Annotated in this window: 45 protein-coding genes and 16 pseudogenes (1 of these 61 cut by a window edge); 13 read left to right on the forward strand and 48 right to left on the reverse strand. The window is 33.8% G+C overall.

Translation table 11 applies throughout. The annotated features are described in order from the left end of the window. The 7 genes and pseudogenes from fsa to AC1M36_RS22280 all read right to left on the reverse strand — a co-directional run. Window positions 1-586: the 5' portion of a fructose-6-phosphate aldolase gene (gene fsa / locus AC1M36_RS22250; RefSeq protein ID WP_479846210.1), read on the reverse strand. It extends 83 nt beyond the left edge of the window; 586 of the gene's 669 nt are visible here — the first part of the coding sequence; it begins with the start codon at window positions 584-586; the stop codon falls past the left edge of the window. Window positions 587-637: 51 nt separating this feature from the next. Then, complete coding sequence (gene gnd / locus AC1M36_RS22255; protein WP_336451064.1) at window positions 638-1,531, reverse strand: phosphogluconate dehydrogenase (NAD(+)-dependent, decarboxylating); 894 nt, start codon at window positions 1,529-1,531, stop codon at window positions 638-640. A 127-nt stretch (window positions 1,532-1,658) separates the two neighbouring features. Next, window positions 1,659-3,661, reverse strand: a pseudogene (gene tkt, locus AC1M36_RS22260) (transketolase). Between the two features lie 40 nt (window positions 3,662-3,701). Continuing rightward, window positions 3,702-5,186 carry a glucose-6-phosphate dehydrogenase gene (zwf, locus tag AC1M36_RS22265; RefSeq protein ID WP_336451063.1) on the reverse strand — a complete coding sequence of 495 codons (1,485 nt, stop codon included), beginning with the start codon at window positions 5,184-5,186 and terminating at the stop codon, window positions 3,702-3,704. Window positions 5,187-5,680: 494 nt separating this feature from the next. Continuing rightward, entirely contained in the window at window positions 5,681-6,229 is a 549-nt protein-coding gene (locus AC1M36_RS22270) for a glucose-6-phosphate dehydrogenase (protein WP_336451062.1), read from the reverse strand. Between the two features lie 84 nt (window positions 6,230-6,313). Then, window positions 6,314-7,273 carry an NADP-dependent oxidoreductase gene (locus AC1M36_RS22275; RefSeq protein ID WP_479846211.1) on the reverse strand — a complete coding sequence of 320 codons (960 nt, stop codon included), beginning with the start codon at window positions 7,271-7,273 and terminating at the stop codon, window positions 6,314-6,316. A 13-nt stretch (window positions 7,274-7,286) separates the two neighbouring features. Further along, window positions 7,287-8,240, reverse strand: coding sequence for an LLM class oxidoreductase (locus AC1M36_RS22280; RefSeq protein ID WP_479846219.1), 954 nt, complete (start codon window positions 8,238-8,240; stop codon window positions 7,287-7,289). Between the two features lie 434 nt (window positions 8,241-8,674). Between AC1M36_RS22280 and AC1M36_RS22285 the strand changes: the two genes are divergently transcribed. After that, entirely contained in the window at window positions 8,675-8,965 is a 291-nt protein-coding gene (locus AC1M36_RS22285) for a MerR family transcriptional regulator (RefSeq protein ID WP_336451060.1), read from the forward strand. A 6-nt stretch (window positions 8,966-8,971) separates the two neighbouring features. Beyond that, window positions 8,972-9,865 (forward strand): annotated as a pseudogene (locus AC1M36_RS22290) (zinc-dependent alcohol dehydrogenase family protein). 91 nt (window positions 9,866-9,956) lie between these two features. On the opposite strand, the pseudogene AC1M36_RS22295 reads toward AC1M36_RS22290, so the two are convergent. The 4 genes and pseudogenes from AC1M36_RS22295 to AC1M36_RS22310 form a co-directional block, all read right to left on the reverse strand. Continuing rightward, a pseudogene (locus AC1M36_RS22295) lies at window positions 9,957-10,397 on the reverse strand (putative mucin/carbohydrate-binding domain-containing protein); the annotation flags it as partial. A 461-nt stretch (window positions 10,398-10,858) separates the two neighbouring features. Continuing rightward, complete coding sequence (locus tag AC1M36_RS22300; RefSeq protein WP_479846212.1) at window positions 10,859-11,428, reverse strand: 5' nucleotidase, NT5C type; 570 nt, start codon at window positions 11,426-11,428, stop codon at window positions 10,859-10,861. 60 nt (window positions 11,429-11,488) lie between these two features. Further along, window positions 11,489-12,592 (reverse strand): annotated as a pseudogene (gene ribD, locus AC1M36_RS22305) (bifunctional diaminohydroxyphosphoribosylaminopyrimidine deaminase/5-amino-6-(5-phosphoribosylamino)uracil reductase RibD). Continuing rightward, on the reverse strand, window positions 12,585-13,322 hold the full coding sequence (locus AC1M36_RS22310) for a GTP cyclohydrolase II (protein ID WP_410982674.1): 738 nt from the start codon (window positions 13,320-13,322) through the stop codon (window positions 12,585-12,587). Before AC1M36_RS22310 ends, ribD begins: the two are co-directional and overlap by 8 nt. 306 nt (window positions 13,323-13,628) lie before the next feature. Between AC1M36_RS22310 and AC1M36_RS22315 the strand changes: the two genes are divergently transcribed. Beyond that, window positions 13,629-13,946, forward strand: coding sequence for a winged helix-turn-helix transcriptional regulator (locus AC1M36_RS22315; RefSeq protein WP_336451057.1), 318 nt, complete (start codon window positions 13,629-13,631; stop codon window positions 13,944-13,946). 345 nt (window positions 13,947-14,291) lie between these two features. Here AC1M36_RS22315 and AC1M36_RS22320 read toward each other — a convergent pair whose 3' ends face one another. The 5 genes from AC1M36_RS22320 to AC1M36_RS22340 all read right to left on the reverse strand — a co-directional run bounded on the left by AC1M36_RS22320 (window position 14,292) and on the right by AC1M36_RS22340 (window position 19,309). Next, window positions 14,292-14,891 (reverse strand): nitroreductase family protein, encoded by a 600-nt coding sequence (locus tag AC1M36_RS22320; protein ID WP_479846213.1) that lies wholly within the window; start codon window positions 14,889-14,891, stop codon window positions 14,292-14,294. Window positions 14,892-15,357: 466 nt separating this feature from the next. Then, on the reverse strand, window positions 15,358-16,431 hold the full coding sequence (locus tag AC1M36_RS22325; RefSeq protein ID WP_336451055.1) for a WD40/YVTN/BNR-like repeat-containing protein: 1,074 nt from the start codon (window positions 16,429-16,431) through the stop codon (window positions 15,358-15,360). A 144-nt stretch (window positions 16,432-16,575) separates the two neighbouring features. Next, a complete protein-coding gene (locus AC1M36_RS22330; protein ID WP_336451054.1) occupies window positions 16,576-16,995 on the reverse strand; it encodes a MarR family winged helix-turn-helix transcriptional regulator in 420 nt (139 codons plus the stop codon). A 243-nt stretch (window positions 16,996-17,238) separates the two neighbouring features. Then, a complete protein-coding gene (locus AC1M36_RS22335) occupies window positions 17,239-18,078 on the reverse strand; it encodes an aldo/keto reductase (RefSeq protein ID WP_336451053.1) in 840 nt (279 codons plus the stop codon). Between the two features lie 16 nt (window positions 18,079-18,094). Then, window positions 18,095-19,309: an MFS transporter gene (locus AC1M36_RS22340; RefSeq protein ID WP_336451052.1), complete on the reverse strand. Its 1,215-nt coding sequence runs from the start codon at window positions 19,307-19,309 to the stop codon at window positions 18,095-18,097. Between the two features lie 438 nt (window positions 19,310-19,747). On the opposite strand from AC1M36_RS22340, the pseudogene AC1M36_RS22345 reads away from it, so the two are divergent. After that, window positions 19,748-20,094 (forward strand): annotated as a pseudogene (locus AC1M36_RS22345) (winged helix-turn-helix transcriptional regulator). Window positions 20,095-20,165: 71 nt separating this feature from the next. Here AC1M36_RS22345 and AC1M36_RS22350 read toward each other — a convergent pair. After that, window positions 20,166-20,642, reverse strand: a complete 477-nt coding sequence (locus AC1M36_RS22350) for a heme-degrading domain-containing protein (protein ID WP_420792329.1) — start codon at window positions 20,640-20,642, stop codon at window positions 20,166-20,168. 639 nt (window positions 20,643-21,281) lie between these two features. Here AC1M36_RS22350 and AC1M36_RS22355 point away from each other — a divergent pair. Next, window positions 21,282-21,764 (forward strand): VOC family protein, encoded by a 483-nt coding sequence (locus AC1M36_RS22355; RefSeq protein ID WP_336451050.1) that lies wholly within the window; start codon window positions 21,282-21,284, stop codon window positions 21,762-21,764. A 315-nt stretch (window positions 21,765-22,079) separates the two neighbouring features. On the opposite strand, the pseudogene AC1M36_RS22360 reads toward AC1M36_RS22355, so the two are convergent. The 5 genes and pseudogenes from AC1M36_RS22360 to spxA all read right to left on the reverse strand — a co-directional run. Further along, a pseudogene (locus AC1M36_RS22360) lies at window positions 22,080-23,021 on the reverse strand (SLC5/6 family protein); the annotation flags it as partial. Window positions 23,022-23,417: 396 nt separating this feature from the next. Continuing rightward, entirely contained in the window at window positions 23,418-23,753 is a 336-nt protein-coding gene (locus tag AC1M36_RS22365) for an IDEAL domain-containing protein (protein ID WP_336451049.1), read from the reverse strand. Between the two features lie 155 nt (window positions 23,754-23,908). After that, window positions 23,909-24,322 (reverse strand): Rrf2-family transcriptional regulator SaiR, encoded by a 414-nt coding sequence (gene saiR / locus AC1M36_RS22370; protein ID WP_336451048.1) that lies wholly within the window; start codon window positions 24,320-24,322, stop codon window positions 23,909-23,911. A 222-nt stretch (window positions 24,323-24,544) separates the two neighbouring features. After that, the gene (locus AC1M36_RS22375; protein WP_336451047.1) at window positions 24,545-24,679 is read right to left on the reverse strand and encodes a BA3454 family stress response protein; all 135 of its coding nucleotides are present in this window, start codon (window positions 24,677-24,679) and stop codon (window positions 24,545-24,547) included. A gap of 47 nt (window positions 24,680-24,726) precedes the next feature. Beyond that, window positions 24,727-25,122, reverse strand: coding sequence for a transcriptional regulator SpxA (spxA, locus tag AC1M36_RS22380; protein ID WP_336451045.1), 396 nt, complete (start codon window positions 25,120-25,122; stop codon window positions 24,727-24,729). A 613-nt stretch (window positions 25,123-25,735) separates the two neighbouring features. On the opposite strand from spxA, the pseudogene AC1M36_RS22385 reads away from it, so the two are divergent. Continuing rightward, a pseudogene (locus tag AC1M36_RS22385) lies at window positions 25,736-26,073 on the forward strand (winged helix-turn-helix transcriptional regulator). Window positions 26,074-26,329: 256 nt separating this feature from the next. On the opposite strand, the gene AC1M36_RS22390 reads toward AC1M36_RS22385, so the two are convergent. The 5 genes and pseudogenes from AC1M36_RS22390 to AC1M36_RS22410 form a co-directional block, all read right to left on the reverse strand. Then, window positions 26,330-27,067 (reverse strand): GntR family transcriptional regulator, encoded by a 738-nt coding sequence (locus AC1M36_RS22390; protein ID WP_336451044.1) that lies wholly within the window; start codon window positions 27,065-27,067, stop codon window positions 26,330-26,332. A 42-nt stretch (window positions 27,068-27,109) separates the two neighbouring features. Next, window positions 27,110-28,171, reverse strand: a complete 1,062-nt coding sequence (locus AC1M36_RS22395) for an oxidoreductase (RefSeq protein WP_336451043.1) — start codon at window positions 28,169-28,171, stop codon at window positions 27,110-27,112. 454 nt (window positions 28,172-28,625) lie between these two features. Continuing rightward, window positions 28,626-29,798 (reverse strand): annotated as a pseudogene (locus tag AC1M36_RS22400) (class I SAM-dependent methyltransferase). A gap of 932 nt (window positions 29,799-30,730) precedes the next feature. Then, window positions 30,731-31,753 carry an NADH:flavin oxidoreductase/NADH oxidase gene (locus tag AC1M36_RS22405; protein ID WP_336451042.1) on the reverse strand — a complete coding sequence of 341 codons (1,023 nt, stop codon included), beginning with the start codon at window positions 31,751-31,753 and terminating at the stop codon, window positions 30,731-30,733. 222 nt (window positions 31,754-31,975) lie between these two features. Then, on the reverse strand, window positions 31,976-32,404 hold the full coding sequence (locus AC1M36_RS22410) for a MarR family winged helix-turn-helix transcriptional regulator (protein WP_336451041.1): 429 nt from the start codon (window positions 32,402-32,404) through the stop codon (window positions 31,976-31,978). Window positions 32,405-32,870: 466 nt separating this feature from the next. Between AC1M36_RS22410 and AC1M36_RS22415 the strand changes: the two are divergent. Further along, a pseudogene (locus tag AC1M36_RS22415) lies at window positions 32,871-33,164 on the forward strand (DDE-type integrase/transposase/recombinase); the annotation flags it as partial. Between the two features lie 95 nt (window positions 33,165-33,259). Here AC1M36_RS22415 and AC1M36_RS22420 read toward each other — a convergent pair. From AC1M36_RS22420 to AC1M36_RS22480, 13 genes and pseudogenes are all read right to left on the reverse strand, one after another. Continuing rightward, entirely contained in the window at window positions 33,260-33,445 is a 186-nt protein-coding gene (locus AC1M36_RS22420; protein ID WP_336451411.1) for a hypothetical protein, read from the reverse strand. Between the two features lie 618 nt (window positions 33,446-34,063). After that, window positions 34,064-35,041, reverse strand: coding sequence for a ring-cleaving dioxygenase (locus AC1M36_RS22425; protein WP_479846214.1), 978 nt, complete (start codon window positions 35,039-35,041; stop codon window positions 34,064-34,066). Window positions 35,042-35,132: 91 nt separating this feature from the next. Further along, window positions 35,133-35,276: pseudogene (locus tag AC1M36_RS22430) on the reverse strand (ring-cleaving dioxygenase); the annotation flags it as partial. Beyond that, window positions 35,275-35,630: pseudogene (locus AC1M36_RS22435) on the reverse strand (FGGY family carbohydrate kinase); the annotation flags it as partial. The pseudogenes AC1M36_RS22430 and AC1M36_RS22435, both read right to left, overlap by 2 nt. 278 nt (window positions 35,631-35,908) lie before the next feature. Then, window positions 35,909-36,523 carry an NAD(P)H:quinone oxidoreductase gene (gene wrbA / locus AC1M36_RS22440; RefSeq protein WP_336451039.1) on the reverse strand — a complete coding sequence of 205 codons (615 nt, stop codon included), beginning with the start codon at window positions 36,521-36,523 and terminating at the stop codon, window positions 35,909-35,911. Window positions 36,524-36,657: 134 nt separating this feature from the next. Beyond that, window positions 36,658-37,746: a low temperature requirement protein A gene (locus AC1M36_RS22445; protein ID WP_336451038.1), complete on the reverse strand. Its 1,089-nt coding sequence runs from the start codon at window positions 37,744-37,746 to the stop codon at window positions 36,658-36,660. Between the two features lie 250 nt (window positions 37,747-37,996). Further along, window positions 37,997-38,662: an NAD(P)H:quinone oxidoreductase gene (wrbA, locus tag AC1M36_RS22450; RefSeq protein ID WP_336451037.1), complete on the reverse strand. Its 666-nt coding sequence runs from the start codon at window positions 38,660-38,662 to the stop codon at window positions 37,997-37,999. A 64-nt stretch (window positions 38,663-38,726) separates the two neighbouring features. Continuing rightward, window positions 38,727-39,338, reverse strand: a complete 612-nt coding sequence (locus AC1M36_RS22455) for an alpha/beta hydrolase (RefSeq protein ID WP_479846215.1) — start codon at window positions 39,336-39,338, stop codon at window positions 38,727-38,729. Continuing rightward, on the reverse strand, window positions 39,338-40,285 hold the full coding sequence (locus AC1M36_RS22460; protein WP_479846216.1) for a ring-cleaving dioxygenase: 948 nt from the start codon (window positions 40,283-40,285) through the stop codon (window positions 39,338-39,340). The genes AC1M36_RS22455 and AC1M36_RS22460 overlap by 1 nt, the downstream gene beginning before the upstream one ends. Before the next feature lie 37 nt (window positions 40,286-40,322). After that, entirely contained in the window at window positions 40,323-40,931 is a 609-nt protein-coding gene (locus AC1M36_RS22465; protein ID WP_336451034.1) for a flavin reductase family protein, read from the reverse strand. A 21-nt stretch (window positions 40,932-40,952) separates the two neighbouring features. Continuing rightward, window positions 40,953-41,891, reverse strand: a complete 939-nt coding sequence (locus AC1M36_RS22470) for a ring-cleaving dioxygenase (protein WP_336451033.1) — start codon at window positions 41,889-41,891, stop codon at window positions 40,953-40,955. A gap of 253 nt (window positions 41,892-42,144) precedes the next feature. Next, window positions 42,145-42,588: a MarR family winged helix-turn-helix transcriptional regulator gene (locus AC1M36_RS22475; protein ID WP_336451032.1), complete on the reverse strand. Its 444-nt coding sequence runs from the start codon at window positions 42,586-42,588 to the stop codon at window positions 42,145-42,147. 270 nt (window positions 42,589-42,858) lie between these two features. Beyond that, window positions 42,859-43,386 (reverse strand): nucleoside/nucleotide kinase family protein, encoded by a 528-nt coding sequence (locus AC1M36_RS22480; protein ID WP_336451031.1) that lies wholly within the window; start codon window positions 43,384-43,386, stop codon window positions 42,859-42,861. Between the two features lie 345 nt (window positions 43,387-43,731). Here AC1M36_RS22480 and AC1M36_RS22485 point away from each other — a divergent pair, with 345 nt between their 5' ends. Beyond that, window positions 43,732-43,878 carry a hypothetical protein gene (locus AC1M36_RS22485; RefSeq protein WP_479846217.1) on the forward strand — a complete coding sequence of 49 codons (147 nt, stop codon included), beginning with the start codon at window positions 43,732-43,734 and terminating at the stop codon, window positions 43,876-43,878. Window positions 43,879-44,277: 399 nt separating this feature from the next. Here the strand turns inward: AC1M36_RS22485 and AC1M36_RS22490 are convergent, their stop codons facing one another. Then, window positions 44,278-44,490, reverse strand: a complete 213-nt coding sequence (locus AC1M36_RS22490; protein ID WP_336451029.1) for an alpha/beta-type small acid-soluble spore protein — start codon at window positions 44,488-44,490, stop codon at window positions 44,278-44,280. Window positions 44,491-45,185: 695 nt separating this feature from the next. Next, window positions 45,186-45,383: pseudogene (locus AC1M36_RS22495) on the reverse strand (hypothetical protein). A gap of 561 nt (window positions 45,384-45,944) precedes the next feature. On the opposite strand from AC1M36_RS22495, the pseudogene AC1M36_RS22500 reads away from it, so the two are divergent. Then, window positions 45,945-46,412, forward strand: a pseudogene (locus AC1M36_RS22500) (IS110 family transposase); the annotation flags it as partial. On the opposite strand, the gene AC1M36_RS22505 reads toward AC1M36_RS22500, so the two are convergent. Further along, the gene (locus AC1M36_RS22505; protein WP_479846218.1) at window positions 46,377-46,610 is read right to left on the reverse strand and encodes a hypothetical protein; all 234 of its coding nucleotides are present in this window, start codon (window positions 46,608-46,610) and stop codon (window positions 46,377-46,379) included. The pseudogene AC1M36_RS22500 and the gene AC1M36_RS22505 sit on opposite strands and share 36 nt — an antisense overlap. A gap of 178 nt (window positions 46,611-46,788) precedes the next feature. Beyond that, window positions 46,789-47,010: pseudogene (locus AC1M36_RS22510) on the reverse strand (Holliday junction resolvase RecU); the annotation flags it as partial. Between the two features lie 973 nt (window positions 47,011-47,983). Here AC1M36_RS22510 and AC1M36_RS22515 point away from each other — a divergent pair. Together AC1M36_RS22515 and AC1M36_RS22520 are read left to right on the forward strand one after the other, a co-directional pair. Beyond that, on the forward strand, window positions 47,984-48,358 hold the full coding sequence (locus AC1M36_RS22515; protein ID WP_336451025.1) for a hypothetical protein: 375 nt from the start codon (window positions 47,984-47,986) through the stop codon (window positions 48,356-48,358). Between the two features lie 255 nt (window positions 48,359-48,613). Beyond that, window positions 48,614-49,504: a CPBP family intramembrane glutamic endopeptidase gene (locus AC1M36_RS22520; RefSeq protein ID WP_336451024.1), complete on the forward strand. Its 891-nt coding sequence runs from the start codon at window positions 48,614-48,616 to the stop codon at window positions 49,502-49,504. Window positions 49,505-49,763: 259 nt separating this feature from the next. Here the strand turns inward: AC1M36_RS22520 and AC1M36_RS22525 are convergent. Both AC1M36_RS22525 and AC1M36_RS22530 read right to left on the reverse strand, forming a co-directional pair. Next, a pseudogene (locus AC1M36_RS22525) lies at window positions 49,764-50,036 on the reverse strand (IS4 family transposase); the annotation flags it as partial. Between the two features lie 318 nt (window positions 50,037-50,354). After that, on the reverse strand, window positions 50,355-50,567 hold the full coding sequence (locus AC1M36_RS22530; protein WP_336451023.1) for a hypothetical protein: 213 nt from the start codon (window positions 50,565-50,567) through the stop codon (window positions 50,355-50,357). A gap of 237 nt (window positions 50,568-50,804) precedes the next feature. On the opposite strand from AC1M36_RS22530, the gene AC1M36_RS22535 reads away from it, so the two are divergent. Further along, the gene (locus AC1M36_RS22535) at window positions 50,805-51,449 is read left to right on the forward strand and encodes a YczE/YyaS/YitT family protein (protein ID WP_336451022.1); all 645 of its coding nucleotides are present in this window, start codon (window positions 50,805-50,807) and stop codon (window positions 51,447-51,449) included. Between the two features lie 522 nt (window positions 51,450-51,971). Further along, a complete protein-coding gene (locus AC1M36_RS22540; protein WP_336451021.1) occupies window positions 51,972-52,625 on the forward strand; it encodes an MBL fold metallo-hydrolase in 654 nt (217 codons plus the stop codon). Between the two features lie 107 nt (window positions 52,626-52,732). Here the strand turns inward: AC1M36_RS22540 and AC1M36_RS22545 are convergent. Both AC1M36_RS22545 and AC1M36_RS22550 read right to left on the reverse strand, forming a co-directional pair. Then, window positions 52,733-52,901, reverse strand: a pseudogene (locus AC1M36_RS22545) (Rpn family recombination-promoting nuclease/putative transposase); the annotation flags it as partial. A gap of 170 nt (window positions 52,902-53,071) precedes the next feature. Continuing rightward, window positions 53,072-53,152, reverse strand: a complete 81-nt coding sequence (locus tag AC1M36_RS22550) for an IS3 family transposase (RefSeq protein WP_363331787.1) — start codon at window positions 53,150-53,152, stop codon at window positions 53,072-53,074. Between the last annotated feature and the right edge of the window lie 2 nt (window positions 53,153-53,154).

Genomic DNA, 53,154 nt, shown 5'->3' on the forward strand with positions numbered 1-53,154 from the left:
TCACTTTATAAGGAATTGTTGCAATGTGAGCACCTGCCATCGCTACACGAGTTACATGATCTGGGTGTCGAACAGAAGCCGCAATGATTTGTGTATCTAATTGATGAACACGGAATAATTCAGCAATTTTAGCAACTAATTGTACGCCATCTTCAGAAATATCATCTAAACGACCTAAAAATGGAGAAACATACGTTGCACCTGCTCGAGCAGCTAAAAGAGCTTGGTTCACAGTGAAAATAAGTGTAACGTTTGTTTTAACACCTTTTTCAGTAAGGTGTCGACAAGCTTCTAATCCTGCTAGCGTCATCGGAAGTTTTATGGTGATGTTTTTATCGCCACCGTTAATTTTAATCAGTTCTTCTGCTTGGACGATCATTTCTTCAGCTGTAACAGCATCTGGAGTTACTTCTGCTGAAACAGACTCAACACCAGGTACTGCCTGACAAATTTCTGCAATACGATCTTCAAATTTGATGCCCTCTTTTGCTACTAAAGAAGGATTTGTTGTAACACCAGCTAAAATTCCCAGTTTATATGCTTTTTTTATGTCCTCAAGATTTGCAGTATCAATAAAAAACTTCATAATTAATTCCCTCCATTTTTTATACGTTAACGAGTTGCAATTTTAAGATTTTTATTTCTTTTCTACTGCATGTCCGCCAAATTCATTGCGCAGAGCTGCTACAACTTTTCCTGTAAACGTATCATTTTCTAATGAGCGGTAGCGCATTAATAAAGACATCGCGATAACAGGAGTTGCTGTTTGAAGGTCTAATGCTGTTTCTACTGTCCATTTTCCTTCACCAGAAGAATGCATAACTCCCTTAATTTCATCCAGTTTTGCATCTTTAGAAAATGCATTTTCAGTCAATTCCATTAACCATGAGCGAATTACTGAACCGTTGTTCCATACCCTTGATACTTTTTCATAATCGTAGTCAAATTCACTTTTCTCTAAAATCTCAAATCCTTCACCAATGGCAGCCATCATACCGTATTCAATTCCGTTGTGAACCATTTTTAAAAAGTGACCACTACCAGCTTTTCCTGCATATAAGTATCCATTTTCTACAGCTGTATCTCGGAAGATAGGTTCAACTATTTCCCAAGCTTCTTGATCTCCTCCAATCATGTAACAAGCACCATTACGAGCGCCTTCCATTCCGCCAGAAGTTCCTGCATCCATAAAGTGAATGCCATCTTTCTTTAGTTGCTCATATCGGCGAATAGACTCTTTATAATGTGAATTACCAGCTTCAATTAAAATATCTCCTTTTGATAACAGCGGTGTAACTTCACTAATAACAGAATCAACAACAGCGTGCGGAACCATAACCCAAAGAATTCTTGGTGATTGTAACGACTGAACAAGTTCATTTAAACTAGATGTACCTGTCGCCCCATACTCTTTCATTTCTTCCACTGCACTCGTATTTAAATCGAATGCTGCTACTTGATGTTTATGATCAATTAAATTTTTTCCTAAATTTAATCCCATTTTACCTAAACCAATTAATCCTACTTGCATAATATAATTCCTCCTTAAATTTTCTTTTATCAAATATATAAATGACTACAATCATGAATACCTTTTTGTCATATCATGTTCAATACTTATAAGTTGATATTTCCGCAAAGGTATTCATAGTCATAGCTTAAGACTTCAATACATTTTGTGTAATTTGAACAACATTTTCTGTCGTAAATCCAAATAAATTCATGACTTCAGCTCCAGTTCCTGAAGCACCAAATGTTTCAATTGATAGTACTTTCCCTTCCTGTCCTACATAACGCTCCCACCCAAGAGATACACCCATCTCAAGAGATACTCGTTTTGTTACATAAGACGGAAGAACTAATTCTTTATATTCTTTCGATTGACGATCGAATAACTCCCAGCTCAGCATTGCAACGATACGAACAGAAATATGTTCTTTTTCTAATTTTGCTTTCGCACTAACAGCCAAGGATACTTCAGAACCTGTCGCAATTAAAATAACATCCGGATTTTCATTTGTTTGAGTTAATATATAAGCTCCTTTAGAAAGATTTTCTATGTTCGCTTTCGTTTCATCAAACACCGGTAAATTTTGACGGCTAAGCACTAAAACCACTGGACCATCCAATTGCTGTAAAGCATAAGCCCAAGCACTCGCTGTTTCATTTGCATCGGACGGGCGGATTACTGTTAGATCAGGAATTGCCCGAAGAGCTGCCAAGTGTTCAATCGGTTCATGCGTTGAACCATCTTCTCCTACAGCAATCGAATCATGTGTAAATACATAAGTAACGGGTAATTTTTGCAATGCTGCCAATCGAATAGATGGACGGAGATAATCGTTAAATACAAAGAATGTACTTACGAAAGGTTTTACTCCTCCATGAAGTGCCATCCCATTAGCTGCCGCTCCCATTGCATGCTCACGTACACCGAAGTATACATTTCGACCAGCAAACGATTCTACTGCATACACTGCTTCACCTTTCATATCTGTCATAGTGGAATGCGAAAGATCCGCACTTCCACCAAAAATAGAAGGAATCGATTTCACATAATGATTAATAGCTTCTCCACTTGCAACACGAGTTGAAATAGTTTTTTCAGTATCAAAGGATAGAATGTCATTCGCTTCAATTAAAACCTCACCTGTAATCGCTTTTTCTAGTTCATCTGTTAGTGTAGGATTCGTTTCTCTATATAAATTGAACTGCTGATTCCAATGGTTCTCTTTTTCAATACCTTTTTGTTTAAGTTCATTAAAATGGGCTTTTACTTCTTCAGGCACAAAGAAATCGTCCTCATAATTCCAACCATACACTTGTTTTGTCGCTGTCGCCTCTTCTACTCCAAGCGGATTACCATGTGCTTTGTTTGTTCCAGCAACTTTTGGACTTCCATAACCTATAATTGTTCTGACTTCTATAAGAGTAGGTTGGTCCTTATTTTCTTTTGCTAATTTAATGGCTCTTGTGATAGCCTCAACATCGTTTCCATCCTCAACCCTTATATACTGCCACTGTACAGATTCTGCCCTTTTCTGAATGTTTTCAGAGAAAGCAATGTTTAATTCACCATCAAGTGAAATTTCATTTGAATCATATAGTACAATTAACTTACCAAGTTTCATATGCCTTGCCATTGACATCGCTTCATAAGAGATACCCTCCATTAAGTCACCATCTCCAACTAAAGCATAAGTATTGTGATTTATAATAGAGTGACCATCCTTATTAAACTTCGCTGCTAAATGAGCTTCCGCCATTGCCATTCCTACAGCATTTGCAATCCCCCTTGTCCAAGTGGTCCTGTAGTTGCTTCAACTCCAGGAGTATGACCAAATTCGGGATGTCCAGGTGTTGTACTATTTAACTTTCTGAAACTTTTCAAGTCATCAATTGAAACGTCATATCCAGCTAAATGAAGTAGACTATATAATAGACTGGATCCATGTCCCGCTGATAAAACAAAACGATCACGGTTAAACCATTCTGGATTTTTAGGATTGTAATTTAAATGATTTGCCCATAATGCATAAGCATAAGCCATCGGTGCCGCTCCCATTGGAAGACCTGGATGACCTGAATTTGCCTCATTAATAGCATCAATAGATAACGTACGAAGTGTATTCACTGCTAATTGATTTATGTTTTGTGCCATAGTAATTTTCCCCCTAAATACCTTTCATTTAAGAATGTACTTATTTTTCCATTTTTTGATCTAACCACCATTTAAATTCACTTTCTTGTAACAGCTCATTAGCCGCATCTGGACCATATGAACCCGACTGATATTCATGAAGAGGTAATAAATTTTCCTCAAATGCTTCAAGAATTGGCTGTACCCATTCCCATGACAATTCAACTTCTTTCCAATGAGCAAAGAATGTAGGATCTCCACACACAGCATCATGAATGAGTCTTTCATAAGCTTCAGGTATTCCCACTTCTGCTTGCTCGCAAGTAAAGTTAATACGGATTGGTTCAATCTCTCCATTTTTCAATGGGTTTTTACTATTTAACTGCAGTGAAACATTCTCACCTGGGCTAATTTCAATTATTAATAAGTTAGGTTCTGCATTTGGATTATTATCTTGATATTGCTGTTTTAACGTATTTTTAAATTCGATTACAATACGAGTAGACTTTTCTTTCATTCTTTTTCCTGTTCGTATATAAAAAGGAACGCCAGTCCAAAATGGATTATCGATCCATAAGCGAGCGGCAACAAATGTGTCTGTGTTAGAAGAAGGATTTACTCCGGGCTCCTCTTTGTATGCTACAACTTGTTGACCATTTATCTCTCCTGAAACGTATTGTCCACGTACGATATGGTTCTGAATGTCTTCTTTTTTCACTTTACGAAGAGTCTCCATGACCTTTCGTTTTTCCTCTCGAATTTTAGATGCGTTAATCTTTTCTGGCAGATTCATAGCAGTCATCATTAATATTTGTAACATATGATTTTGAACCATATCTCGAATGGCTCCTGCCTGATCATAATATCCTGCCCTTTCTTCAACCCCAACTGTTTCACTAGCTGTGATTTGTACATTCGCTATATGTTCTTTGTTCCAAATCGATTGGAGAACAGGATTGGCAAATTCAAGCGCTTCAATGTTTTGAATCATCGGTTTACCTAAATAATGATCAATACGGTATATCTCGTCTTCTTCAAACGTTCGACTAAGCTTATCATTAAGCTCACGAGCAGATTTGAGGTCGTGCCCAAACGGTTTCTCAATCATCAGGCGTTTCCATCCATCCGTTTTATCAAGTCCGCTTTCCTTAATATTTAAAGCGATTGTCTCGAAAAATTCAGGAGAAACTGAAAGATAGAACATTCTATTACCTTTTATATTTCGTTCTTTTTCCCTTTCACGAACTACTCGTAATAACCGCTCATAATCTTCCGGCTTACTCACATCTAATGAGCAATAACGGAAATTCTCTAAAAAACCTTCCATTTCTGGAGTACCTTCTTCTCTACGACGAGAAAAAGTTTCTATTGATTCTTTTATTTTTTTTTGAAAATCTAAATGGGATAGTTGCCGTCTTCCAAGCCCAATAACGGATATCTGTTCAGGAAGCTTTTGATCTCTATATAAGTTATATAGTGCCGGGTAAATTTTTCTTTTAGCTAAATCCCCTGTTGCTCCAAATAAAACAAAGGTCATTGATTCCAATTTCAGTCCCCCTCTTGTTGTATAATCATTGTCAATATATTAAAAATAAATTGTACAGAAGCTCATACTCTTTGTTGATTCGTTCTTGCTTCTTCTCATCTTCTAACTTCATGTTTTTACAAAAAAACAAAGAGTTATTAAACTCCAATTCTTTTTATACCTTTCGCTTTCTCATTGTCCCCAATATTAATAGTGGCAATTCAAAGCATTTCTTTCACAAATTACTTATTTATCGAACTCAACAAAACAATTTACATCTAATTACTTTTAGTAATTAGATAACCTTACGTCTAGTATATTAACTACATAAATTATTATCGTCAAGAAAAATATCTCGAATTCAAGAATTTTTATTTCGTAATATTTTTCAGCTTTTGCCTATTTATTAAATGATGTTACCCATATTAACTTCATCACTCGTAAAATCTTGAATGTAAATCTATAAAAAGCATGCTTTTTTACGTATTTCTAGTTAATAATACATCCATTAATTTTCAGAGATAATGATCAATACAACAAATATCACCTTCGTCAAAAGGTTTACTTAACTTCGCATTTAATTCGCGAGCGGATTTTAAATTATGACCAAACGGCTTCTCGATAATAAAACGTTTCAATCCTTTTGTAGTCCACAATCCACTCTCCTTAATATTTAAAGCAATCACATCAAATAATTCTGGTGCAACAGATAGGTAAAACATGCGGTTTTCAGGAATGTTTAATTCTGTTTCGCGCCTCTTTACAAGGCACAATAAATCTCGATAGTCCACTGTATTCGCTGTATCTAATTGACAATAATGAAATGAGCCAATAGATTCTTTTACTCCTGACTGGTCATCAGTAGATGTTCTAGAAAATGTATCAAGGGATTGTTCTACTCTTGTTTGAAATTCCACATCTGATACCGCTCTTCTGCCAATACCAATAATAGAAAACGATTGCGGTATATTTTGATTAATAAATAGGTTGTATAAAGCAGGATAAATTTTGCGTTTCGCTAAATCCCCTGTCGCTCCGAATAAAAGAAATGGCATTGAATCCATTTGCTACCCTCCCCTTTTAAAACAATTTCTAGAAAAGAAAATATAAACTCATTCGCTACTTGGCATAATACTGCCTCCAAAACCTCATACTTTACCAATGTTTTTTAATACAATTTTGCCAAGAACACGTTCTGACTCACTTAAACGATGTGCTTCTTTTACACCTTCTACATTTAAAGGTAACACATGAGTTACAACAGGCTTAATCTTCCCGATCTCAATTAATTCTGTTATAAGAGAAAGTTCATATCCGTTAGGTTCAGTAAATATATGATCAGTCTGAATATTTTTCTCTATAGATATTTCAGTTTGTGGAATTTCTATACCTTTTGGACCATAAATGGACACTAACTTTCCATTTGATGTAAGTACTTTATAACTGTCCTTTAGTACATCTCCACCTATCACATCAAATACAATATTGTAATTATGCAGAAGCAAAGAAAAGTCTTCCGTTCTGTAATCGATGACAGTATCAGCGCCTAGATCCTTTACAAACTGTATATTTTTAGTACTAGTCGTAGTTGCAACATGTGCACCGAAGCTTTTTGCTAACTGAATAGCGAACGTTCCAATTCCTCCGGATCCAGCATGAATTAAGACTCTATTACCTTTTTGAACATTAGCAAATTTCACTAAACTTTGCCAACTTGTCAATCCTACAAGAGGGATTGATGCTGCCTCTTCAAAGGATAGATTTCTTGGTTTTTTCGCTACATACTTCTCATCTACTGCCACGTACTCTGCATAAGTGCCGTTTCGTTCAATATCCGGACGACTATATACTTCATCACCCACTTTAAATGCTGTTACGTTTGGTCCTATGCCAACAACTATACCGGCAACATCCCACCCTAAAACGAGCGGGAAGTTATAGGGAATTACATCTTGAAGTAAACCTTCACGTATTTTCCAATCCACGGGATTTACACCAGCTGCATATACTTCAATAAGTACATCATTGTCTCCCAATAGAGGTGTTTTCATTTCGATCTCTTGTAGTACATTTTTATCTCCATATTGCATAAGTCCTATTGCTTTCATTCTTTCCACTCCTTTACAATGCGGGGAAATGAGGAAGTACTTCTTCCCCTAGCTCATCCAATACTTCATTAGCTGGGCGTTGACCATCAAATAGAGCAAGGAATAAGTGATTAACACCAATACTTCGGTATAAATCCAGCAATTCAATCAGCGCATTCCGACCTGTACGGTAACCTAAGCGTATTGGTGTAGGTCGTTCATTTGGATCTTCAGACAAATCTAGATGCATCGGCTGTATAAATGGTTTGAATACACCTGGATGATAGTCCTCTACTAGCTCTCGCCATTGTCTAATTGCTGTAGCCTGATGTACCGGACTACGTGGATAATACATCCATCCATCACCATGTTCAGCAAACCATTTCATCGTTTGCTGACTAAAACCTGTGATGAAGGTTGGTACACGTTTAGACGGTTTTGGAACTAGATTTGCCCCATACACTTCCCCTAGTTTTGATTGGATAGATGGAAAGTTTTTATACAAAATATCTTCCAAGTAAGCGAACGCTTCCCTAAACTTTTCACCTCGTGTTTCATGATTAACACCTAACGCCTTAAAATCAGCACGTCGGTCACCCGATGAAACACCGAGCATAATTCTTTCTGAAAATAGTTGATCCAGTGTAGCAATTTCTTTCGCCACACGAAGCGGATGACGAAGTGACAAGACTGTTGCCGACGTCCCAAATGCGATTTTCTTTGTATGACTTGCTAAATACGTCAAATAAATCATCATATCGTAAATTTGACCTGTTGCAGGATCGCCAAAGTCAGGGTCTTGCAGCAAAACATCTCGAAGCCATACGCCTGTAAAACCATATTGTTCCGCTTTTTGTACCAATTCTACTTGTTTTTCCATCGTTGGGGTATGAAACTGATAATTTTCAATCGGAATGTGAACTCCTAATGTAAGTCGATCTTTCGCAAACATACGATTATATCCAAAATGATTCGCAAACTTTTCCATGTGTTTCACTCACTTTCCTTCATTAATATAAATCTATAATTTTTTACTTTTGGTCTTTCTTCTCAAAATTCATACTCAATCCTGTAACACCACATTGTTGCAGTTTTGTCTAACTAAAATACGATTGTAATCGTAATAACTTTGTGCTACGAATGTTATTATAAATCGCTCATAACATGAATAACAGTACGTACTTTAAAGTGATGTAGGTACTTTAAAGTACCTATACCAAATGCCTGATTATAACTTTAATCAATAAGTCATGCTGTATAAAATGACGACTTACCTTCCTTCAATAACTTCTAAAGTTGCTTCTGCAGGTGTGTTACATTATTTCACGCAATCTCCTCTTCTTTATATAAACTCATCAAAAAATGATTGACTTGGAGTTAACTCCAAGTAATACACTTGTAGTGAAAGGAGAGTAATTACAAATGAACGATATATTCACAATATCAGATGTTGCAAAGAAAACAGGATTAAGTACAGACATAATCAGGTACTACGAAAAAATTAACCTTCTTCCCCCAGCTAAAAGAAATGAGAATAATAATAGGCAGTATGTTCAATTAGATATAGATCGAATACTTTTCATTAATCATCTTAAGAGAACACAAATGCCCTTAAATACAATACAAGAATATATGAAATTCTCACTAGCCAAATTCATAATATTATACTTATTTTTTGTACTTTGCTATGCTATAACCACGAATAGGAGGTAATAAATAATGAAAGCACAAATTATCCGTTCTTTTGGTAATTCATCTGCATTTCAATTAGAGGAGTTTTCAAAACCGAAACTTTTACCAGGACATGTTCTAATCCATGTAAAAGCGACAAGTGTAAATCCAATTGATACGAAAATACGCAGTGGCGCTGTTTCATCAGTTGCTCCTGAGTTTCCAGCTATATTACACGGGGATGTATCAGGTATTGTTATATAAGTAGGAGAAGGCGTTTCGAAATTCAAAACTGGTGATGAAGTATATGGGTGTGCCGGAGGTTTTAAAAGAACTACTGGTAGTGCACTTGCAGAGTTTATGCTTGCTGATGCTCGATTGATTGCTCACAAACCAAAAAATTAAACAATGGAAGAAGCAGCTGCTCTACCATTAGTTGCAATTACAGCTTGGGAATCTTTATTTGATCGCGCAAATATTAAATCTGGTCAAAATGTCCTCATTCATGGAGCTACTGGTGGCGTAGGACACGTAGCCATTCAACTGGCTAAATGGGCAGGTGCTAAAGCTTTTACAACAGCTTCTCTGCAGAACAAAATTGAAATAGCTCATCGTCTAGGAGCCGATATAGCTATTAATTATAAAGAAGAATCTGTTCAGGAATATGTTCAAAAATATACGAATGGCAAACGATTCGAAGTTGTATTTGATACAGTGGGTAATAAGAATCTCGATAATTCTTTTGAAGCTGCCGCGGTCAATGGAACTGTCGTAACAGATTGCGGGAAAATCTTAAATAAAATAACTCAAATAGTAGAAGAAGGAAAACTTCGACCATTGCTAGATTCTAAAACTTTTACATTTGATGAAGTTGAACAAGCACATGAGTATATGGAATCGAAAGAAGCAATAGGGAAAATAGTGTTGAAAAACGTTTGGTAACTATAACTCGATAATAAAAATAACAATTATTCGGCGCTGGAAAGTAACAGAGGGATTGCTTCAAACGGAGCATACAATTCATTTTTCAAGAACTTCCTTGTTGTTTATAAATTGGAAGAGGTTTAGTAGCACTTTCACTTCCTACTTGGTACTCAAGTATAGCGCGCTCTTCACCATACGGAGTATCTATGAAAGGAACTAAAGGATTATCACCTTGAATAGTAACCCATTCACTCCCTACTTGTATGGATTTTTCTTTTTTTGAGTCATTAGATAATAAGCGTAATGTTAATTTGTCTTTAAAGTTAGGATTCGTTTGTCTTACCTTTAATGGCGTATTTCTCTGCAAAATAAACTCTAAATCTTGTCGATCATGATATTTCCCCTTACTTATTCCTGTCTGAAATATCCAAGTAGGTTCTTCTAAACTAGTAATTTCTTTTACATTTGTTCGTTCATCAGCATGTAAGTGTATATTTCCTATGAGGAAAAGCATTGTATACATTATGCCTATAACAAGTGACCTTTTCATTTGCATATCTCCTTTTCTATTTTTTTATATACAAAATACAATAAAACAATTTCCTCCTTCTTCACTTATAACTGTGGTCAGTAAGTTATTTATCAGTGTAATTATTATAGTTACATTAATTCATGATTATCAATCATTAAATATATATAATTTTTTATATATAAATATTTTATATCAGGTACCTAAATATCGTATAATTGTCTATACTCTTTTATTTCTTCTCTTTCAGACATTAATCAAAAAAACACGAAGACTTAAAGTCTTCGTGTTTTTTGAAATATACATATTGTTACACTTGTGATTGAATTAATAACTAGGATCTTTTTACTCATGAAAAAGTCAATTTCCTTGTGGATGATGTCCCTACCTAAACTTCTACGATTTACTAATCCTATGTCTTTCCTCTAAAAATTGTAATACTCAATATGCTCTTGGCTCCATTTGATTTTCTAATTAAATACTTACATATCTTTCTTTATAATATTTCCTAACTCTATCCAACTTGTAATACGCGGGATATTAAGATGTTGATTGTAAGAAGTACTTTTTGCATACACTTTAATTGGTTTTCCTACTAACGTTTCTAAGACAGCCGGCTTATCATCAAAGAAATAGTTCAATTTTATTTCTTGTATGAAGTGTATTTTTTCTTCATCCTTCATTCCATAGAAAAAGCGATCTTCATGTACCGGAAATCCTTTTTCCATTAACCATTTCTTTGTTTGTTCTCCATGCTCTTTAGGTCGCGCCGTTATATAGTATATTTCATGTCCCTGTCTTTCTAATTCTTGCAATGTCTCTACTGCATATGGAAACGGTGAACAAGAAGTATAATAAATCTCATCAAGCAAACTATTCCACATCTGAGTACCTTCCTCCGAAGTCATGCCAAATGCTTCATGAATTTCAATTGTTTTTAAAGAATGAAATACATCCAATCCTACTTTTTTGTTTAATTTTTGGTTATATAAATGAAAAGCATGCTGTCTTAAATCAATCAACGTATCATCGATATCAAATCCAAACTTCACTCTTCATCGCTCCTTTCTGCACTTCATTTATTGAAAAACATAAGTAGTTTTTTATTCTCCTTATTCCTCATCTTTCCGATATTCTGGATAGCCAATAAATCTATAATCTTTTCCAACCTGGGTAAAGGATATATCCTTAAATTCAATTGCATCTTGCATTTTAGTAATACCAGTACCCTCTACAAAGCTAGGCGCCATTCTACCCCCAATAATTTTAGGTGCAAAATATAAAATAAGTTTATCCATTAATTTATTTTCAATAAACGAAGCATTTACCTCTCCACCACCTTCAATAAGAAGGGAGGAAACTCCTTTTTGCCCTAAAACACCAAGCATTTCATGTAAGTTTATATGCTTTTCTCCGCTAGTAACAAACACTTTGACTCCTGCATTTTCTAATGCCTTTCTTTTTTCCTCTGCATGATTACCTGTTGTAAAAATCCATGTAGGAGCTTCCCCATCTGTAACAACGTTAGCTTCCATTGGTGTGCGTAATGTGGAGTCCAATATCACTCGAATTGGATTTCGTCCATTTGGAATACGCGTTGTCAATGACGGATTATCCTTTTGGACAGTATTCGCTCCTACTAAAATAGCCGCATTTTCGTTTCATATTTGGTGTACTTCCTGTCTTGCTTCTGTAGATGTAATCCACTTACTATCCGATAAAGAAGTAGCAATTTTCCCATCTAATGTAACACCCGATTTAATCGTTACAAATGGACGCTTTGTCATAATATATTTATTAAAGACTTCATTCATCTTTTTAGATTTTTCTTCGCACACTCCTACAAGCACTTCAATACCAGCATCTTGTAGAATTTTAATTCCACGTCCAGAAACAAGTGGATTTGGATCAAGTGTAGCAACTACTACTCTCTTAATTCCTGCTTGTACAATTGCTTCTGCACAAGGGCCTGTTCTTCCATGATGAGAACAAGGTTCTAGAGTAACATAGATGGTACCACCACGGGCCTGTTCTCCCGCCATACGTATCGCATGTATTTCGGCATGTGGTTCTCCCGCCTTCATATGTGCTCCGATTCCTACAATTCGATTATCATTTATAATTACAGATCCAACCAGTGGATTTGGAGTGGTTTGTCCCTTCATAGCCTTGGCATTTTCTAGTGCTAGATTCATATACAGTTCATGCTCACCCATGTAAGTGTCCCCCTTCAAAATGTCCAGAACGCTGAATCTTCGTTTGCAAATATTTCTCATTAAATTCTGAGACATCACCCCATAACGGTTCACGACTCGTAACATTTAATCCAGCTTTTTGTAAAGCTTCTAATTTTTTCGGATTATTTGTAATAAGTTTTACAGGTTTTGAGCGTAGTGCTTTTAATACTTCAATTGTATCATCATAATTTCGAACGTCATCTTTAAAACCTAGGTTCAGATTAGCTTCTACTGTATCTAACCCATTTTCTTGCAAAAGATAAGTCATCGCTTTACTAAATAATCCAATTCCTCTTCCTTCATGATTTGCTAAGTAAAATAAAGCACCTGAACCATGTTCTGTAATCATCTTTAAAGACTGCTTTAATTGGAATCCACAATCACAACGTTTACTACCAAAGATGTCACCAGTGTGACAAATACTATGCATACGAATCAGGGCATCTTCAGAATTCTCAAAATCACCATACACAAGTACACTAGATTGTTGCATATCAGCTAAATTAATAGATGGAAGTTTCTCAATAATTCCTTCTACACCATTTGTAATCTCACTACATTGCAACCAAGAATACCATTGGAAAACTTTAGTCTCCCCATATAAATTAATTGGCAATTTGATAGGACCTACTAAATAAATATCCTTTCCATCTTGATGTATGAATTGAATTTTATCTTCTAACATATGAATTGTATCTGTTGTAACCATTAAGTACCTCCTAGTATAGAGAATCTCTAAAAAAATTCTCTTCCATTGTTATATTTTTTATTGTTTAACTTACACAACGTAAGTGTTTTTACAGATGATATTCTTTTTTCTCTCAGCTTATATGCAATATGTATCATTACAACTTTGGCTATTTAAAGAAAAGAATCGTTAGTAATATAAAATAACTTAGTTACTTTATGTAAGTTATTATATATTTGTAATTGATTTACGTAAAGTAATTAATCATAAAAATATTTGTTACTAACTATAAGATGTTGTATAATTTCTTTTAGGAGGTGAAGGAAAATGAATGATTCTACATTATGCCCTCGCTTTGAAAAAGGAATGAAATTTTTTAGTCAACGATGGACAGCACTGATTATTTACCAACTTTTCTCTGGATCTCAGCGTTTTTGTACGCTTGAATCTTCTCTTCCTGTCAGCGGGAGATTACTTTCTGAAAGATTAAAGGAATTAGAACTAGAAGGAATTGTCGAACGTAAGGTCTTTCCTGAGACACCAGTTCGTATAGAATATTCTTTAACTCAAAAAGGATTTGCTTTAGAATCCATTATTCACGGAATAGAAAAATGGTCCCAGGAATGGATAGAACTTGAGGAATAGTATAAAAGCTTTTTCGTATATAGTTTTAAGTGATCAAATTACGGATATCTATAATTAAAACGCTAGCTTTTCAAGCATTTATGAAAAGCTAGCGTTTTTTAATGACTAAAAGAATTACGGATATCCCCTTAATCATTTATACTTTTGGATGAAATTATTCTTAATAAAATAAACTTTAAGAAATGAAACAATGCGATCAAAACGATCACCTTGTTCTTTTTAAAAATACAATAGTGTTTTTAAAAACTTTTATAATACATACCCTATTAATAAAAAGAGCGAATAAACTTTCTGTAACTAAACAGCTTTATTTTCAAACCACAGTGAGGTTATTAAATTTGAATATTACTTATGAAATTTCACACGCTCTTCAAGCGGTTGGAATTCTTTTTCACCTGGTGCAGCTGTCGGGTTACCAAATGGCATTTGCGCAATAAGTTTCCAATTAGCAGGGATATTCCATTCTTTTTTCACTTCATCGTCAATTAATGGATTATAATGTTGTAAAGATGCCCCTAACCCCTCTGCTTCTAATGCCGTCCACACAACTAATTGGTGCATACCTGATGCTTGGTTTGACCAAATTGGGAAGTTTTCAGCATATAAAGCAAATTTTTCTTGAAGTGATTTAACTACAGCTTCATCTTCAAAGAATAATACTGTTCCATAACCAGCTTTAAAGGAATCCATTTTTTGTTGAGTTCCTGAAAAATCTCTCTCTCCAACTGCTTTTTTTAATGTTTCAGTTGTAATATCCCATAATTTATTATGAGCTTCACCAGATAATACAACTAATCGCGCAGTTTGAGAATTGAAAGCTGACGGAGTATATTTCACAGCAAACTCTACGATTTCTTTAATTCTTTCATCTGATACTTGTACCTCTTTATTAATCCCATAGTAAGTACGTCTTTCTTTCAGTGCAGTATAGAAATCTTTTGTCATAATTTATCTCCTCCTAATTCCTAATATCCTTCAAAATAATATATCTCGAAGACAATAAGAATTTAAATTATTAAATTTTTTCAATGATTAGGCTCATAGCACTAATTGCCAATCATCCTGAATCTAAATAACCCACTTCTGACCCAAGCCAATTCAGTGTTACCTAAGAACGCCTTGTAGAATCATTGATAAGATTTAATTATCGTTTGGTACTATTTTATCCATTCTCTATTAATGTATCCTGCGTGTTTCATATTTACACAATTATGAACTGTAGCTACTATTATCATCAAATTTCATCTTGAATCGACATGTCTTAAATGAGAAATAGTAATGTTAAATTGATTCATTATAGTCAACAAGAAAGCCAGGAAGCATTAATAATGCATTACCTGGCTTATTATCTTTAAAATTTATATTTAATTAAACATTTCTAATGAATAGTAGTAAAAACTATTCCCATCACTTATTTAATGATTAGCATCTCATAAGGATGTTGTTCCATAAATCTTTTCTCCCAAGGAATCTCTAATGATGTCCAATTTAAACCGCCATCTAATGATTGATAAACCCCTTTATTGCTAAACAGATAGAACTTCCCATCGTTTGTTGCCTTTAAAACTGGTATTATTGTACCTTTAGGAGTTGGTAAACCTGAATTCATTTCCGTCCAAGACTGATTTTTTTCTTTCCTATAAATAAACGATTCACAATTTCCATTATTGTAATCATGCGCTACGTGTGGATTTGAAGATGTCGCAATAATAATATTTTCTGGATCAGTTGGATTAACTGCCATTTGATATGCATAATGATGATTTAATCCACTAGAAATATAGTTCCAAGTCTTACCTCCATCATAACTTTCCGCATACTCTTGACCTGGCTTCTTCAAGAATGAATCACCTAAAACACCATATAAACGATTTGGAGCATTGTGATGTGATTTGAGAACATGGATATCTTGAGGGTAATTCCCCTCTTTTTCTTCAGTCCATGTAATACCACCATCTACACTTTTGATTAATCCCCCTACCTCAATGGTCGTATAAATGGTTTCTGGATTATTAGCATCAATTTCAATATGTTTTACATGGTGCGTATATGTTCTTTGAGGAAAGAACCATGATGAATAAGATGGCATTTGTCGATAATCAGTTAACAATTCAAAACTGTCTCCTCCATTCTTGGATACAAACATTGCACTTGGTTCAGTTCCTACATATACGATCCCGTTACCGTCATCACCCTTCGATGGAGATACAGAAACTGCTGTAATAGATCTCATATTAATAGCATTAGCTGGGAACACTTCACCAAAAGAAGGTAATGTCCCAATTGCTTCCCATGAACTTCCTCCATCTATGCTTCTCCATAATCCCCTATCAAAAGTACCACAATACATTCTTTCTGGGTCGTATGGATCTGAAGCTAACGCAACTGGATTAGCACCTACAAACTGCGATTGGACGCTCCATGTTGAGTCTTTTTTTTCTGCAATTACAAGTTCTCTATCAAACGCTAATATCAATTTTTCCATAACTAAAATCTCCTCGTTTCATGATCTATCTACTGTATTATTTAGATTTTGGACGTTACAAGTTAAGAGATGACATTTATATGCTATAGCACATAAATGGTAAATTTTATTCCTTATAAAATATATTTCATAAGGAATGTCTGACTAATAACTTACATTATATAATTTATTTAACAATACCTTTAACTGTTGAACTTCTTCGCTAGTTAAACCACTTGTTACAAAATCGTTAGCATTTTTAACTACAGGTAGAATATCTTTTTTTATCTCTTCACCCTTTTCAGTCAAAAAAATGTAATGTGAACGTTTATCATGTTCATTAAAATTCTTCACGACAAACCCTTTTCTCTCCATAGAATGTATCATTCTTACAATCGTACTATGATCTTTATCAATCGTTTGAGCTAGATCCTTTTGGGTCATACCCCTTTGGCTATCAAGAATACTTATAAGACTCCATTGTTCCGGAGTAACACCATAAGGCTTTAATTGTTTCATGAAATAATTTGTTAACTTCACATCAGTACGATGAACAAGATATCCTGTTAAATCATATAAGTCCATATGCCACCTCCAAATAACTTATAATATATGTGCTACAGCACATATATTATAGAATGCATTATTATATGTCAAACTTTATACTGTCTCAATTCATTCTGTTTCAGAATTATTTCTCTAGATAGCCTAACACAATTCAATAGTTATGATATAAACGATATTCAAGAAAGAATAAGCTTAAACACTTTCTTGAATAGAACATATAAAAAAAGAGTGCAACTTTTGCACTCTTTTTACTTATTTTTATTAGAAATCGAAGTTATCAGGATCTGGACCAACGCGGTGATTTTCGTTTAACGCATCGATTTTTTCCATCTCTTCTTTTGTTAATTCAAAATTAAATACATCAGCATTTTGGGTAATGCGGTGTTCTTTCGTTGATTTTGGAATTGTGATCACTCCATTTTGTAGATCCCAGCGTAAAATAACTTGCGCTGTTGTTTTACCGTGTTTATCAGCAATTTCTTGTAGTGTTTCGTTATCTAATAATTGACCTTGCATAAGTGGTGACCATGCTTCCATTTGAATACCTTGTTCTTTACAGAAAGCTTGTAATTCTTTTTGTGTTAAACGAGGGTGGTACTCTACTTGGTTAATCATCGGTTTAATTTCTGCATCTTTTATTACATCTTGCAGGTGATGGATTTGGAAATTACTTACGCCAATTGCACGTACGCGGTCTTCTTTATAAAGTGTTTCTAACGCTCTCCACGTATCTTTATATTTCCCTTCTACAGGCCAGTGAACAAGATATAAATCTAAATAATCTAGTTCTAATTTTTTTAAGCTCTCTTCGTATGCAGCAATTGTTTCTTCATATCCTTGATCTGCATTCCATACTTTTGAAGTAATAAATAATTCTTCTCTTGAAATCCCAGTTGCTTCAATACCTGCACGGATTCCTTCACCTACAGCTTTTTCATTTCCATAAATTGCTGCGGTATCGATACTGCGGTATCCTGCTTTAATCGCTGCTTTAATCGCTTCTACAAGTTCTGGTCCTTCTTCTACTTTAAATACACCTAAACCGAACCAAGGCATTTCTACACCGTTATGCAATGTTGTTTTACTTTGTAAATGTTTCATTTTATTTTCTCTCCTTTTATTTTACTTGATCTCGTTTTTCTAATGCCATACTCCACGCTGTTAAAATAACAGCTCCTACTACCATAATGCCGCCTACCCAAGCGGTATGAATTAACCCTAACGAGTTCGTTACAATACCGCCTAAATAAGCACCAAGAGCAATCCCAGCATTAAACGCCGCAATATTAATTGCCGATGCAACATCGACAGCACTCGGTACAAATCGTTCAGCTAACATTACGACATATACTTGTAGCCCTGGAACATTCATAAATGCGAATAGTCCCATAAAAATAATTGTGATTAACCCAGCAACTTTAAATGGCGCTGTAAATGTTAAAACAAATAATATAATCGCTTGAATAAAGAACATGTAAAATAGCGCTCGAATTGGATTATGGTTCGATAATTTCCCGCCAATCACATTCCCTATCGCGATTGCGATTCCATACACTAACAAAATGATAGTAACTGTATTTGTTTTAAATCCTGTTACCTCTTGTAATAACGGAGATAAATACGTAAATGTTACGAATGTTCCCCCATATCCTAATGCGGTAATGATGAAAACAAGTAACAGTCTTCCGTTCGTAATCAGTTTAAATTGATCACGAAATGATACAGACATACCTTTTTTCATATTAGATGGAATTAGAATACCATTTGCGATTAAGGCTATAACTCCAATTACCACAATTGCCAAAAATGATGTTCTCCAGCCAAATTGTTGACCAATAAATGTTCCAATTGGTGCACCTGTAATAGTCGCGACTGTTACTCCAGTAAACATAATTGCAATTGCGCTAGCACGTTTATTCTCTGGTACAAGTGCTGCAGCAATTGTTGAACCAATTGACATAAACACACCATGTGCAAGTGCAGACACAATTCTCGCAATAAGTAATACAGCGAAGCTTGTTGCGACTGCTGCGATTCCGTTACCAATAATGAAAATAATCATAATCCACATTAATAACGTTTTTCGTGACATATTAGCTGTTAACGACGTTAATACTGGAGCACCAAATGCTACGCCTAACGCATATAAAGAAACAGTTAAACCAGCTGTTGTAACCGAAACATGTAAATCTTCTGAAATAGATGGTAATAAACCGACACTAACAAATTCAGTTGTTCCAATCCCGAACGCACTAATTGCTAGTGCTAATAAAGCAAATATACTTCTTCGACTCGTATGAACTTCTGAAGAAGATGCTGTATATGAATTCAATTGAGTTCCCCTATTCCCTATAATTCCCATCATAATAGTGTGATAAAAAGGCCCTTTTATCTTCTAAAAAAATATATTTAATATCTACAAACGCTATTATGAATAGTTTTATTCTTTTTTTAAAGAACGCACTTTAAAGTACTATAGGTACTTTTTAGTACCGTACTACTAACGTTTTTCTTACATGAACCATTATGAAACATATTCAACATAATAAAAAGTACATACTTTAAAATGCTGTAGATACTAAAAAGTAACATAGTTAGTTACTAGTACCGTAATGTTTGTTTTGTTCTTACATGTGCTATTATGAATGATATTTAACATAATAAAAAGTACGTACTTTAAAGTACTATAGGTACTAAAAAGTAACATTTGCATAGTCTAGCTTATTTTGTTCAAAAACTGAACTCTACATTCACCAAAGGAGGGGTTGATATGAAGAAATACAATCTTCCTGTAGAGGCAACTTTAGAAGGAATCGATTGAAAATAGAAGGTTGTTCTCCTTTGTCACTTAACAAAAGGGACAAAACGAACAAGTAAATTAAAAAGTTTAATGCCTGATATTACACAAAAAAATACTAACATAGCAATTACGCAAACTGGAAGAAGACGGTGTAATCCAAAGAATAGTGTACAACCAAGTACCACCGAAAATAGAATATTCTTTAACTAACTACGGTTGGTCTTTAGAGTCCATACTAGATTCTCCTTGTACTTTTTGGGGAATGTCATCTCGAAAAGAATGGAAATACGTCCATGCTCATTACAGCTGACGAATAATAAAAAAGGCAAAAATGAACAGAAATATGTTCATTTTTGCCTTTTTTATTTAACCATTAAAATTACTTACATTATTGGTTTAAATGATTTTTAACTGCTCTTATAACCAATTCATGATCTTCTTCTGGTGGTAATCCTGAAACTGTTACCATTCCAACAACCCCTACGTTTTTTATTTGGATCGGAAATGATCCACCAAACGCAGCATATTCCGAGGCATCTAAACGGTATTTTTCATGATATGGGACTCCAGTTATTTCACTTTGTATCTGCATATAATACGAGCTATGATTATGCAGGGAAACGACTCGTTTTTTACGCTCAATCCATTTCGTATTTTCCTCAGTTGTCCCTGTCATCTTGAAATGAAATAATTGCACACCATTTTTTGTTATATCAACAGCAATCAATTTTCCCTCTCGCTTTGCTGTTTCAACGATAAATAAACCTAATTGCAAGGCATCCTCATTTGTAAAAGAGGAAAATTGAAGTGTTTCCTCCTCTATTAAAATTTGTTTACTTATTTCACTCATATTTGAAGTACTCATATCTTTAACCTCCATAACTGTTTTATGCTACACCGGCATTTTTTGAAATTATTAGGCTCTATAGTACAACCTTTCAATCATTTTGAATCTAAATAAACTGCTGTAACATCGTTGGTAACTAGTACTGTAAAGCTTGTTTTCTTCTTACTGGTGCTATTATGAATGATATTCAACACAATAAATAGTACGTACTTTTCAGTGCTATAGGTACTTTTAAGTACTATCCTACTTATCCCCCTCTTACGTAGGCTATTATGAAATATATTTAACACATTAAAAATGTATGTACTTTTAAGTGCTATATGTATTAAGCAATACTCTTTTTATTATTAAACTTTTTTGCTCAATGGCTGTAATCCAAATTCATCAAAGTTTTTTTATCAAGATAAACGAAAAATAAAAAGAACCTAGCCGATACTAGATTCTTTTCTGGTCAAAAAACACTCCTATATTTATCGTGTCTTTATTCATAATAAAGACACGATACATTTACATAAGTTACGATTTCATGTACAAACTCTTTCCTGTCTTGTTACAAAAGACTTAGAATAGAACTTCTACTAAAGGCTCATTTTAATTACAGTAAAACATTGGTGAAAAGAATAAATTACACCACCTAAAAAATAGGAGGCAACAAAGATGAGTGAAAAAACAGCAGGATTCTCACAAGTAAATCACGTTGGAATTACTGTGAGTAATTTAGAAAAATCTATCGTTTTTTATGAAGCATTAACAGGTAAAAAAGTATCGAACATCGATGAAATTGGCGGAAAGAGAATGGCGCAAACCCAAGGACTTGAAGATACTCGTATTAAGTATGCCAACCTTCACTTAGATAATTTGAATATCGACATTCTAGAATATGTTGTCCCTAAATCAGATAAAGCATCTTACTCAAATGATCAAATTAGTGCGATGCATCTTTGTTTTGAAGTAGAAGATATTGATGCCGCTGTAGAACGCCTAAAAGCAATTGGGATAGAACCAGATGGAGAGCCAATTGTCTTTCAAGAAGAAGACGGCTTGAAATCTGGATTTGGTACAGGAGTTGCCTACTTCCGTGATCCAGATGGTACTAATTTAGAGCTAATTGCTCCAAAAGGTCCATTTAGAAGGGATTAATTAAAATATATTAAGCTGTTTGCACATTTTTATAGCGCTACAATGACTTTACGAAAAGATACTATATTTTACTCATGTGAATACCGAAACAGCCACCTTATGTGAAAGGTGGCTGTTTGTCGCTAATCGCAAAAATTAACGTTTAAGTTGATAGATTGGAGACGGTATCCTCTTATGGTTGGATTAAAAAGGACAAACGCTCCAATGTGAGAAGTTTGTCCAAAAACTTTTTCATTTAACAAAATAAATAAAATTCAATTCTACTAGGAATTTTTCATGTCCCACTATTTTTGCACCAAAACCAACTATAGTGAATTAGAATAATGACTTAATACTTGCTAGGACAGTAAGTACACCTACAACAATGACAAATACATTGCTCATTTTCCCTCTGTATTTAGCTAGTACTGGTACTTTACGGATTGCATACATCGGTAATAGACATAAGATAGCAGCAATTAACGGACCGCTAAGAGAATCAATAAGTTCAAGAATACTTGGATTTGTATAAGCAACAAACCAGCATGTTAATACGACAAAAGTAAGGGTCATTGTCTTAATTGTTTTTTCTTCTATATCTTTTCCACGTGTTTTACCAAACTTCATAATCATGTCACGCATTACCTCATATGCTCCTATATAATGACCAAGGAAAGACTTTGTAATAGCTACAAAAGCAATGATTGGAGCTGCAATAGTAATTACAGGCGAATTAAGCTCATTAGCAAGATATGAAAGAATTGATAAGTTCTGTTCTTTTGCCATTTTTAAATCATCTGGGGTCAAACTCAGCGCACTGCTCCAAACAAAGAACATAACAACAAATGTCATGATATAACAAACTTTTTGTATTTGAGCACATTTGGCATCAGTAGCTTCTATTCCATACGTAACCCTCTGTTTCACAACAAATGATGAAATAAGAGGAGAATGATTAAATGAGAATACTATGATTGGTAGTATCATCCATATCGTTCCAAAATATCCTGTTCCTGTTGAAGCAGTAGAAACACTTGAAAAACTAAGCATTGACGTATTCCACTGTGGAATCAAAGATATTGCGATAAAAAGTAAAGAAGCTATGAAAGGATATACTAGCATGCTCATTATCTTTACAGTAATATCTTGACCAAAATTTAGTATAGCTATAAGACCAAACACTAATACAAGCGATAAAATGGCCCTTGGAGGCTCTTTCATGTGCAATTGATTCACGATAAAACTACTTGCAGTATTTGTAAGTGCAACTGAATACATATATTCCTCTTTATTGAAAGATCTTATTTTAGACACGAAAGCTATTGTGATAAATGATTGATGTAGATGAAAAGAAATAATTTTCAAAATATAAAAACCGAAATTTAGGATATATATTATTGAATTCCTATACACTTTTTAGAGAAAGACAATTACTTTAATACAAAATTTCGTTCTGAGGTGCTATAAAATTTGATGGGTATGTGGAGAAAATCCAATATAGGGCGAAATAAATTATTGTTAATTATAAAAAAACAGGATAGACCTTTTCAGGCTATCCCGCATACTTTGTTCACCAAATCATATTCTATTTCATTATGGTATCCTACCTCTTAACTTAAGTTTGCAAATCATATTACTACACTTCATCTAGATCCCCTGATTTAATGGAGCTTTTTAAAATCTCCCATTAACTAGCTCTTTTATCGAGTTTAATTTTGAAGAAAGCTCAATAAACCATTCTTCATCTCCAGTTAATAATGCTAGATCTATAAGAAACAAAATTTGTTCCTTATTTATTGCCTTTGATTCAGGGAGTTTGTTAACGTGTTTACTAAAAAATGAAATTGTTTCGTTTATTGTGTACTTGTTGTCACGTTTCACAATAATAACTGTAACTACGCCATCTACGTCATCAAGTGATGCAATGTAACCAACTATTAATTCACCTTCATTTGATATTCCACGAACCCAATCTCCTATTTTTAAAATATGATTATTATTTGACATCATACTTTTTCACCTTCTTACAAATAATTTTTGTATTAATAAAATAATTTCTTAATTTTTAGTACCGACAAACAAAATATAAAAACTAAATTCAACTGTAATATTTTCCGTTACACTTAAGTGTTAAGAAATCCACGGCTATATAACATTCAAATCGCTTATCGTTCTTTATTGATAAGATCAAAAACTTCTTTCATTGTATAGTTCTTTAAATATTCACCTAGATGTTCTTCAGCACCTAAGAAAATAGTAAAAAGGACTTTTCGCATATTCGAACCTACAATACACTGTTCATTTGATTCAGGACACTTAGGTTGCAAAGCACCTTCTGAGGTTATCTGATAAATATGCCAAAGATTAACTTCACTTAAATCCCGAGCAAAAATAAAACCGCCACCAGTTCCCTCTTTTGATTGTATAAACTTGTGTTTTTTTAACAAACTAAGCACTTTGCGAATGCGTACTGGGTGAACACCTGCACTTTCTGAAATAGCATTACTTGTTGACATCCGGTCTGGCTGTATAGCTAGATAAGTTAAACTGTGAATGGCCAAGGTAAAGTCGCTGTTCATGGTTTTCCTCCTACGATATAAAATATTATTTCTCGCTTATTAACATACTGTAGCCACAAATATTATAGATAGGTTTGTGAACGTTAAAATATATATGAATAATTCTTACATTGAAGAAATAAATTCCTTCATATTCTATACGAGCTCACCTATGACTATTAGTTTCATTTAGCTTTTTGAACTACCTTTTATCATTTATTCTTTTTAAGTTTGAACATACATTTAAAAACTCCACTGTTTCTTAACTTGTTCTTCTGCCAACTGTTTAATTTTTGTCCATATCGTATCTTTGCTCACAATAACATTTGTTTGATAATTTCTATTGTTATAATTAACTGTAACAAATACTTCAATCATCTCCTGTTTCCTCCTTTCAAAAAACTTTTACTTAAAAATATCACTTATTAATTAGCCAATTTTTGCAATTCAATGTTCAAAAATGTTCGAACACTACGTGGTATAAATTTACGAATTTCTTCCTCATTAAAACCAATCTGCAATCTTTTTTCGTCCAGCATAATTGGCCGGCGCAACATTTGAGGATACTCAATTATTAATTTATAAAATTCATTAAGCGAAAGCGCCTCGATATTTATATTTAATTCCTGAAAAGTTTTGGATCTAGTTGAAATAATTTCAGTAGCACCATCTTCAGTTAAACGAAGAATTGATTTAAGTTCATCGACCGTCATAGAATTTGATACGATTTTTTTTTCAATATAATCAATTTGATGCTCCTCAAGCCATGCTTTTGCTTTCCGGCATGAACCACAGCTTGGTGTCGTATATAGAATTACCATATTTTACACACTCCTTTAATATTTTTTATCAAATGTATTAAAAAAAATTACAGTTTAGAATCAAATTCACGTAATGTTATTTATTCGGCAATATTTAATTTATCTTAACTATCCATTTCTTTTTAAAATGCTACTTCAATAAAATTAATGTAACTACATTTTATTGACAATGACAATTTACTTCCAAAAAACATACTGTAAATTTAAACTTTACAGTTCTATTAATCAACTGTTAAATGTTGGATTAATTCTATCCACGTAACAAATCGTTTTCTTTTGTGTGACTTTCCCAATAAAATGGATGCTAACCAATTCCAAATGTACTTTAAAGTATATTTTATTCATTTCTTACTTACATGTGCTATTATTGAATATATTTAACATAATAAAAAGTACGCACTTTAAAGTGTTATAGGTACTAAAAAGTAACATATGAACTTTCTAATACATTTCTGCTTACTCCCTCTCTTACATCGATTATTATGAACTATATTTAGCACAATAAAAAGTACGTACTTTAAAGTGTTATAGGTACCAAAAAGAAATAATTTTAGTACGAAAACGTATTTAGCCCCAAAACTGTAATCTAAATTCATCAAAGGAGGTTTTTTTAATGAAAACATACAATATTCCTGTAGAGGCTACTTTAGAAGTTATTGGTGGAAAGTTGTTATCCTTTGTCATTTAAAGAAAGGTACAAAAAGAACGAGCGAATTAAAACGTTTAATGCCTGGTATTACACAAAAGATGTTAACACAACAATTACGTGAACTAGAAGAAGACGGTGTAATTCAAAGAAAAGTATATGACCAAGTACCACCGAAAGTGGAGTATTCTTTAACAGATTACGGTTCGTCTTTAGGATCCATACTCGATTCCCTCTGCACTTGGGGAGAAGTTCATCTTGAAAAAAACGGGAACACGTCCATGCTTATTACAACCGACGAATAATGAACATATTATTTTTCATTATTTACTTTACAATCTGATTTAAATACTCAATTTTCATACCAAAAATGACTGTTTGGCTGTTAGTATGAAGAAAGTGATACTAATTTTATAATTCTATGCACATAGAAGAGACGGAATCTGATTTAAGATTCCGTCTCTGTTTATATAGATCCTGAATCGTTCCATTGAATGTGTAAAATATATTGAAGACATAAAAAAACAGGTCAGGACAAAACTCATCCCAACCTGTTTACGTTTATGACTCTTTATAATTTTTTGCAGTAATGACTGTTTCAAATTCAAAGGTTTCTGGCAGATGGTCGGCGTAAGAGTATTCGAAAGTGCGTCCATCCGTCAAGTAGGCTACCTGTTCAACTCGCATTAGGAAGTCCTGATTGGTTAAGTTCATAAACTGCTTTTCCCTATCATCTGGACGAATTCCTTTTACCCTGACAACGGATGTCCCCACTTCAAGACCAAGTTTTTTTTGAATGTGCGAGTATATCGACTGCTCTAAAACCGAAGCTTCAATACCTGGTATGACCGAAATTGGCATCCATGTATGCTCCATAATCGTCGGAATACTGTGAATGATACGGAGGCGAATGATTTTATAGACAAAATCGTCGACTGAAATCCCCAATTTTTCAGCAATGATTTCATCGGCACCGACAATCATAAACTCGATAATTTTACTTTCTACCTCACTGCCGTAAACAGCTTTTGTACCTGTTAAAGTTTGAATCATTCGTGCCTTTTCCTGCTGACGCCAATCTTGAACCACCGTTCCGCTGCCGCGCCGGCGGATGATATAGCCGTCTCTAACTAGCAGGTCCAGCGCCTTTTTAATGGTAAGAGTTGAAACGCCGAATTCTTCAGCAAGGACGGGGCTACTTGGGATTTTTTCGTTAATTTTATACTCGCCGTCTAAAATTTGCTGTTTAATTTTTTGATAAATGCCGAGGTATTTTACTTGAGTTGATCCGCTTGCCATTCCCCTACCCCCTTTATGCTTTATTTTCTGCTTAGCTACCTTCTATTCGTTCCAATTTAAAGCCTCAAGTTTGTAAACTGAAGGTGATAATGCAGCAAATCCGTTTTCCAAGATTTCAATATTCGTTACCGCTTCTTCGTCTTTCACAAGTTTTGTTGCACCATTTACGATTGTTTCATACGCTGCATCATAGAAGCGACCGTAATCACCAAGCGGCGTTTTAATTTGCTTTTCAATCCAGTCACCGTTCGCGTTGCGATATTTAGCAACTCCATAGTACATCGGTGAATCTTCACCAAACCCTGCACTCTCAGGCATAATACCTGCTTTCAAATCATTTTCCTGCTGATCTTCACCATATTTAATAAATGATCCGTTTGTTCCATGAACGATAAAGCGCGGATAATCTTTTGCTACAACATGGTTGGTTTTCAGTTTAATTTTCAATTGATTTCCGTAATGTAGACCAACATCGAAATAGTTATCAACCGCACCTTCCACTTCATTATTGCGAATATCGTATGTCACCGTATCCGGACGACCGAATAGTGAAATCATGCGGTCCATCGTATGGATACCTAAACTGTAAAATGAACCTTCATCTTTTGGACCTTCGTGAGTGATTGAACCAGGGCGGAAGTAATCAATGTGCGATTCAACCTCAATAATATCACCAAGGAATCCTTGTTCAACAACTTGTTTCACAGCTAAGAAATCACCATCAAAACGGCGGTTTTGGTAAGGCATAACTACTACACCTTTTTCACGCCCTAAAGCTAATAATTCTTTAGCATGTTCAACCGTATCGCAAAATGGTTTTTCAACGATAACTGATTTCCCAGCAAGTATAACTTTTTTTGCCAATTCGTAATGCGTGTGTGCTGGCGTACAGATCGTCACTAATTGAATTTCTTTGTCATTCAACAATTCGTCCAAATCAGTGGTGAAGTAAACACCTTTTTCCTGATATGGAGCCGCTAATTCTTCATTAATATGTCGGGCAAAAATTGTTTTTACTTTTATATTTTTACGTGTTTTTACATAAGGTAAGTGATAACGGTTAGCTGATTTCCCAAACCCGATAAAGCCCATTGTTAATGTCATGTTCTTCAACTTCCTTGCTCATAAATTTTCGTTCCTATATTTATTATATATTTTCATAATAAAAAGTATATAGTTTTGTTTTTTAAATTATATATTAAACAAATCATGAACTTGTAGTATGCAAATGCCAACTATTTTTATTATTCTCTATCGCGGTGACCGTTTGCCGCGTAATATCACACACTTTTATACACTACACTTGAGTCATGTCCATTTCTTTACGTATTATTTCAATTTTATTCTCCATTAGTCTCCCGCTATCTCTTATAGTTATAGAAATCGCAAAAGCAATTTACATTTTCAACATGCTGAAAAGCCCCTAAATATTAAATAAAAAAGGTCGAGACAAAAATCATTTTCGATTTTCATCCCGACCTTTTACTATAGGTTATGGACCTATGAATTTATACATTGCTTGAACTTGATAAGTGAAGAGCTATTAGATTATATTCTCTTATTCATACATATAAGAGCGTGTCATAGGAATTGTATCATTAATGCCTTTTATAAATACAAATTGATGTAAATCAATATTACCTGTAAAGAATGAAGCTGCACATGCATTTAAATATAAGCGCCACATACGAATGAATCGCTCATCTTTCGTTTTGCGAACTTCCTCCAATACATTTTCAAAATTTTGAGACCAATGCTGTAATGTTTTACCGTAATGTCTACGTAAGCTTTCAACATCAACAATAAAAAATTGTTCGTTTGTCATGTTCGTGATTAATTCGTTAACAGCAGGAACATATCCACCAGGGAATATATATTTTTCAATCCAACCATTCGTAGCGCCACCATTAGTTGGAGAAATAATACAATGCAGAAGAGAAATTCCACCGTCATTTAGTAGTTTATTCACTGTCTCAAAGTATTGCGTAATGTTGTCCTTTCCTACATGTTCAATCATGCCTACACTAACAATTTTATCAAATTTACGATTCTGAATATCACGGTAATCGAGTAAAGATACTTCAACTAAATCTGTAAGTCCCTCTCGCTTAATTCGCTCGGAAGTCTTTGCATATTGCTCCTCACTTAATGTTACTCCCATTGCTTTAACGCCATATTGTTTCGCGGCAGCCGTAATCAGCTCACCCCATCCACAACCAATGTCCAATAAAGTATCACCTTTCTGAAGATTTAACTTCTTTAAAATATGATTAACTTTATTATGTTGAGCTGTTATTAGGGAATCGGTATCGCTTTGGAAATACGCACAAGAATATGTCATTGTTTCATCAAGCCATAGTTTATAGAAATCGTTCCCAATATCATAATGGTGAGCAATATCTTCTTTATTTTTTTGTTTTGAGAAATTCCATTTACTTTTGAAATATTGCAATTTACTATTACCTAAAAAGCTATCCTGCCTTTTATAAATAGATTGAATTGCTTTTTCAAGGTCACCTTGTATTTCAAGATCACCATTCAAATATGCCTCACCGAATGCGATAGAAGGGTCCTTAGCAATCTCCTTTTTTGATAGAGGCTTATGGAATGTTACATAAAATTGAGGTTCCCCTTCGCCCTATTGTATGGTCTCTCTATTCCAAAGTTTAATTTGAACAGGGTCTGAAAAGAGATTTTTGAGTATTTTTTTATAAAAAAGTTCTTCAACCATATAAACATCTCCTACTAAAAAGTTTTAAGAAACTACCATTAAACCCGCAGTTCTAACAGAAATTTGTAAACATTGAAATATAAGTGGTAACTATCCTACACCGATAAACTTTGTTATTCCAATTGCCAATATACTTCAGTTTTATCTAAAGTTATTTTGTCTCTTCCTAATCATCGCTTTACGTATCATTGAAATTACTTATAAAAACAACAGAGTAAAGCGAAAGCCAACTGACAAATACTATTATGAGATATATTAATTACAAAGAAAATTACGCACTTTTTAGTGCTATAGAAACAAAAAAGTTCTATAGATACTTTTTTGTTTCTATTAATTTAGGTTCATATTGATGAACCTAACGCATGATGGTCGTATGAGCGATAGATAAGCCTCATCCTTCCATTATTTCTACCAAACCCTGAAAACTTAGGTTGTGCTGTAAATAAAACAACATCAAACTGATAGTGCTTCTATTTGAACAATTTTTCCTTTTTATACCGATCACACACTTTGTTTTAAAGTAATAGTATCAGTATTTCCAAGGTTTAGAAATTAGTTTCAAGTCAGATGAAATTTTCAAACCCGAACCATTCATTCTATATATCAAATGGAGTATGTATAGATGTAACTTAAGAAAATCAGTCAACCCTTAAATAACTTTATATTAAAATAATAAATTACATTGATTATTTTGTTTCAAATACAACAACCATCTATCTGATTACTGATAGATGGTTGTTAGAAATGTTGAAAAGATGAAATTTTCTCTTTTTATCTGATTTTTAAAGAATAGTATGTGGCTATAGAGCCAAAAAACGCTTCATATTTATTTCAACATCAAAAAATCAAATTTCATACACGAAAAAATAATCCACTTGTTATTGAGAATAACTTTTTTATTCCATTTGGGAATTGCATAAATAAAACTCATCTCAAAAACCAGCTATGTACTGTGCTGGTACATTAATTTCTTTTTTTAGTTTACTAGATGCTTCTAGTGTCCAATAAGGATTACGTAGCATCCCTCGTCCTACTGCTACAAGATCTGCATCCCCATTTCCAATAACAGTATCTGCTAACACCGCTTCATCTAATCTTCCAACTGCAATAACTGGAACATTAAGAGCATTCCTGATTTCTCTTGCTAATGTTACTTGATAGCCTGCATGTGTACCTGGTTTTCGAAACGGACTAATAGGACCTTCTCCGCCTGAACTGATGTGGAAAATATCAACTCCTGCTTTTTGGTATTCTTTTGCCAATTCAATACCTTCCTGAATGTCATATCCGCCCTCAACATATTCTTTTGCAGATATACGCATCACTAATGGCATATCTCTTGGCATTTCAGATTTAGCAGCTTTGAGAATTTCTCTACCAAATTTAGTGAGTTCTTTTCCATATTCATCCTCTCTCTTATTCGTTATAGGAGAGTGAAATTGATGAATCAAATATCCATGTGCACCATGTATTTCAATTACATCAACTCCTGCTTTTACTGCACGTTGTACAGCCCTACGAAACTTTTCAATCATCTCTTTTACTTCACCTGTCGAAAGAGATCTAGGTGTTTTTGAATTTTCATCAAATGGAATGGAAGAAGGTGCAACAGGTATTTCTGCATCTTCCGCTTTCCTTCCAGCATGTGCGATTTGAATCCCTACTTTAGTTCCATACCTATGACAAGCTTCCACAATTCGTGCTAAAGCTGGAATTTGTTCATCTGACCATAATCCTAAATCCTTATCTGTAATTCGGCCATCAGGCTCTACATCTGTCATTTCAATTATAATTAAGCCCGCACCACCAATTGCTCTACTAACATAATGTAAATAATGCCAATCTGTTGCAATACCGTCCCCCTTGTCAACTGAATATTGACACATTGGTGGCATTACGACACGGTTTTTTAATTCTAATCCTTTCAATTTATAAGGACTAAATAAATGATTCATAATAATATCCCCTTTTAAATTAATTGTATGCGCATGCATTTAATTTATCATTATGCTTTATTTTTTGTCAATGTATTCATACATAAGCAATATTGAAAGTATACGTGGTAATATAAATTAAAAAAATAGCCCTAGTAAATTTTACTGGGCAAAAAACTATTCATTCCTATTTAAACAAATACATATAATTTTCCTTTGCTTAAATTCAAGGTGAAAATTACATTATATTTTCTGTATTAATGACTGGATTTCAAGTTGAAGATGTTTATTTGAAAAAGTAGTATGAATAATCTTGTGGAAGGTATGCAAACAATTTTGTAATTTTTCTTCGCCTTTTGCAGTCAAACTTGTATATATCCCTCTACGGTCATCTTCACATATATGTCTTTCTAAAACTCCACAGCTTTTTGCTTCTAATCTATTTACTAGCCTTGACATCGCACTCTGACTCAATCCAACCATTTCTTGTAATTGTTGTAGTCTTAACCTTTTATCGATTGTTTGAGATAAAAAATAAAGAACATAAAACTCATTTAATGATAAATTATATTGTTTTTGCAAAGCACGCTCTAATTCATTAGTTATGCCCATTTGAATATTAGTAATGGCAAGCCAATTATTTACAATTTCATTCGTTTGATTATTTTCCATATTTATTCCACCTGTTCTATCCTAATAATCCTACCTTACTTTAAACTCTAAGAAGTATTTCAATGTGATGTTTAAGAACTATTATTGTATTCTATACCAAATTACTTCTACAACTATTGTGCAAACGGTGCAGAGGGTGTATTCCCACTTTCAATACATCTTTTTATCGTATCATATAGGTTTAATATACCGCTATGAGAAACATTCATTTTAACCGTCTTTAGTTCTATATTTATATTTGTGGCAGTTACCTTTTATAATAAACCATATACACTAAAAAATGTATTATAAATAAGAAGTATGCTAAAACCAGTAAAGAGACTACTATAATCTACCTTGTAGTTTCTTTATTAATTTTCATATTCAGTTTCTATTAAAAATTTGGTTTTGGTGCAAAATTTCTGCTGAATTGAAACTAGTCTCTAAATCTTGGACATATCAATACTAGAACTCTATAAAGAGACGTAATCAGTATAGTCCTGAATTAGATAAGCGAGTACGGCATCATCTTAAGTCAACCAATGATTCTTGGCGAGCCAATGAGACATATGTGGAAGTCAAAGGTCATTGGATCTGCTTATATCGTGCAGTCGATTCGGGAGGAAATACGATTGACTTTTATTTAAGTAAATCCAGAAATACCAAAGCAGCCAAGCGCTTTTTCAAAAAAGCCTTTGCTGTTCGCTATTGTACAACACCACGTGTCGTTAAGATTGATAAAAATCCAGCATATCCTTTAGCGATTGAACAGTTAAGAAAATAAAAGGAGATGAATGTTTTCATATCTTTGAATATTTATAATTGCACCCTCATTATATTTATCTTTAACATTTGCTTAATTATGATATCTATATATTACACATTTTCATCTCCACCTACACCATTGACATGGTCTTTGACTTTCGTAACTTGTCCATCCGCATCACATTCAAATGTAAATGAATCTTTTTCATCTCGCTTTTCACCAATAACGCGATTTGCAGAATCATAAACAGATTCTAAAATTGATCCATTTGGTGTTTCTTTAATTTCTAAATACACACAAGTAGGAGCCCCTCACCTGTTCGAATAAAGGTAATATTAGCATCGTCTGCAGATATTAACAGTAAATTATTTTCTACATCTCGCCCAACTCTTTCTTCTAAACTACTAAACCAACCTTTATCTATACATCGAAATCGTCGCAGTTGCAATAACACTTTTAGTGTTCATCTCCCAATATATCAAACAGCAATATGTGAGTTTGACAGTTCTTGCATTAATTTTAAACTGTTCGCTTACAAGTTGGACAGGAAGTTGGCAAAATACACTGGGTTTATTTAAATCAGTTTTTATAATGCCTCTCTCCAGAATATTGGAGATTATTCTTGTACTGTTGCTAGCGGGAATCATGTAAATGGAAGTCTCTTAAGATCTTCTGAAGAGACTTTAAAAGTTTTTACAATACGTTTATTTTATCTTAACAAAGGGTGCTTTCATGTACAGAAAAATACCCCTTCAGTCTACAACCATTTTTTCACAGCCTAATACTTTTTTAATCAAACATAAGTGACGAAAACAAAAAAATAACTCCAAAATTAACTTCCATTATCAATTTTAGAGTTATTTTATATTCAAATTTTCTTCATAAATATCTATTCGGTTAAATATGTTTCTTTTTTACTCTTTAATGAATTCCTTAGTGCTTCTCACTGTATCAATTGAGCGAACTAATTTTTCTATTTCTGCACGTTTTGGCTCTAAGAATGGAGGTAAAGATAGTTTTTCCCCCAGCGTTTCATAAGGTTCATCTCCCATAAAACCAGGTCCATCTGTCGCAAACTCAAATAAAATTTGTGGTGCAACTCTTGCGTATAATGACTCAAAAAAGTGACGATTTACATAGCCGGATGTATGGAATCCAAAACTACTCATCCGCTCAATCCATTCCTCTAATACGGAGCGATCCTCTACGCGGAATGCTGCATGGTGCACTGTACCAAAACCTTGTTGGGCTTCAGGAAGAATCACATTATGTTCTACAATGACAGAGGCACCATTTCCACCTTCTCCTACTTCAAATAAGTGGAATGCTCCTTCTTGATCATTCTCTTTAAATAATAGAACTTTTTCTAACATTTCTTTGAAGTAACTAAGATTCGCGATACGAACAAAAACAGGTCCTAAACCAGTAATTGCATATTCCAATGGAATTGGCCCCTTTTGCCAAGGTGTACCTGATTCCACCCCTTTATTGAATTCATCTGATATCAATTGATATTGTTGATCATCAAAATCAGAGAAAGAGAGAGTTTTCTTGCCAAATTGCTCTTTAATTCCAGTATGTTGCACTTCGAGACGATCAAAACGTTTTACCCAGTATTCCAATGCTGCATCACTTGGTACTCGGAACGATGTCTTTGAAATCTCATTTGTACCGTGTACGCCTTTCGGAATGCCTGGGAAGTCAAAGAAAGTCATGTCCGTTCCTGCACTTCCTTTATCATCCGCAAAAAATAAATGATAGGTTTGAATATCATCTTGATTTACCGTTTTTTTAACTAGACGCATTCCTAAAACATGAGTAAAAAATTCATAGTTCTTTTCTGCACTACTTGTAATAGCTGTAACATGGTGTATTCCTTTTAGTTGGTTCACTTTATATTCCTCCAATAGTTTTAATTTATACTTTACAGTTGTACTTTTTCTTCTAGACCTTTGGATTTGTCAATATAACATTTTCCCATTATTACTTCTCTTCAATAGGAGATAATTTTGCTTCAATTTCTACTCGCTGTTCCTCCAAGAACGGCGGTAAATCAAATTTCTCTCCTAAATGTTCCACGTCTCTATCAATTGTAAATCCTGGTCCATCTGTCGCAATTTCAAAAAGATGCTATAGAATAATCAATTACATATTCCTTAAATAACTTATACAAAATATACTCTTTGATAGAAATGAATTTATAGCTTTTTGTGAATAATTCTGTATGCTCGTTCTCAAGCCAAACTAATTTCAAAAGCGGTGACATAGGATGGATTGATGTCCCAGTACGAAGGTAAATTTCATGACCATTCATCTCATTCTTTATTTTCTGTGCCCAGCGTGAGCTTCTATTATCTGCCCAAGTGATACATCTCGTTAATCTACAGCACTGACACTATACATTGCTGAACTAAAAGAAATACAAAGAATATCAATAGGCTGTATATTACTTGATCGTATAGTTTCTTTAATTGTAAGGATATTCAATCCCATGGCTTGAAATAAAGAATGCTCTTTTTAGTATATTTCTACGTTGATAATATACCCATATACGCTCAAGCATTCACCGAATTAATCGAAGAGACTGCTTTCATAGTATCTACTGCTAACTACATTTGTTCATTTTATAATTGTCAGTAGAAAAGAAGTATTCAATGTAATTAATTTCATTTTTTACAAATAGAAGATATAAAAATTTTATTGAGAATAAAGAATGAAACAAAAAAGCACCAATCTCGCTTCTTGATTGGTGCTCTTTCTTATTGATTTGCTTTTTTAACCATCTCAGCAACAGTTACGGTACGCTTTGCCTGATGCTTTACTGCACCTCGTACATTTTCTTTCATTTTCCCATCTTGATCCACTGTTACACTAGTTCCATAAGGATTACCTCCAGCAGCAAATGTCACAGGGTCTGTATATCCAGGGGTTACTACAATCGCTCCCCAATGGTACATTGTAGTATATAAAGAGTGAATAGTCGCTTCTTGTCCTCCATGAGGATTTTGTGCTGAGACCATTGCACTCACTACCTTATTTACTAGTTTTCCATTAAACCACAGCCCACCTGTTGTATCAAGAAATTGTTTCATCTGAGCAGGCATGTTTCCAAAACGAGTTGGTACACTAAAGATAATTGCATCCGCCCATTCTAAATCATCAAGAGAAACTGTAGGGACACAAACTGCGACTTCTTCAACGTAATTCTTCCAAGCTGGATTCGACTCGATTGCTGACTGTGGGGCAAGTTCAGGAACTTTTAATAATTTCACTTCTGCTCCTAACTCTTTTGCACCTTCTATTGCCCATTGTGCTAATTCATAGTTAGTACCTGTGGAACTGTAGTAAATAACAGCAAGTTTTACTTTTTCCATTCGTTACACCTCGACTAATCAAATATCAATACCTTTAGCATTATTTCTTATTTTTCCAAACCATATGCATTGAAAAATTATAAATTTTCTAGTTTTAATACAAATGTAATTTAAAATAAATTTAGTATAGATTATTAAATTGTTACTTTTGTATATACGAGGAAGAAAACAGCTAACTGAACAAAGATGAGAATGTTTGGAACCACAATAAACAGGTCAAATAATAAAAAGGTAAACAAAATACACATAAATAAACCTAAATGGTAAATCTTCAGTCGATTCTTGACAAATCGATATTTATGAAAAATAAGCGTAGTTGACAAGAAATAGATAAAAGTAGATATGAAAACTAAAATTACTAAAAATAAATAATGAATATCCTGTGAAAATGCTAATTGAATAGTTGATGCAATTATGCTTAAAGACATATAAATAAATAAGTGCCCATAAATAATTGCTTGCCCAGTAGTTTCTAATTCTTTATCGACCTTTTTTTCAACATTATCGAAATATTGCCACCACATAGTAATAACAATTGTAAATGATACAAGCACAAAGCTAATCGCATCCCAACTCCCTTTTTCTGGATGCAAAACAGCAATTAAGCTGACAATTGATTCCCCAAATAAAATAATAGTAAAAAGGCCAAATCTTTCTAATAAATGCGGGGTATTTGTTGGTGCTTTAATCAAGTATCTTCGACCCAAAATAGGGACAATAATATCAATAAAAATCCCTAGATATAAAATAAGATATCGAACCCATGAATCAAGGAAAATAGAACATAAAGATACTGCAATTCCTATTAAAAATCCATATCCTAAATATTCAGCTGCCTTTTTGCGTGAGCCGTTTTCTTGTTTGCTAATCCATATATATTGCATAGATGTAAAAAATCGAATACCAACATACCCTATAAGGAAGGAGACATAATACTGATCAAAATTCACAGATAGGCTGGCCGTCATTAAAATGATAAAAAGCATTTGAATAATCATAAACCATCGTTGAGCGACACAATCTTTACCAAACCTGTTAACGTATAAAGATTGGCCTACCCATGCCCACCAAATAGGAACGAAAATTAATATAAATTTTAATAAATACTCGAATGGAATAATTCCCTGTTCTAAATGGAGCAACAAATGTGTCGCTTTTGAAATAGCAGCCACAAAAATTAAATCAAAAAATAGCTCCAGCCACGTTACTTTTTTCTCTTCCATCAATGCTTTCCTCCCACAAAATTTTTATACCTAACCTTTGGTCAATATATCAAGGGAACTTGTTTTCAAAAATGCAAAATCTTGTAGTATATCCCAATCTCATATTGATTCAATGATTACCTAAAGGTCTCTGTAAGCTTTTATAAATATAAAATCCAGCCTTTATTATCAGTAAAAACATAGGCTGGATTGTTTGTGTTTTGAATAAATTGTACGCTATTTCAGTAATAAGAAAATTCCTTAGTACTTTTTATTGATTTGCTTTCTTTACCCACTCTGCAACAGTTACTGTACGCTTCGCTTGATGTTTTACAGCTGCCTGTACATCTTCAATCATCTTTCCGTCTTGACCAACAGTAACACTAGTACCATATGGATTTCCACCTGCACCAAATGTTACAGGATCCGTATATCCAGGTGCAGCCACAATTGCTCCCCAATGATACATTGAAGTATATAATGATAAAATTGTTGCCTCTTGTCCACCATGAGGGTTTTGTGCAGAAGTCATCGCACTAACAACTTTATTTACAAGTTTTCCACTGAACCATAATCCACCTGTTGTATCTAAAAATTGTTTCATTTGTGCAGGCATATTCCCAAAACGAGTTGGTACACTGAAAATAATTGCATCTGCCCACTCTAAATCACTTAATGTTACCTCAGGTACATCCTTAGTCGCTTCAATGTGTGCTTTCCAAGCTGGATTTCCTTCAATTACAGATTGTGGAGCTAATTCTGGCACTTTTAATACTTTTACTTCTGCACCAACTTCTTTTGCACCTTCCTCAGCCCACTTTGCTAGTTGATAGTTTGTTCCACCCATGCTGTAATAAATCACTGCTAATTTTACATTTTCCATCGTTTTTTCCTCCTTTATTGATGAATTCCCAAATAACTTGGATAAAATCCCCATTTCATTACACCTACCTATTTTTTCACTTTTTTCAAATTATAATCCATTTCATAAAATTTTTTTATCATGCATTTAGAAAAGTCTGATACCACTGAGCAGCTACTTCTACTTCACTTGCAGTCAACTGATGCCCTCTATTTTCCCAATGTAATGATACATTTGCATTCGCCTTTTCTAATAAGGTTTGTAATTCTGCCGATTCCATAGGTGAACAGATTGGATCATTTGTCCCAGCTGCAATAAATACAGATTTACCTGATAAATCAGGAAGCTCTATTCCTCTTCTAGGTACCATAGGGTGATGAAGAATGGCACCTTTCAGTGCATTGTGATAATGGAATAATAAACTTGCTGCGATATTTGCGCCATTAGAATAACCAATTGCTACTATATTTTCTCTATCAAAGTCATATGTTTTTGCTGCTTCATCAAGAAATTCGTTCAATTCTTTCGTACGAAAAACAAGATCCTCTTCATCAAAAACGCCTTCTGCTAATCTTCGGAAGAAACGAGGCATTCCATTTTCCAATACATTTCCACGAACAGTTAATATAGAAGCTTCTTCATCAATTCTGCCCGCAAGTGGTAATAAATCTAACTCATTCCCACCAGTACCATGAAGTAGTAATAATGTTGGTTTTGTTAAATCCTTCCCTTTATAAAAAAAATGTTTCATTATTTATCCCCTTCCAATATCCGCACCTCAATAGGAGGTAAGAGTTCTTCTAATTCTTCTCGTCTTTGGTCTAACCAAGATGGTAACATAAGTCTTTCACCCAAATTCTCTGTCGATTCATCCACTGTAAAACCCGGTGGATCTGTTGCTATTTCGAATAAAATGCCACCTGCTTCATGAAAATACAGCGCCTTAAAATAATTTCGATTGAGAATTTCAGTCGGATAATATCCTTTATCTTGAAGCATAGACCACCATTCTTGATGCTCCTTTTCATCCTTTGCTCGCCATGCAATATGATGAACAGTTCCTGCTCCCATTAAACCTCGGATTGAAGCGGTTAATTTAATATCAATTATATTTCCAACTTCTGCTTCTGATTGAAATCTCAAAAATCCATCCTCTTGTCCGATGCACTCTAATCTAAATACCTCTTCAAGCAATTGGGCTGTTTTATTCGGCTGTGTAGAATATAAAGTAGCACCACTAAACCCTTTAATCGCGTTCTCTATCCCAATTCCTCCAAAGCCCCACGTATTTTGTGAACCCCCTTCTCGCTCTACCAGTTCAATTTGGAGACCATCTGGGTCTTGGAATTGTAAATACGTTTCCCCAAAACGAGCTGATGAAGCAAACTCAATTTTGAATTTTTGCAAACGATTCTTCCAAAATGACATGGATCCATTTGGAATCATATAACCGGTTACTCCAACTTGATCTGTTCCAATTCGTCCTTTTAACTGTTTAGGCCATGGAAAAAAGGTGATGACGGTTCCTGGTTCACCAGACTCATTCCCAAAGTACAGATGATACACTTCTGGACGATCAAAATTGATTGTCTTTTTTACTAGTCTTAGTCCCAGAACACCTGCATAAAAATCAATTGTTCGTTGTGCATCATTTACCATTGCAGAAATATGATGAATCCCTGCTATTTTATTCGGCATAACTCTCTCTCCATTTCGTTAATAGGCTATATTCATTTTATTTGGGGCGTTCAATGGAAAAAATCTCACCTATTTTCGCATAATTATGACCTGCCAATCGACTCACTGCTCCTAATCCTTTTGGATCAATTCTGCCCTTTTCATAAATCTCACTTTCAATATGGAATTGAACCACTTTTCCTATAATCAAATCACATCCAGGAGAATCTGAACCGCCTAATTCTAGGGAGTTCTCTAGTACACACTCCATTCGAATTTTAGCCTCTTGTACCCCTGGTACAGAAACCTTTTCACTCTCTACCGGTGTGAAATTTGCCAATTCAATTTCACTTTGATTAGAAGGTAAATTAGCAGCAGTTTTATTCACCATTTCTACATTTTCTTCATCAACAATATGAACGACGAATTCCTTACTATCGAGAATATTTTTTGCTGTATCCTTTTGTCTTCCCTCTGACCGTTGAATTGCTAATGAAATCATCGGAGGATTAGAGGAAACAATATTAAAGTAACTAAAAGGTGCACCATTTAAAACATGCTCTCTTGAAATTGTAGTAACAAAAGCAATCGGCCTTGGAATAATACTTCCTATTAGAAACTTATAATTTTCTCTTTCAGTATTTTGGGATGGATCGATCGAAAGCACAGAAATCATTCCTTTCGTAAATTAGTCTAATTCCCTTACTTCAAACGGTAGTAATACTTGTTCAATCTGTTTTCTATGTGGCTCATATTGTTCAGGCAACATTAATTTCTCACCCATAGTTTCTTGTGATTCATCATGCGCGAATCCTGGAGGATCCGTTGCAATTTCAAATAAGATTTCTCCATGTTCTCTAAAGTAAATCGCGTTAAAATAGTTTCTATCTCGTACAGGTGTTACACCATAACCATAGCGTGAAACATGCTCTCTCCAATCCAATTGATCTTGATCATCACTAGCTCTCCATGCAATATGGTGAACTGTACCAACTCCCATTTGTCCACGTCCTATAGAAGTTTGTTTTAGATCAATGATATTTCCAATCTCAGCTGAGGAACGGAAGCGAACAAAATCTCCCTCTTCTCCAATTCGTTCTAATCCCATTACTTGTTCTAATAACTCTGCAGTTTTGCTAGGTTGAGCAGATAGCAAAATGGCTCCACCAAATCCCTTAATCGCAACTTCTGGTTTTACGTCTCCAAAAGTCCAATTATTTACTTCTCCTTCTTCTCTTTCAACAATCTCTAAATGTAAGCCGTGAGGATCGTCAAATTCTAAATACTGTTCTCCAAAACGCTCCATTTTTGTATACGAAATATTGAACTTTTCCAATCTCTTTTCCCAAAACTCCATAGCACCTTTCGGAACAACATAAGAAGTTACCCCTACTTGACCATCTCCTATAATCCCTTGTCGAGCACCTGCCCATGGAAAAAATGTAATAATAGTCCCTGGTTTGCCTCCTTCATTCCCAAAATAAAGATGATACGTACCTGGATCATCAAAGTTTACCGTTTGTTTTACTAAACGTAATCCTAAGACCCCTGTATAAAAATCTACATTCTCTTGCGGATGACCTACGATTGCTGTAATATGGTGAATCCCCATAATTTTCTTATTCATTTTGTATACTCCCTTTCATTTCTTTATTTAAAAACATTAATCTTAATCACTAAACTTTAACGATTGTCCTATTCCTTTTGTATCAGCTTACACTTAATCTTATCCACATGATGTAGTTACATTCACATCACGAGAATTTATCTTGAGTTAAATAATCTCGAATTCGAGATAAAATATAAAAAATAACAATTTCACCTGTCTAAAATTTCTTGCATCTTCACTTCATCTTGAATTCGAGATATCAGCCCAAAAATTATTGCTTTTGGGCATTGTATCCTAATTTCTTTAATTGTTCAATCATCATTCTTTTTTCCATAGAGTTCAATCCACCAAATATTTGTTGAATTGCCTCTTTATGCTTAGGGAATATAGCATTCATCAGTTCAGTTCCTTTTAAAGTAATCGCTGCATACGTAACACGACGATCTTTAGGACATGGTTTTCGAATTAACAATTGCTTCTTCTCTAACTTATCAACAACATAAGTAATACTGCCACTTGCAAGTAATATTTTATCTCCAATTTTTTGTATAGGCTGATCACCTTTACTAAATAGGAACTCAAGAACTGCGAATTCAGTTGGATTAAGTCCATAGCTTCTTATATCTTCTTCAATGCGCTTTGTTATTGTCTGTCCTGCACGAGAAAATATAACAAATAATTTGAGAGATAAATCCTCATCGTTCATATTATCCATAATTATCAATCCTTTTACAATTTATCTCGAATTCAAGATAAATTATAGTATCCAAAATTTTATTTGTCAATTAAATATTTGTGAATTAGAGATTATCATTTTTATCAAAAATTAAATGTAGTGTAGTACTTTGAGAAAAAGGAAAGATCTTCAACTAAAAAACAATCCCTACTTTTAACAAAAAAGTAAGGGATTTGGTATTTTAATAGACTTAGGAAAATGAATAAAAACTCATTGCTTATTCAAGAAAAATTCCTGTTAGTATCAGTTTTACAGTTTGTTTATTATTGCTTCTGCAATATTCTCTATATTCAATTGACCATCAATTATATAGTCCGAATCTGGTTTAATACTTTTCTCCATCTCTAAGTATGCCTGTCTTCCAGCACTCAAATACATCTCGCATTCATAAATGACTTCATCAATAGAATTCAAAGGATTACGAATTAATCTTCTTGCCATCGCTATATCTAATGGTGTGTCAATATAAAATGAAATGTCTATCAAGTCTTTCATCTGATTATTAAGGTACGAAAACGGATAGTCCAAAATAATATAATTTATAATTGAATCCTTTAATAATGACTTGATGTCTTTAATTATGGGAGTAACATTCCACTCGTCATAATTTGCACCTTTTTCTACCCATTTACAAATGTCATTTGGTCCTTCTAAATCATAATCATCAAAATGAACAGCCTTAGAGTTATTAAGTCTATTAGCTAGTGTCTTTGTAACTGTTGTCTTACCTCCACCAGATATAGCCGAAATAGATATTATTATTGTTTTTTGTCTCATATACTCCTCCATAAAATAATAGAAAGTTAATCTCTACTCCAATACATTTGACACTTGAATGAAATACTCTTCTATCTTCAACAATCTTGCTCTTTTACTTTAATAACACAGGCTCTTGCTTGACTTCTAACTTAAATACTTTATCCCACTCAATTCTACAAACAGCTGCATGTAATTTAGAATCATATTTCTGACCACTTTTTAAAATTGTATAAATTAAAAAGACTCATTATAGTTAAGTGATTTCTCAATATATCTATTGTATATAAATTAATCTTAAGATGTAAAATACTCATTAATAATTAGATTGGATCTAAATTTAAATCAGAGAAGGAGCTATATATCATGGACAAAAAAAATCTACGAAATCATCAAATCAACAACATGCCTTTAGATACACTAAATACTCCTAGTAAGGACCAAGAACAAATGCAAGAATTAAATCAAAGGCAAGCAAATATACTCAGCAAAAGACAAAACAAAAAGTTTTAGTTAAGAAAAATACGCTTCACGCTGGAAGAATGATAGCAGTGGTCGCTATCGAGATATTGATTCGTACAGAACAGGCAAAAGCCGGGTTGCAGGAAAGGTTAGATGGCGCTAGTTACATCTGTCCAATTCCACCAGTAGTTAATCCGGCCACAAGTAAATAACTTCCAAAAAAAAAAAAAAGAAGAAAAGCCTCTGCATACGCTTCATGGTAGCTGCAAAGGCTTTTTGTTACGCATCTTGTTTATCCCTTATAGTATAGATATGTAAGAGATAAAACAAAGAAAAAACACCCCATTTAGATGCTTATCGTACGATTATTCTACCGTAATAAAACTTATTAATAAACTAAGTACAGGTAATGTTACGATTTAATGTAATTCTTTATGTTTTCAGTTGAAATTAATGAGTGAATCTACCGCCAAGTTGTTGTTCCGCTATAGCTACTAATCGTTTTGTGATTTCACCACCAACAGAACCATTTGCACGAGATGTTGTATCTGGACCAAGTTGTACGTCAAATTCTTGTGCAATCTCATACTTCATTTGATCAATTGTGTTCTCAGCGCCTTGAACCAATAATTCATTATGTTTTCTGTTATTCTTGTTTGCCATATGTATCACCTCCTACAGTTTTAATATGCTACGAAACATGGAAAACATTAATTCCTTTTTATAAATATTTGAAAGTTTCTGCTCCAATTCAACTAGAAAAACAAAAAGAACTTGTAGGAATCACTACAAGTTCTTTTTAAGGTAAGGTGACTGAAAGGGTAACGCGAACTATCTTAACAAGCATATTAGAAAACATAGGGATGTTTGTTGATAGGTTTATTATATAATAAATATTAACATTTGAAGATTTTAATTTTGAAAATTATGTGAATCAAGAAAGAATCTATTTTGTTTTTTTGTAAAATAAAAAAGCATCTTTGATAAACATCTTCTCCTCTTCACCAACCTGAGCTAATAACTTATCGACTATCTGTGTTAGCTAGCAGAAATACAGCGATATTTAAGATACTACTAACATACGCAGTTACATCTTTGTTTACATCATTCATTTTCATGGAAAACGTAATGTTAGAGCTCATGATTCTTCACCCCTATTTTTGTTCGTTGACTTTGTTTGTTTTGTTAGCGGCCTTGCCTCCAGCCCAAATAGAAAATGAACAAAGAAAAGTTAAACATATCAAACCTGTCACTGTAATGATTACTAATCCATCTATTCCCTTTCCTTCTTATCTTTCCTTAACAACAAACAAGACGCCACCATGATCTAGGCAGCGCCTTACGAGGTAACTATAGAATTAATCATTAATAAGTATATCTGGCCCCTGTCTCAACATATATGTGAAACCCGAAACAAATACGATGCAAAATATAATAACAGAAGGCTACATATTAAAATGAAATCCTTTATCCATAACTAAATAATAGATGTTTTGGATCAAGAAATTAGCACCTACGATAATTCCCCCTAATATCGAACTGACCACAATGCTGATTAAATAAAATTAAAATTTCTGAAATATTCTCCCTCTCCCCCTTTTCTAAAATCAACTTTATTTAGTCTGATTTAACAAATTATACCATTTCTGTTTTTTTATATCCTTAAATCTAGATGCATTTAAGGATATTTTAAGAAAAGAAAGTGGGAGTACTATCTCTTCAAGTGTCCATTTAATTCAATAAAAAAGAGCATCTACTAACATGGATATTCACCTGTGTGATAAAAAGTTTCCATTGAGTACTGGAGGACCTAAGAGAGCTTGCCCTATCCATTAGAATGCTCACTGGTTTATTGTGTAATTTCTATACAACAAAGAAAACATACTAAGATTAGTAGTGCAGACCAAGGCATTGGTTCGCACTACTATTTTTTATATAGTAGAAGTGAAGAAAGGGTCGTGGGTGCTTTGGGATCTTGAATCCGTAAAAAAAACTGACCTTCTTCACTTACCTTATTTGAATCAGTTTTTAGTATGTTGGTCCTCGAGATCGTGTATAAGAAATGGGAATCGATAAGTGTAAGATGAAGACTTCAACTTTCCATCAGGAGGAACCTTATGAGACACGTAATTGCGTTTGATATCAGTATGGGTAAAAGTTATATGGTAATTTATAATGCACAAAAACAATGTATCTTTGAAAAAGAAATCAAACATTCAAAACCTGAATTTAAAGAACTACAAAAAAAGATACATGAGCTTACTAATGAAACTGGTAAATTACCTGAAATTGTGTTCGAGGCAACAGGGATTTATTCTAGACAGCTAGAACGATTTATGCAAGATAACCAGTATGTATATTGTCTATTAAACCCCTTAGAAGCGAAACTACAATGTGATTCCTTACGGATTCATAAAACGGATCGAAGCGATGCACATCGACTAGCTCTTACTCACTTTACAGTTACCCGAAGGGTATCTCATGGAACGAACCATTTATTCCATCAGTTAAAATCTCTTTCGAGATTTTATAGCGAACTAGATGGAGAATTATCGATGATTCGTAGTCGTATGCACAAAGTAATTTTCTTTTAAGCGTTGCGACTTCTCCATAATGCGATCATATCTCCCTGCGATTTCATCTAACCCTAAAGGTATTTGTCCCCCTGTTACACGGTCCTTGCTGTAATCAGTTCCCCCGTTAAATTTAGGTGCGTTCATATGCATGTTTTTCATAAGATATTTATGTTCTAACTTCAAGTCCTTTAATTCAATCTCTAGCATTTCAATCTACCCTCCTAAATTTTGGTAAAATATTGTCATGGTAAATTCCCTTATTGTAATTTTGTTATTTTCAATTCACATTAGGTATGTGAAATTTTAATATCCGCCTGTTGAATAAGGGAACGATGCTTGGTAAAGTAGTCCCTACCAATCTACTCTGCATGGTTCCTTTATCCATTTATACTGCTAATTCATAAACATATCGTAAATAATCAACTGGTGCTCTTTCCGTCTGATCTGCCAGGTATCCATAAATATCAAAGTCTGCTCTTGGTATAGACTTCTTCCCATTTGGTTGGTAAGACATCCTTACATAAGATTGAGTCACTGATGCCGGAACTATGAATACTGTCTTATCCTTACTAAACTCTATAAGGGAGAAACACACCGCTCCCATCTTCCACCCGGCCATAAACAACTTTCAGTACCTTCACAGGAGTCGCACGCTTATTTATAAGCGCCACTCCCTTAAAGTCAAGCAGTTAGCGTTGGCTAGCTGCTTGACTTTATGATTCCTCATCAAGGGACAAAAAGAATATGTCGAGCTTACCTTGTCATATTCTTTTATAAAAAGGAGCGTGGTAATATTGATTTGAAAAAATAACCAAGTTGTTTTCCACTCAATAAAAGTAAAAAAATCAACAATTAAAAATTTCATTATCATTGATTTAATTACCGGTACAGGTATTTATTGGATAATTAAATCTATTTCCGCCAGCTCTATCATTGCAATTGTTGGTAGTATTGCTAGTTCAGAATGGATAAAAAAGGGGGAAAGTCCTTTTAAGAAACCAACTTAAATTCTTGTTCGGTTGTTCCCTGTTTCTACAAAATGAAATTTTGTTATAACTCCCTCTTCAAAACCTATAATACGTTAATATATACATATATTAGCAATAGTTATTTTTTAGACATTTAAGAAAGGATGATAAAATGGTTATTTTCCAATATAGCAATTAGTTTCTTTTTCATAGTACATCTCCAAATATAAATTTGTACTAATTATGAAAAAAACTATTCATTTAAGAGCATCTTATTATATTTACTCTGCCATCGGCCTTGTTATTCCTCTATATGAGATCACCATATCATTTCGGGAACATTGTACGTTAAGGACTACAAAACCTTAATGTGACAACATTTTTAAATGATAAATACATCTTCAGAAAGATAAAAATCGCAGATTAACTGAACATTGAATTTTATACAAACTTTATGAACGCGATTATAGCTGAAAAACGTTGATATCATTAAGTTTTATCCTATGTTCATAAATATAAGATTTATTGAACAAATACTGAAATTGAGTGGATAGTCAAATCGCCTTGATTATGTAATAATGGATTACTAAAAAAGAAAAGCGAGGTTCGTATATGAAGACTGTTAGCCAAGAAATCCAAGATTTGTCTATTAAATCCTTAGAGTCGACTTTTAATAAACTTTCAAATGCTTATAAAAGCATGAGCGAAAAAGGTACAAATACAACTCTTGTCAAAAAGAGACGAGACGCCGTAAAAATCGGTATAGAAAGCCTCAGAAACGTTTGGAATGGGGGGGATTTTTCCTATGACGAAGAAATCATTTTGACTTCTAAAGATATTCTAAAAGGTGTCCTTCCATCTATCGAAAAACAGATAGCAAAAGCAAAAGAAGGTAGTTCTCACAAAACACTAAATGAGCGACGCTTAACTGCGCTTGAACTGGCAATCGAATCCTTAGAGAACCGTCATAAAGCAAGGAGTCTTTAGCTTTGACCTAAATGGTGAGGTTCAACAATCGGGCCAATTTGCGGAGTAATACTGATACATAAAACTTTAGATAATGTTAAACGTAACTCTATAAGGGTGTTTTGGAATCACGTCGCATACTGTTAGGAATTTGAGAACATAAGTATATTATTGAATTTTATCAAAAAATATTGCCTAAATACTGATAGATAAAAGGCCGCGACTAGAGTCAAGGGTAAAGCGATTTACAATTATAGTACGAAAGGTCGGGTAACTATGAGCAGTTATTTTCCAAAAGTGGGGAAACTAATTGGTGGAATAAGTATGCTTGTCATTTTGCTTTCATCTCTTTGGCTCATATGGATTGGAGAAACAAACATTCGTTATAGTGGAGACCATAAGGGAACAATGCCTTTTTGGAACAAGTGGATACCTATTATTGTCGGTATACTCCTTATCCGTTTTTTACCGTTTCATCATAAAAACTACAATCCCCTTCAACAGTTTGAATCAAGGCGCATCATGATTCAAGCTGTTGTCTTATTCTTGAGTGGATCCCTCTTCACGATTTGTCTTCTCACTATGAACTTTGAAGGAATGTCATTCCAATTGTGGTTTATGATATTTAAAATTGCTTTATTATTATTCACTCCATTAATGCTTCTTTTGTTTTATCAAAGTAACCCAAAAAAAGAACGACCGAAACCTGTAAAATCAACGGTGAATACTAGATGGTATCGGTTTACACCGCTTATTATCATTATAATATGGGGTTACTTCAACTTCTTTTCTGTATTCTCTACACCATTTGTTTCAGTGCGAATGGATCCAACGATTTTAATCTCAATTTTACTCGTAGGGTTTCTTATAAATAGTGTACTCGAAGAGCTTTTTTATAGAGTTTGGTTGCAAACACGTTTGGAATTATTACTAGGTACTTGGCCTGCTATTCTTTTTACATCATTCTTATGGGCGAGCTGGCATATTGCAGTACACGGCTCTGGTCATTGGGATGTTGATACAGCCACGGTCATTGCGAACCATGGTATCGTAGGTCTATTCCTTGGATATTTGTGGGCGCGTTATCGCAGGGTATGGGTAATTATTATTATCCATGGATTAATTAATGCACATCCACAACAACTAATTGAGATTTTATTCAATTAAAGGGCGCGATTGCGAAACAAAAAGTAAAAGGGATTATACATATTAGTCATGTATAATCCCTAATTTTTTATGACTTTTTACGATTTAGGTCTTGATACTGTATGTTTTCCGCGTTTTGCTACCGGGACCCCATGCCCATCAACCTAAGCTTATATAAGTTTAATTTCATGTGAGGTTTTTTCTTTATTCTAAAAATACAGTATAAGTCCTTTAAAGGTTTACATACCAAATAAACCCTATTGGGTTTCAATTTTTTTGATTACGCCATATGATTGTGGGACATAGAAAAGTTATATACGACATCTAAGATATCAAAGACTGTTTTCTTCTCATACCTATGGGATTTTCGTCCGTTTTTCTGTAAGAGATTAAACAGGCGAAACAATATCTTTGTTAATTCTTGGGTGTCTTTTTGTAAAGATTGATAAATAAGTGGAAAATAATCTTTTATGATATAAACCGCTTTATATTCGCTTAGCTCTCGTTTTTTCTTGATGAGGAGTAATTGGCGTATTTGAAACATGGTGTTTGAAAAAATTTATTATAGCAAACAAAACTGAAAAAGGAATCCGTTAGAATTCCTAAATTGAAAGAGACAAAATATCACAAATTTTGTATGAACATCGTGATTTTATTTAAAAGCAACACTTGTTTCAAAATAGAAGAATAGAATATGAGAAAAATAGAGTAAGTTCATGCAGTAAAAACTTATATTACGGCGTTAGAATAACAAAATAAAAAGCGAAACCTTTAGAATAGAAAAAAGAAAAGTCACTGAATAAAGTGCCTTTTCTTTTTTTATACGAAGTTAGCTTATTTATCCTTAGATATTTCTTATTTTAAAAATATTTTATTTTTTTCTACTTCTCTTCTCCCCTTCTTCTATATTCCACTCATCACCCCAATATATTGAAGCTCTATTTTCTTCTTGCGTACTTGTTTCTGGCTCTACTATATCTTGAATCCCTTCATTTACATCTTTCAGATTAGTCAATCCATCCATGTTTGAATTTTTTTGAAGTGCTAATTCTTTTTGGGGATCATTTGATTTATTAATAGTCATATGTATCTCTCCTCTTTATTTTAGTAATTACTACGGACCATAATATTATTTCTAAATTATAAAAGCTTATACTTATTCTATTGTCAATTTCACTCCCATTAAAAAGCGTGTGCTCTTTCTTGGTTAAAGGTTAAAAGCTAAAAATCATTTGTTTTCATAATAAAATACAAAACATTTGTATAACTAGATTTCTACATGTAATATACGTAATGATATATAATATTAGGGGGATTAAAAATGGGGCTAACACTTTTTCGGTATTTTCTTTTTTTCTTAGGATTAACTTTCTTTGGACTCGGCAATGCCATTGCAGTAAAGGTTAAATTTCTTGGCTTACATCCATGGGAAGTTTTGAATATGGCACTTTATCAGCGATTTGGATGGACCATTGGTACATGGAGTGTTATATGCGGTTTATTTCTTGTTCTTGTTTCCTTAGTAGTAGATCGGAAATATATAAACATAGGAACATTCTTAAACGCACTGCTAATCGGTCCTATTATGGATTTTTTCTTAAGGTTGGATATTCTTCCTCATGCCACACATTCTTTCTGGATCAATCTTCTTATTTTACTTTCTGGAATTATAATTACAGGTATTGGCGGGGGTATGTATGTCGCTGCTGGAATTGGTGCAGGACCAAGGGATGGATTTATGCTTGCCATTTCTGATAAAACAGGATTATCTGTAAGCCGGGCTAGAATTATTGTGGAAAGCATTGTATTAGTAATTGGTTATATTCTAGGCGGTCCCGTTTTTATTTTGACATTCCTATACACTTTTATCCAGAGTCCAATATTCCAGCAATCATTCAAGATGTTTCAAATATTTTTATATACTTTAGAGAGGAAAAAGAAAGACAACGTTAGTGCAAATTTATAAATATATAAAACTTCTTTTACAAAAATATACGAGTCTATTTTGAAGTCAAATAGACTAATCCCCTATTTAAGTAGAGTAAAATACCAAGTATACAGAAACAACTTTAATAACCCCTACCAAATTAACAAGTAGGAGGTTACTACATATCTAGAAACAAAATTAAACAATTTTATTTCCACTACACAAATTTAAGTCTCTATCACTTTCTTGCCGTAGTTGTAGCTTTGGAATAAAATTTAGTCATTCATAAAAAAGATTGATCAAAAAAACTGTATTGTAATACAGTTTTTTTCTTGTTCAGCAATCAGGCCATTTTTTTGAATAAGAAAAGGAATTATTAAACGTAAATCGAACCTTTAAGTTATTGAAATAACAGAGCTGTTTAGTGTGATAATGAATAATTATTAAACTAAGTAATACTAGTATTTTAAGTACAAGATTAGCTTTATTTTTCCAATCTGCTTGTGTAATCAAACAAATTTTTCGCATTAATAAAATCTAATTATGAAGGAGACCAAAATTATGAAAATTTCTAAGGGAGTAGAGATGCTGCACCTTGAATTTCATGGGAATATTATTCATCCAACCCTTTTATGGGATCAGGAAATGGCTGTTTTAATAGATACTGGATTCCCTGGACAAATCGAAGATTTACACATAGCAATGGATAAGGTAGGAGTATCGTTTGATAAACTAAAAGTTGTGATTTTGACACATCAGGATATAGATCATATAGGCAGTCTTCCTGAAATACTGCAGAATTGTGGAAGGAATATTACAGTTTTTGCTCACGAATTAGATAAGCCTTATATTCAGGGGGATTTAACTCTTTTGAAAGACGGGCACATAGAGAATCCACCGAAGGGAAAAGTGAATGATACCTTGATTGACGGTCAAGAACTGCCGTATTGTGGCGGGATTCGTATCATCCATACTCCAGGGCATACTCCTGGCCATATCAGCTTATATTTGAGACAAAGTAAAACGCTTGTTGCTGGTGATTCGATGTACAGTGTAAACGGAACACTGGGGGGAATTCATGTTCCAACCACCTTGGATATAAAGGCTGCTCGACGGTCATTGAAGAAATATTTAGACCTAGATATTGAATCTGTTATTTGTTACCACGGGGGATTAAGTAAAGGAAATATTAATGAGCAGATCCAAAAATTATAGAGTATGCTCATAACAGATTAGCATTTATACGGTATATGTCATCGCATACCTTGAATTAGTTAGTTAGAGAAAAAAGACTCTTTATTAAAAATAAAGAGTCTAAAAAACTATGATAGTTGTATTTCTGATTCTGTAAGTTTTGCAATATCTTCTACAGATACATCGTTTTTATGTATACCTTGAATGGATTGCATTTCCCCTTCTTCTCTACCTTGATTACGAGCATGAGCAAACCTTTGCAGCTTCATCCATTAAAGCTTTTTCCCTTACCTCATACCTCAGAATGATATTCCCGCATTAATTTCTTCGTCTCCTGATATGACTTTGAAATAAAGCTTGATCAAAATATTTCACTAACCTACATTCTATGATAAACAAAAAGAATCCATTTTGAAAAAAAGATGAACAGCTCCCTGTCAAGTAGACAGTGGAAATAATAAAAAACCTTAAGCGGCTTGAATCCTGTATTCCAATGGGCTCAAGCCGTTTAACCTTTCTTGGTAACGCTCGTTATTATAAAATTGGATAT

This window comes from Bacillus sp. Medicinal_06 (assembly GCF_056711665.1).

Excerpts from the sequence above, each read along its gene's own strand:
- gnd (WP_336451064.1), bottom strand. The coding sequence starts at position 1,531 with ATGCAAGTAGGATTAATTGGTTTAGGTAAAATGGGATTAAATTTAGGA.
- AC1M36_RS22270 (WP_336451062.1), bottom strand. The coding sequence starts at position 6,229 with ATGGATTCAATGCCATTTCTTTTATTCGGAGCGACAGGGGATTTAGCG.
- AC1M36_RS22275 (WP_479846211.1), bottom strand. The coding sequence starts at position 7,273 with ATGAAAGCAATAGGACTTATGCAATATGGAGATAAAAATGTACTACAA.
- AC1M36_RS22280 (WP_479846219.1), bottom strand. The coding sequence starts at position 8,240 with ATGGAAAAGTTTGCGAATCATTTTGGATATAATCGTATGTTTGCGAAA.
- AC1M36_RS22285 (WP_336451060.1), top strand. The coding sequence starts at position 8,675 with ATGAACGATATATTCACAATATCAGATGTTGCAAAGAAAACAGGATTA.
- AC1M36_RS22310 (WP_410982674.1), bottom strand. The coding sequence starts at position 13,322 with ATGGTTACAACAGATACAATTCATATGTTAGAAGATAAAATTCAATTC.
- AC1M36_RS22315 (WP_336451057.1), top strand. The coding sequence starts at position 13,629 with ATGAATGATTCTACATTATGCCCTCGCTTTGAAAAAGGAATGAAATTT.
- AC1M36_RS22320 (WP_479846213.1), bottom strand. The coding sequence starts at position 14,891 with ATGACAAAAGATTTCTATACTGCACTGAAAGAAAGACGTACTTACTAT.
- AC1M36_RS22325 (WP_336451055.1), bottom strand. The coding sequence starts at position 16,431 with ATGGAAAAATTGATATTAGCGTTTGATAGAGAACTTGTAATTGCAGAA.
- AC1M36_RS22330 (WP_336451054.1), bottom strand. The coding sequence starts at position 16,995 with ATGGACTTATATGATTTAACAGGATATCTTGTTCATCGTACTGATGTG.
- AC1M36_RS22335 (WP_336451053.1), bottom strand. The coding sequence starts at position 18,078 with ATGAAACATTTACAAAGTAAAACAACATTGCATAACGGTGTAGAAATG.
- AC1M36_RS22350 (WP_420792329.1), bottom strand. The coding sequence starts at position 20,642 with ATGAGTACTTCAAATATGAGTGAAATAAGTAAACAAATTTTAATAGAG.
- AC1M36_RS22355 (WP_336451050.1), top strand. The coding sequence starts at position 21,282 with ATGAGTGAAAAAACAGCAGGATTCTCACAAGTAAATCACGTTGGAATT.
- AC1M36_RS22365 (WP_336451049.1), bottom strand. The coding sequence starts at position 23,753 with ATGATGTCAAATAATAATCATATTTTAAAAATAGGAGATTGGGTTCGT.
- saiR (WP_336451048.1), bottom strand. The coding sequence starts at position 24,322 with ATGAACAGCGACTTTACCTTGGCCATTCACAGTTTAACTTATCTAGCT.
- AC1M36_RS22375 (WP_336451047.1), bottom strand. The coding sequence starts at position 24,679 with ATGATTGAAGTATTTGTTACAGTTAATTATAACAATAGAAATTATCAA.
- spxA (WP_336451045.1), bottom strand. The coding sequence starts at position 25,122 with ATGGTAATTCTATATACGACACCAAGCTGTGGTTCATGCCGGAAAGCA.
- AC1M36_RS22390 (WP_336451044.1), bottom strand. The coding sequence starts at position 27,067 with ATGGCAAGCGGATCAACTCAAGTAAAATACCTCGGCATTTATCAAAAA.
- AC1M36_RS22395 (WP_336451043.1), bottom strand. The coding sequence starts at position 28,171 with ATGACATTAACAATGGGCTTTATCGGGTTTGGGAAATCAGCTAACCGT.
- AC1M36_RS22405 (WP_336451042.1), bottom strand. The coding sequence starts at position 31,753 with ATGAATCATTTATTTAGTCCTTATAAATTGAAAGGATTAGAATTAAAA.
- AC1M36_RS22410 (WP_336451041.1), bottom strand. The coding sequence starts at position 32,404 with ATGGAAAATAATCAAACGAATGAAATTGTAAATAATTGGCTTGCCATT.
- wrbA (WP_336451039.1), bottom strand. The coding sequence starts at position 36,523 with ATGGAAAAAGTAAAACTTGCTGTTATTTACTACAGTTCCACAGGTACT.
- AC1M36_RS22445 (WP_336451038.1), bottom strand. The coding sequence starts at position 37,746 with ATGGAAGAGAAAAAAGTAACGTGGCTGGAGCTATTTTTTGATTTAATT.
- wrbA (WP_336451037.1), bottom strand. The coding sequence starts at position 38,662 with ATGGGGATTTTATCCAAGTTATTTGGGAATTCATCAATAAAGGAGGAA.
- AC1M36_RS22455 (WP_479846215.1), bottom strand. The coding sequence starts at position 39,338 with ATGAAACATTTTTTTTATAAAGGGAAGGATTTAACAAAACCAACATTA.
- AC1M36_RS22460 (WP_479846216.1), bottom strand. The coding sequence starts at position 40,285 with ATGCCGAATAAAATAGCAGGGATTCATCATATTTCTGCAATGGTAAAT.
- AC1M36_RS22470 (WP_336451033.1), bottom strand. The coding sequence starts at position 41,891 with ATGAATAAGAAAATTATGGGGATTCACCATATTACAGCAATCGTAGGT.
- AC1M36_RS22475 (WP_336451032.1), bottom strand. The coding sequence starts at position 42,588 with ATGGATAATATGAACGATGAGGATTTATCTCTCAAATTATTTGTTATA.
- AC1M36_RS22480 (WP_336451031.1), bottom strand. The coding sequence starts at position 43,386 with ATGAGACAAAAAACAATAATAATATCTATTTCGGCTATATCTGGTGGA.
- AC1M36_RS22485 (WP_479846217.1), top strand. The coding sequence starts at position 43,732 with ATGGACAAAAAAAATCTACGAAATCATCAAATCAACAACATGCCTTTA.
- AC1M36_RS22490 (WP_336451029.1), bottom strand. The coding sequence starts at position 44,490 with ATGGCAAACAAGAATAACAGAAAACATAATGAATTATTGGTTCAAGGC.
- AC1M36_RS22505 (WP_479846218.1), bottom strand. The coding sequence starts at position 46,610 with ATGCTAGAGATTGAATTAAAGGACTTGAAGTTAGAACATAAATATCTT.
- AC1M36_RS22515 (WP_336451025.1), top strand. The coding sequence starts at position 47,984 with ATGAAGACTGTTAGCCAAGAAATCCAAGATTTGTCTATTAAATCCTTA.
- AC1M36_RS22520 (WP_336451024.1), top strand. The coding sequence starts at position 48,614 with ATGAGCAGTTATTTTCCAAAAGTGGGGAAACTAATTGGTGGAATAAGT.
- AC1M36_RS22530 (WP_336451023.1), bottom strand. The coding sequence starts at position 50,567 with ATGACTATTAATAAATCAAATGATCCCCAAAAAGAATTAGCACTTCAA.
- AC1M36_RS22535 (WP_336451022.1), top strand. The coding sequence starts at position 50,805 with ATGGGGCTAACACTTTTTCGGTATTTTCTTTTTTTCTTAGGATTAACT.
- AC1M36_RS22540 (WP_336451021.1), top strand. The coding sequence starts at position 51,972 with ATGAAAATTTCTAAGGGAGTAGAGATGCTGCACCTTGAATTTCATGGG.